The sequence below is a fragment of the Porphyromonas circumdentaria genome, from assembly GCF_900167105.1.
Lineage (GTDB): Bacteria > Bacteroidota > Bacteroidia > Bacteroidales > Porphyromonadaceae > Porphyromonas > Porphyromonas circumdentaria.
On sequence record NZ_FUXE01000016.1, the window covers coordinates 1 to 54,247 of the forward strand.

Below are 54,247 nucleotides of genomic sequence, written 5' to 3' on the forward strand. Positions count from 1 at the left end.
ACATTCTATCACAACGGACAATGGTGCCGAGTTTATGGCTTTTTCTTCCATCGAAAGGGCGCTCAAAATTCCCGTTTTCTTTGCAAAACCCTATTGCTCAACCGAAAAACCACACATAGAACATCTAAACAAACTAATAAGACAATATATACCGAAAGGAACCTCTTTCTCCGAAATATCGAAACTACAAATCAAAACAATACAAAGCCTGCTAAACAACAGACCCAGAAAAAAGCTAAACTTTCAATCTCCTATAGAAGCCCTTGACGTATATTTGCAACAACGTTGCACTTGACTCTGGAATCTGCAATATGGCAAATCCTGCAACACAGATACCTTTCTCTCGAGAAAAGTAGTAACTTTGGGAGTCGAAAAAGAGCAGTAAGCGAGTAGAATGTTGCAGCAAAAAGCCCCCATTGGGATATTTGACTCTGGTTATGGCGGACTTACCATCCTTAACGAAATACGTAAAGCGATGCCCCAGTACGACTTTCTCTATTTAGGAGATAATGCTCGCTCTCCATACGGCAGTCGCTCTTTTGAAATTGTTCACAAGTTTACGCTCCAAGCGGTAAAAAAATTATTTTCTTTTGGCTGTCCCTTAATCATATTAGCCTGCAACACTGCTTCGGCAAAGGCTCTTCGCACAATACAACAGCAAGATTTACCTAACATGGAAGACCCTACTCGGAGGGTACTAGGAGTAATCCGCCCAACGATAGAGATCGTAGACCAGTTAAGCACAAGCAAGCATGTGGGGATTTTAGCCACAGAAGGGACTATTATCAGTCACAGTTACCCAATAGAAATTGCGAAGTTGTTCCCTCTATTTACAGTACACGAGGAGGCTTGCCCTATGTGGGTTCCTTTGGTGGAAAACGGGGAGTATAACAGTCCTGGGGCGGACTACTTCGTTCGCAAACATCTGGATGCTCTTTTATCAAAAGACCCTCTTATTGACACTGTCATATTGGGCTGTACACATTACCCTTTGTTACAAGAAAAAATCAAACAATACCTTCCCCCTGCTGTTCACATTATAGCGCAGGGAGAATATGTAGCCTCCTCTCTGAAAGACTATTTATCAAGACATGTCGAGATGGAGCAAAGACTCTCTAAGAACGGAACTACCCGTTATCTAAGTACCGAGCAAGCCGATAAATTTGTCGAAAAAGCCTCGGTTTTCCTCCAAGAGAAAATTTGCGCAGAGCAAATCTCAATAGACTGAGTTATTTTAGCAACAAAGAAAAATTACCCCTAACAACCCTGAATTAATTTATGAAACAGAATAAGAAACTTTTATCTGCACTATTGGTTGTGTCCACCTTACTTGCTTCTGTAGCAACAATTACACTTCTTACATCATGCTCTTGCAAGATGATCCATAAGGGCGTTGCCCTGGATAAGATTGTGGGGAATTGGCACATTACTCACATCAATGGAGAGACTGTAAATAGTGAAGAGCCTGTAACGCTCAACTTTGATGCCAAGGAAATGAGATTGAATGGGAAAGCGATCTGCAATATCTACGGAGCAGCGTTTACAATAAAAAACTCGGGCGAAATAAAAGTAGAAGATGTTTTCTCTACTCTTGTAGGATGCCCAGGCAATGCATTTGAAACCCAATATTACTCTCTTTTAGAGTCGGTAACCTATATCAACGTCAAGGGGCAGGAAGCATTTCTTTATCAAAATAAAAAGGACAAAAAGCCCGTTATTACTCTGCATCGATAAGAATTAAGGAAGGGGAACCACTCTTCACTGTATGTTACTCAAATTAGAATAGATATATATATCATGTTAAAGTCCCGAAAAATCTTCTCTTCTTTTGCTACCCTTTTTATACTCTGCTTCGGAATATCTTCCAATCAGACTGCAAGTGCTCAAAATGGGGAAAAATCATTCTCCATCGAAGAAATTACTAACTGGCACTTTGCTTACAAACATGCAGGAAGAGGCTTTCGTTCTATGGACGATGGACGCTACTATACAGAACTAAACTACGAGAGAACCAAGATAACTCAGTCCGTGTTTGCCACAGGCAAGGTAGTAAGTGTTTTATTTGACCTCTCTACACAAAAGGAGGTGCCCATAAAAAAGATCGATGACTATATCATTGCCCCTGGAGGAAACCATATTTTACTCATGACAGAGACTGAGCAAATATACCGACATTCCTCACGTGCCAAAGTCTTCCACTACGATGTTCGTAGAAAGCGTTTAGCTCCATTAAGTTCGCAGGAAGGACTTATCATGATCCCTACCTTTAGTCCAGATGGACGGATGGTAGCTTTTGTGCGCGATAACAATATATTCATACGCAAATTTGATTTCGATAGCGAAATACAGGTAACAACCGATGGCAAAAAAAACGAAATCATATATGGTGCTACAGATTGGGTTTATGAAGAGGAGTTGGGCTGTACCAAGCTTCTTACATGGAGTGGCGATAATGCCTATCTCGCCTATGTACGTTTCGACGAGTCTGAGGTAAAAGCCTACGATATGCCCCTCTACGGTAATAGATTGTACCCTGTAAACTACACCTACAAGTATCCCAAAGCGGGAGAAAAAAATTCAGATGTCTCTCTATTTGTCTATAACATTAACCAGAAAACAGCTCGTGAGGTAGCTCTTCCCATAGATAAAGAAGCCTACCTGCCTCGCATAGAGTTTACTCCCATCAACAATGGATTGGCTGTTTTCACACTCAATAGACATCAAAACGACTTTAAGCTTTTCTTGGTCAACCCCGCAACGCTTATTGCTCAGCAAGCTCTAAGAGATACCGATGACGCCTATATAAAAACCGAGTGGATACGTAGTCTTATCATTTCGAAAAAGGGCTTTACCATGGTAAGTGAGAGAGATGGGTATGCTCACATCTATCAGTACAACACGGTCGGAGAAAAGAAAGCGCAGCTTACTAAGGGGACTTATGATGTACTAACGCTCTACGGGGCAGATAAAGAGGGAAATATCTATTACCAAGCTGCGGATGTGAGAGCTACCCAACGCCGAGTTTTGAAAGTAACTCCTACTGGAAAGACGAGTGTCCTTTCTGGCAAAGAGGGTATAAATAATGCGACTTTTAGCAGCGACTTTACTCACTTCTTAAATGTCTTTAGTAGCACATCTATCCCCCCTCAATACTCTATTCACAGCAGTAAAGATGGTAAAGAGTTGCGTATGCTGGAGGATAATAAAGCTTTGGCAAAGAAAATACGACAATACTGTTTCAACGAAAAAGAATTTATCCAACTCGAAATTGGCGGCGGGCTTGTTCTCAACGGATGGATACAAAAGCCCAAAGATTTTGACCCTAACAAACAGTACCCTCTTCTTATGGTACAATACAGCGGTCCAGACTCTCAGGAAGTATTAGACCGTTTTGGTATTGGTTGGGAGTACTACCTTGCCCAAGAGGGGTATATCGTAGCGTGTGTAGATGGTCGCGGTACAGGGTCAAGAGGTAGAGAATGGCGTAAGAGTACTTATATGCAACTGGGTATACTCGAGTCAGACGATCAAATAGCTGCTGCAAAAGCCTTTGGCAAACTACCCTATATAGATGCTTCTCGTATAGGAATATGGGGGTGGAGTTTTGGTGGTTATATGACCCTACTAACGATGTGTAGAGGAGAGGGCGTCTTCAAGGCAGGTATCTCTGTAGCTCCTGTTACAGATTGGCGTTATTACGACACAATTTACACAGAACGTTACCTACGCACTCCTCAAGAAAATCCTGCTGGCTACTCCAAGGGAGCCCCCTTACATTTAGCACAAAACCTCAAAGGAAATCTTCTGATTATACATGGAGCGGCAGACGATAATGTACACTTACAGAATGCTATGGACTTTGTTGAGGCCTTAGTACAACACGACATTCCTTTTGAGATGGCTATTTACACCGATAAAGATCACAGTATTTATGGTGGAAATACTCGTCAGCATCTTTATAAGAAGAAAGTTGATTTCCTAAAGAGAAACCTATAAAAATCCTTTTACTATTATAAGGTTCTATGCCCAGTAACTTTGTAAAAAAACCAGAGTGGCTTCGCATCAAAATGGGGGGTAGCGTTACTTACGGTACAACTCGCCAAGTTATAGAGGGTCACTGTCTGCACACTATTTGCAGTAGCGGTCGCTGCCCCAATCAGGGTGAGTGTTGGAGTAGAGGTACTGCCACTTTTATGATCGGAGGCAATATCTGCACACGCAGTTGTCGCTTCTGCAACACCCTCTCTGGTCGTCCTCTTACCTTAGACGCCAACGAACCCCAAGCCGTGGCAGAGAGCGTGCGCACACTTAAGTTGAAACACGCTGTCATAACGAGTGTAGACCGAGACGACCTCCCAGACGGCGGAGCCGAGCATTGGGTAAAAACAATTTTAGCAATCAAACAACTCAACCCAGGGGTAACTTGCGAGGTTTTGATACCTGACTTTCGCGGAGACCTTTGTATGGTCGAGAAGATCATATCGGCACAGCCCGAGGTTATCTCTCACAATATGGAAACCGTCCGTCGCCTTACCCCCTCTGTTCGTAGTGTGGCTACTTACGACACCAGCCTTGCGGTACTACACTGTATAGCCCAGTCGGGTATTCCTACCAAAACAGGTCTCATGTTGGGTTTAGGCGAAAGGGAGGAAGAAATAATAAATCTCATGGACGACGTTCGGGAGAGAGGGGTGAGTATTCTTACAATAGGGCAATACCTAAGACCCAGCAGGAAAAATATTCCCGTGGTAGAATACCATACTCCTGAATACTTTGATTATCTCAAAGAAATAGCTCTTAGCAAAGGTTTTACTCATGTTGAGAGTGCTCCTCTGGTTCGTTCTTCCTACCATGCCGAGCAGCATGTTATAAAGAAATAAGTTGCCATAGTAGAGACAGAGTATGCTCCGTACAAGAAACATTCTGGTGGATAGGGGGAATAGTTACTGCAAAGTAACGCTGTCTGACAATGGAGTACTGTCGGAACAGAGATTATTTCACAAACTCTCTCAAGCCGACTTGGTTCACCTATGTGACGTTTCTCCCAACACATCGCTAAGAGCTTTATATTGTGCCGTAGGTAGTCCCGAAAAGGAAGTTATAGACTTTCTTCGCGAGCACTGTTCATTCTTCCTCTATCTCGATGAAAAAACAGAAGTACCTCTTAAAGAAATCCACTATCAAAGAGGACAATTAGGAGCAGATCGTATCGCTTTGGCAGTAGGAGCCTATGATGTCGCGCCCTCAGGGCATGAGATACTCGTTATAGATATCGGTACAGCTATCACTTATGAAAGAATTTCTTCAGAAGGAGTTTATCTGGGAGGAAATATCTCTCCTGGTCCCTTGACCAGAAGCATCTCTCTACACCAGGCAACTGCCAAACTCCCAGAGGTAACACTCTCCCCTAACTATGCAGAATGGGGCAATACAACAGAGGGAGCTATTATAGCAGGAATAATGGAGGGAATACTGTTTGAAATAGAGGGATATTGCAACAGAATGAGGGAAAAGCATCCGCAACCGACAATATTATTGACGGGCGGATATGCTTACTATTTTGCGGATAAATTAAAAAATGTGACCTTTGTAGAACCGAACCTTGTAATGAAAGGGTTAGATAAATTGTTAGAATATAATGTACAAACAGCACAAACTAAGAAATAGGGTTTCATATATATTAGTAGGATTGGCAGTACTGTTGCTGTCGCCTCAACTCAAAGCCCAGAACAACAGTACCGAATCTCCCTATACAAGATTTGGAATAGGCTCTTTGGCTCAATCTACCTCCAACACTTCTCGAGGTTTGGGGAATACGGGTATTGCTCTTAGTTCTAAGGGACATATAAACCCTAAAAATCCCGCTTCGTACGCGGCAGTAGATTCGCAAACGTTCATTTTAGACTTTTCCTCCAGCATTGGTTTCTCTTGGTTTGCAGAAAACAACAAGAAAGATAGTCGTCTTTTGGGAAATTTTGAGTACGTTACAATGCTCTTTCCTATAACCAAGTGGATGGCAATAAGTGCTGGAGCGATGCCCTACTCCTCTGTTGGCTACCGTTTTGGGAGTACGCAGCCAATAGGTAATAATAGTGCACAGATATATTCTATCGACTATAATGGCTCTGGTAGTATCAATGAGTTTTATTTGGGTACGGCCTTTCTTCCTTTCAAAAACTTTTCGATTGGGGTAAATGCCTCTTTTCTCTTGGGAGAACTCAAGCATAATCAAATGGTTAGCTACAACACAGGCTCTTCCTACAACACACTATTCTATAATGGACTAAAGCTTTCGGGATTAAAAGCATCCGTAGGTATGCAATATGCTATAGCGGTGGGAAAAGAAGACAAAGTTAGATTGGGAGTAATCTACACGCCATCAACACCTCTAAAAAGTGTATCAACATACAGAGAAAGTATCATACAGTCAGGTATACCTCCGAAGGTTACGAAATCTGACTCCATTAGTTCTTCCTCAAGCTATAAAGTACCTTCTCAATTGGGTCTGGGCGTAGCTTACGAGATAAACAAAAAACTTCTCCTTACAACTGATGTACAGTATAATATTTGGAAAAAAGCTATACTCGAAAAGGAGACGTACCAGATACAAAACCAATGGCAAGTAGGTTTAGGTATAGCCTATACTCCCAACGCTTCTGACCGTTCTTTATGGAAAAGAATTGAGTACAGAGGTGGAATTTCTGCAGAAAACTCTTATCTTCAACTCCGAGCAGGCAATCGCTTGAGTGGATACTATAAAGGAGGGATATCTTTCGGAGTGGGTATTCCTATGATTGATAGAAGATCTTTTCTGGATTTGACCCTCGACTATGGGCACCTCATGCCTCAAACTCGAGGTTTTGTTCACGAAAACTACCTCCGCTTTACAGTGGGACTTCGCTTTAACGAGGGCTGGTTCCGCAAGATTAAGTTAGATTAAAAAGACTGCTCAAAGGCAGATTGTATAAAAAATAATAAGAAAGGGATAATACAAATGAGACGTATTAAAGTGCTTTTTTCAGCCATATTATTGGCCACATCTCTAATGGGATATTCTCAAACAGGAATAGAAACAAATACTCCTTTTGGTAAAGGGCAAGACAGTATCAAATGTCGAGAAAACATAAGTCTATTTACCTCTTACGCCAAAGAGGGTAACTTCAAAGAAGCTCGTACCTATTGGCAATCGGCTTATACGGAATGTCCTGCTGCAACGAAAAACATCTACATCTATGGTGTACGCATCCTCAATTGGGAGTTGCAAAACGAAACAGATCCTGCAAAAAAGGAGCAACTATTGAAGCAACTTTTAGAGGTGTATGATACTCGTGCTAAATACTTCGGTAATGACCCCAAGTATGGTCTTGATTGGATTACCTCGAGCAAGATTACGGACTATCTCAATTGGGTAGATAAGAATAAAATAGACTACAACATGATTTACACATGGACTCAACCTATCGTAAATCAAATGGGAGAAAAAGCAGATGCAAAAGCTGTTTACTTCCACGTATTCTCTTCGCTCAATAAAGCCATAGGTAACGAAGCGTGGCATCAGCAATATATCAAAGACTACATGCAGGGGAACGCCCTTATGGAAAAGGCTGTGGAGAGACTCGAAGAAAAGGGAGATACCGTTCGCTTGGAATATATCAGAAGTTTGAAAGGACAGCTTGACGCCCTTTTTGCTCAAAGTGGTCTGGCAGATTGTAGCACCCTTGTAAAGATTTACGGTAAGGATTTGGAAGCCAACAAGAATAATATCTCTTTCTTACAAGCAATGCTGGATATGTTCCGCAGTGCCGATTGCGAGAAAGATCCTATCTATTTCCAAGCAAGTAAATATCTTTTTGCCATTAAACCCACAGCTTCTGCAGCCTTAGGATTAGCAAAAGAGGCAATGAATAATAATCGTAATACAGAAGCGATGAACTTCCTTGAACAAGCTATTACTCTGACCTCCGATAAGAATATCAAGGCAAGTTGCTACTATACTATGGGGGTGATGCAAATGAATGCACGCAACTACTCACAAGCTCGTCAATTCTGTAACAAAGCTATGGCAGAGAACCCATCTATGGGTAGTCCTCTTATCTTGATTGCCAAGATGTATGCAGCTTCTGCCTCCAGTATATTCCCAGGAGATGCTATCAGACAACGCTGTGTGTACTATTTGGTAATAGACAAGTTGGAAAAAGCTCGCTCTATCGACCCCAAGGTTGCAAGCGAAGCGGGTCAATTAATAGCCTCTTACCGTCGCTCTCTCCCCTCCTCTACCGACATCTTTATGCACCCCGAATTGGAGTCTGGAAAGAGCTTCTACGTGGGTGGTTGGATTGGAGAAAGTACTGTAATCCGATAAATAAACACATTATAGAGGTTATTACAGCTATCTGTCAAAGGCCTCTTATATAGATGAGAAGAAAAAAGATATTTCTCTCTTTTGCTAAAGTATCTATCCATCAATGGTTAGGTACTTTAGCTATTTTTTTATTGATTGCCCCGCTTGGCTGTGGAGAAAAAAGGGGAGAAACCACGCAGCATGGCTTTTCCATAGACTCTGCCTATAGTATGCTCACCAAAGATGTAGATGTACTCGTTTCTGACTCGGGAGAAACTCGCTACAGGCTCAAAGCAAAAGAGTGGTATATCTATAGCACTGACACACGTCCCTATTGGTATTTCCCCAAAGGATTTGTTTCTGAAAAAATCGATAGTAACAAAAACTCTTTGGCACGAATAGAAGCAGATACCGCCTATTACTACATCGAAGAGGAAGTATGGAATCTTATCGGTAATATCTCAGTTATAAATCTTGATGGAGACCAATTCTTTGCCCACACACTAAACTGGAAAAAGGGAGACAAACAAATCTATTCCAACGATACAGTAACGATTATAACAAAAGATAAAATTCTTAAGGGGAGCCATTTTACAGCCAATCAAGACTTCTCTAAATACACCTTTTACAACAGTCGGGGAAGCATGAAACTCAAAGAAGAGGAGGGAACTTCGCAATAAGTTTGTTATTTTTGGCAACAAGTTGTATAGATTCGTGACACCAGATAACATATATATTCTCATTTACATCGTTATTTTGTTGGCTCTTTCCTCTTTCTTTTCGGGGATGGAGATAGCCTATCTAACCAGCGACAAACTACGTATAGAGTTGGATAGAAACAGAGGAGGGATAACAGGTCGTATCCTTACGATTCTTTTTCGCAACCCCAATAACTACATAACAACAATCCTTGTAGGGAACAATATTGTATTGGTTATGTATGGGTTGTTTATGTCTCAAATTTTAGACCCTATACTACACAGATTCATTACATCAGATGGTCTACTTCTGCTAACGAACTCTATCATCTCTACTCTCATCATCATCATTTTTGGAGAGTATCTACCAAAGTCTCAATTCAAGAAAGACCCAAATGGTATCATGCGCCACCTTGCGCTCCCCATCGTTTTAAGCTATGTAGTACTCTATCCTATAAGTATATTGTGCACCAAGCTGTCGCAAGGTATCCTCTTCTTGATGGGAAAAAAGAATCAAGCTATCCCTCATGCTCGGCTTACTACCATAGATTTAGATCACTATTTGAGTGAGAGCTACTCTTCCGATGGTCCTTCAGGATCTTTAGATACAGAAGTTAAAATCATTCAGAACGCCCTTGACTTCTCCGATGTGAAAGCCCGAGACTGTATGGTACCTCGCAATGAAATCGTTGCTTGCTCTTTAGAAACTAGTCTTGAAGAATTGACAAATATTTTCATAAGTACAGGGTTCTCTAAAGTAATCGTCTACAAAGAGAGTATTGATGACGTAGTAGGCTACATACATTGCTCCGAGATATTTAAGGGGAAAAATTGGCAAGAAAGAATGCAGTCTGCCGTATATGTACCTGACAGTACATACGGACATAAGCTGATGAAACAACTTATGCAGCATAAGAAATCCATTGCCATTGTTATTGACGAAATGGGTGGCACCTCTGGTATTATCACCCTCGAAGACTTAGTAGAAGAGATTTTTGGTAATATCGAAGACGAGCATGACCGCAAGAAATTAATTGAGCGCAAAATTGATGACAACACCTACATCATTAGCGGACGTAGCGAGATAGACGACCTCAACGAGAGATTTGCTTTGGGACTTCCCGAAAGTGACGAATACAATACACTGGCGGGACTTATCCTTTACTACAATAGAGATATACCGAACTCTAAAGAGGTCGTAGTGGTAGATAACTTCTCTTTCAAAATACTTCGTTCCTCCTCTACCCGCATTGAGCTCATCAAACTCACCATCTTGGAAAAAAGCAACTCTTAAACAGGATAATAGTAATAGTAGGTTGCTCAAAACAGGATCTTCATTCTCTACAATTCTTGATGGAGAATAAGCATAGTAGTTCGCAGGTATCCACTCTTCTCCACCACTAAAATGTCTCATACATACAATTGTACATTACGACTATGTAAGAAAACAACAATAAAGTATTATCTTTGTTTGTAGAGACTTTTTGGGGAACAGTTTCAAAAAGCAAACAAAAAGACAATATAAAATTATATCCGAGACCAAAAGGGGCATCTAAAAGTCCCTTTTACTTTTTGAATATAAGAGACAATAATAACTTAAACAGTCAGAATAACAGCTATGACACTACAAAATGAATTCAAGCATTTTGCCTCTGGGAAATTGGGCTTAAGTAAGAGTGTAGTAGATCAATATATAACCTCTTGTGGAGGGGGAGGTGGATATATATCCCCTACCATCATCGAAGAGCGACAACTAAACGTAGCTCAAATGGATGTTTTCTCTCGTCTAATGATGGATCGCATCATTTTCTTAGGGACAGAGATAAATGATTATACAGCTAACGTCATTCAAGCGCAACTACTCTTTTTGGATAGTACAGACCCAGGTAAGGATATCTCTATTTATATCAATTCTCCTGGGGGATCTGTTTATGCTGGATTTGGCATTTACGACACCATGCAATACATCGGGAGCGATGTATCTACGATTTGCACTGGCATGGCAGCCTCCATGGCAGCAGTGCTACTTGTTGCAGGGAGCAAAGGCAAGAGATATGCCCTACCCCACTCTCGAGTAATGATACACCAACCCTTAGGAGGAATGCAAGGCCAGGCAAGCGATATTGAAATTGCCACACGACAAATCCTGAAAGTAAAAGAAGAACTTTACAGAATTATATCAGACCATTCAGGAAAAACTATTGAACAGATAGAGAAAGACAGCGACCGAGATAAATGGATGACTGCAAGCGAAGCTCTCGAATATGGTATGATAGACCAAGTGTTAACTCCTAAGAAAAACAAGCTTAAAGAGTAGCCCCTATTTTAACGCACATGGCAAAATCGAAAAAAACAGGCTCTCATTGTAGTTTCTGTGGTAGAGGCGAAGAGGAAGTACCCATATTGGTAAAAGGAGAAGAACCCACCGCTATCTGCTCTGACTGCGTACTGCAAATAGGCAAAGCTATACGTCAGGCATTGGGGCCAGAGACACTACAAACGACAGAAGAACATCCTGCTCTTGCCAAGTTGGACTTTAACAAACTACCTCGTCCTCAACATATAAAATCTTTTTTGGATCAGTATGTTGTGGGGCAAGAAGATGCCAAAAAGTATCTTTCTGTAGCTGTTTATAACCATTACAAACGCATATTACAACCCGATCAAGAAGATGACATTGAAGTAGAGAAAAGCAATATCATCATGGTAGGTCCTACGGGTACTGGCAAGACACTATTGGCACAAACTATCGCTCGCATGCTGGATGTGCCCTTTGCTATTGCTGATGCTACAGTTCTTACAGAGGCTGGATATGTTGGAGAGGATATTGAAAGCATCCTTACACGACTGCTTCAAGCCTGCAATTATGATGAAAAAGCAGCCGAAAAAGGGATTGTATTCATCGACGAAATAGATAAAATAGCTCGCAAGAGCGATAACCCCTCCATAACAAGAGACGTTAGTGGTGAGGGTGTACAACAGGGACTGCTAAAACTTTTAGAAGGCTCTATCATCAACGTCCCCCCTGCAGGAGGGCGTAAGCACCCCGACCAAAAGTTCATTCAGGTAAATACTCGCCACATACTTTTTATATGTGCGGGGGCTTTTGATGGGATAGAAAGAAAGATTGCCAATCGTCTCAATACGCGTTACGTAGGCTTTCAGAATGAAGGAGAACGGATACAAATAGATTCCAAAAACCTATTGCAATACGTCTCTCACCAAGATTTACGTTCATACGGATTGATTCCAGAAATTCTGGGGCGTCTTCCCATCCTTACTTATTTAGATCCACTTGAGCGTTCGACCCTCAAACGTATCCTTACGGAACCTAAAAATTCTATCATTTGCCAATACACCAAGCTTTTCGCTATGGATGGCATAAAACTCTCTTTTGAAGATGCTGCCTTGGAATATATCGTAGATAGAACTATCAAGGAGGAGTTAGGGGCGCGAGGCTTACGCTCGGTAGTGGAAACTATTATGATGGAAGCAATGTACTCTCTTCCTGGAGGAGATATAAAAGAGTTAGTTATAACACGCGAATATGCAGAAAAACATAGCAGTGTGTTGCACATACGCGATTAAATTTTGATATCCTCGTTCTCTCTGAAAAGCTATGAACCAAGAGTTGCTTACTCAGTTAAAAGATTATTTTGGCTTTGATACTTTCAAGAGCAATCAACAAGCCATAATTACCAACTTGCTGGAAGGTAAGGACTCTTTTGTCTTGATGCCTACGGGAGGAGGTAAAAGCTTGTGTTATCAACTACCTGCCTTAATCTCTTCTGGTACGGCTATTATCATATCTCCTCTTATAGCTCTAATGAAAAATCAAGTAGACGCTATACGGAGTTACTGCAAAAATGATAGTATAGCACACTTTCTCAACTCCTCTCTATCGAAGGCCCAGTTGGAGGCTGTACGTAAAGACATTAGCCAAGGACTTACCAAGTTGCTGTATGTAGCACCAGAGAGTTTGAACAAAGAAGAGAACACCTCCTTTTTACAGAGTATCCCCATCTCTCTATACGCCATAGATGAAGCACACTGTATATCTGAATGGGGACACGACTTTAGACCCGAATATCGAAAAATACGCCCCATAATAGAGGCTATTGGCAAAAGACCTATAATAGCACTTACCGCAACGGCAACGCCAAAAGTAGAGCATGACATCATAAAGAATCTCAATATACACGGTGCTACTATATTCAGATCCTCCTTCAATAGGGCCAATCTTTTTTATCAAGTAATACCTAAAACGGAGAGTATTGATAGGGATATAATAAAGTTTATCTTTTCAAATCCAGAAAAAAGTGGCATCATCTATTGCATGAGCCGAAATAAAGTAACTACTTTTGCCGAACTTCTTCAGACCAATGGGATTAAAGCGCTTCCCTACCATGCAGGGATGGATGCCCGAGAGCGGGCCATCAATCAGGACGCTTTTCTCAGTGAGGAGTGTAAAGTAATTGTAGCGACTATTGCATTTGGTATGGGAATTGACAAACCCGACGTACGCTACGTGATACACTATGATATGCCTAAAAGTCTTGAGGGTTACTACCAAGAGACAGGAAGGGCAGGAAGAGATGGAGGCGAAGGTCTTTGTATAGCCTACTACTGTACAAAAGATATGCAACGCCTTGAGAAGTTTATGCAAAACAAACCTGTCTCTGAACAGGAGATTGGCAAGCAACTTCTCTCCGAAACTTCTACATTTGCAGAGTCTGCAATGTGTCGTAGGCGATTGCTACTACACTATTTTGGAGAAGAGTATAAGAAAGATAATTGTGGAAATTGCGATAACTGTACAATGCCAAAAAAGAAAATTGAAGCAACCGAATTACTGCAAAGTGCTTTAGAGGTTATACTTGCTCTTAAAGAAAAATGTAAAGAAGATCACGTTATTAATGTTTTGCGAGGGGTCACCACGGCAGACATTGAAATGTTTGGTCATGACCAGTTGGAGTGTTTTGGTCAAGGGGAAGAGACCGATGCAGAAATGTGGGAAAACATTATCAACCAAGCTCTTATAGCTGGATTCATTGAAAAAGGGGTTGAAAACTACGGCGTTCTTGGTGTAACAGCAAAGGGAAAGAAATTCCTCAAAAAACCTACTAAGTTTGAAATCGTAGTAGTTTCCGAAGAAGATGAAGAGCTAGCTCTCAAAGAGGATGCATCTGGAGAGGCGGCCGATCCCGAACTTTTCTCCATGATGAAAGACTTACGTAAAAATGTCGCAGCACAACACAAAGTACCCACTTATGTCGTTTTTCAAGATGCCACACTAAAAGCAATGGCAACTCTCTACCCCATTACGGAAGAAGAACTACAAAACATTCCTGGGGTAAGTGCTGGTAAAGCAAGCCGTTATGGGGCAGAGTTTCTGCGCCTTATCCGACAACACGTTGAGGATAATGAAATAGAACGTCCTATGGACTTTAGGGTACGCACGGTAGCCAATAAGTCAAAGGTAAAAATCTCCATTATCCAACAGTTAGACAGACGTATTCCTCTCGAAGAGATTGCCTTTTCGAACAATCTTGATATAGAAGAGCTCCTCACCGAGATAGAGCAAATCGTTTATTCAGGCACTCGCATCAATATAGATTATATCATCTATGAGCTTATGAGTGACGATGATGTAAAAGAGGTATACGACTTTTTGAAAAGCTCAGAGTCTGAGCAGATTGATACGGTATCAGATGAGTTTGGAGACGTTTACTCACTGGAGGAACTGCGCCTTATCCGCATCAAATTTATCTCTGAGCAAGCTAACTAAAGAAACTCGAAAAAATAAATCATTCGTACCCAATTATGAGTAACAGCTACAGAAACATAAAAAATATTGCAATAATAGGCATCCTTGCCTTAGTCTCTTGTTTGGGTTTACATGGACAAAACAATATCGTTGACGAGGTAGTATGGATGGTAGGTGACGAACCTATTTTACACTCTGATGTAGAGTATCAAAAGATACGCATGCTATCGGAAGGGGTGCGAATGGAAGAAGATCCAGACTGCTTTATTCCAGAGCAGTTGGCAGTACAAATGCTATTTCTCAATCAGGCAAAGATTGATAGTATTACGGTAGACGAATCTTCTATCACTCGCTATGTAGAAGCAGATTTACAGGGAATGATTGGACAGATAGGCTCAAAAGAAAAACTGGAAGAGTATTTTGGTAAAAATCTATCTCAGATAAGAGAGGATAGAAGACGTATGGTACGCAACAACGAGATTGTGCGTTCTATGCAACAAAAGATAGCTTCCAATCTGAGCGTTTCTCCCTCTGAAATTAGAAATTTCTACAATTCTCTTCCTGCCGATTCTATTCCTTTCGTTCCTACCTTGGTAGAGGTACAGAAGATTTCACGTACTCCCAGCATTTCCCTATCTGAAATTGATCGTATAAAAGAGCGTCTACGCTCTTTCAGCGCAGACATCAATGAGGGTAAAAGTACTTTCTCTTCTCTGGCAAGACTATACTCTCAAGATAACAGAACAGCAGCACAAGGAGGAGAGTATGGCTTTGTACCTAAAACAAGCCTTGAAACAGAATTTGCCCGAGTAGTATTCGACTTGAGTGACACGAAAAGAGTTTCCCAAGTTATTAAAACAGAAGAGGGCTACCATATTGTACAACTCATAGAAAAGAGAGGGGATCTTATTAATTTTCGCCACATTCTACTGCGTCCAGAAGTTGCCAATGAAGCCTTAGAGAAGGAGGTTATGAAACTCGATAGTATAGGGACTCTCATTACAAAGTCTGACATATCTTTCGAGAAGGCTGTAGACGAATACTCGCAAGATGAGAAAACTATTAATAATAATGGTCTACTCATCAATGAGAACTACCAAAGCAATCTTTCGGGTAGCTCTCTCTTTTCAATGGAAGACCTCCCCCAGGATATCAGTAGACAAGTGGCTAATCTGCGCATTGGAGAGATTTCTCGTCCTTTCATCATGATTAACGACAAGGGCAATAAAGAGGTCGTACTCATAAAACTTAAGAATAGAAACGAAGCCCACAGAGCGAATCTGCAGGTAGATTTCCAAACAATTAAAGCGATGGCTTTAGAAAGCAAGAGAAATAAAGTGCTTGATGAGTGGGTACGTACACAGCAAAAAAAGACCTTTATCGAAGTAAAGGAGAAATATCGTAACTGTAACTTCCGCTATTCTGGTTGGATACACGATAACAAGTAACACTTATAGGGCAAAAAACATCGAGAAAAATTATTAGATTTTCTTACTTCAAAAAGTAAAGACGCAAACGACAACAATAGCAGATTGCTGCTTGACAAGACGTAAAACAAAGTTCACCCATGGGGAAAAATAAATGCTCTTCTTGGTTCGCCTTACTCCCCAAACTCTTTCACAGAGGAGCTATCTTTCTGTGTCTCTCTTTAATTTTTTTCTCTCTTATATTTGCAACTCCTCCTCCTCCCCAACGAGAAAGAGGAGATCGTCGTATTTCGCTTGATTATTCCGATATATTAGAGTATGATGCCGCCAATGCTCCTGGAATACAGAAGCTCATAGGCAATGTACAGCTAAGTCACCAAAACTGGATTATGCGCTGCGATAGTGCCTATTTCAAAGAAGAAGAAAACCAGTTCGAAGCATTCGGAGCAATTAGGATAACCGAAGGAGATAGTATTTCGATTACAGGCAAATATCTTTTTTACGATGGTAATAGCAAAATAGCCCAATTACGTAATACAGTCGAACTCAGAAATTCGACAGCTGTCTTATACACAGATAGCCTTGATTACGACCGTAATTTAGATGTGGGTTACTATTTTGAAACAGGTACTATAGTAGACTCTCTAAACACATTAACCTCAATATATGGAGAGTATACCCCCCAGCTCAATGAAGCCATATTCAAAAATATGGTTGAGTTAGTGCATCCCGACTTTACGCTAAATACCGACTACCTCAGATATAATACAAAAAGTAAGATTGCCTATTTTAGAGGACCAACTACTATACAATCCGACTCTGGGTCTGTAGAGAGTACTCGTGGAGTTTATGATACAGAAAAAGATGTCAGCATCCTTTTAGACCGCTCTGTTGTGTACCAAAAAAGGGGAACTATTACAGGAGATTCTCTGCTTTATGACCGAAAAAATAAGTTTGCAGAGTCCTTTGGAAGTATGATTTTATCCGATACCATCAATAAGGCTATTCTAAAGGGAGAATACGGATATTACGATGAAAACAAAGAGTATGCCTTTACCACACAACGAGCTTCTCTAATCGATTACTCTCGCCCCGATACGCTCTATATGGGAGCGGATACGTTGGAAAACATCCAAATAAAAAAGGGAAAGGAATCAATTCGCCTAAGTAGAGCCTATCATCATGTGCGACTTTTTCGCAAAGATATTCAAGCAATCGCCGACTCTGCGCGCTATTTTACACTTGACTCAACCTTAGTGCTCTACCAAAATCCTATCTTGTGGCAAGAGCAATCTCAAGTACAAGGAGACACCGTAAAGATATATTTCATTGCAGATACTATTGATAGAAGTATAGCCTACCCCAATGCAAAAGTGATGAGAGAGGTAGGAGAGAATAAATATGAACAGGTAAAAGGAGATTCCCTACTAACATTTTTCGCAGATAGTACAGTGAGGGAAATACGGGTACACGGCAACGCAGAAATGATTTACTATGCCCAGCAAGAAGCTCTCAAACGCTTTTACGCTCTTGGACATATAAAATCCCCCCAAATTATTTCCTACATAGAGGGGGACACTCTCCGAAAGACTCATTGGCAAGGTGCTGTAGAAGGGAAAATATACCCCATTGAACAGGTAACAGATGATATAGCCCTACTACCAGGCCTCTCCTGGAAATCCAACCTGCGACCTCAATCTCCTAACGACATTTTTAGAGCAAAACGAGATTCTTTAGGGGCAATAATCCCCTACTCTCCCCAAAATCTAAGCGACTTAAATCGCTTCAGTGGGGCTTATGCCGCCAAATTTGCCTACGAAACGTTAGAAAAAGAGATCACTCTATATACTCCCGATCCCCCGACTGAACCTATTTCAGAAGAAGACACCTCGGTAACAAGTTTTCTTTCTTCCCAACTTCCTCAATATATTCGTAGGCCTGCCGAGGATGATCTTCCATGGCAATCTTTCTCTTACGAACAACTATTCAAAAACAATCCTCTATCAACATTATGGGACTCTTTTTCTTCTACGGCAACCGAAAGCCAAGACAATTCCGACATACTCCCATCTATTGGAACGCCTCCAAGGAAGCAAGAAAAAAGCGAATAGAAGCTATTCGCAGAGAGATGGTAAAGAATGGAGAACTTCCTCCTACAGACGAAGACCTGGCCTCTATGAATACAGAAGAGGACGAAAACTCTCGCAAAGAGCGTTTTGCAGAGGAATTACATAGTTCCTTAACTCAAAACATGAGCCACCTCTCTCGTCAAGAAGAGAGAGGTATATCAGGAATGAACCGCTGGAACGAAATCCTTAAAATACTCGTCTTACTTCTTCTTTTAGGAGTTGTTATCTGGTATCTATTTTATCGATAAATAAATGAGCGAAATTATACGAGTACTCCCAGAGAGCATTGCCAACCAAATAGCAGCAGGCGAGGTAATACAGCGTCCTGCCTCTGTTCTCAAAGAGTTGGTAGAAAATGCTATTGACGCTGGGGCTACACAGATACGCATCGAGGTAGAAGAGGCAGGGCGAGCTTTACTACGTGTAAGTGATAACGGAAGTGGCATGTCTCCCATGGATGCCCGTATGGCCTTTGAGCGACATGCGACCAGTAAAATTTCCTCTGTAGAGGATCTTTTCTCTCTCAACTCTATGGGATTTAGAGGAGAAGCTCTTGCCTCAATAGCCTCTGTAGCCCAAGTAGAATTGATAACACGCAGAGCCTCTGATGAAATGGGTACTATGCTGTGTCTCAATGGCTCTGAGGTTATCTCATCTAAGCCCACTGCAGCCCCAGTAGGGAGCACATTTACCGTACGTAATCTTTTTTTCAATGTTCCCGCTCGACGCAGATTCTTAAAAACAAATGCTACAGAACTGAGGCATTTACAGGAGCAATTTGAGCGCATAGCCCTTATATATCCCTCTATATCTTTCTCTTTTTACTCAGAGGGTGTACCTGTATTGGATTTACCCAAAACCACCCAACTAAGGCGCGTAGTAGATACTTTGGGAAAACAGTTCGAAAAGACCCTTATTCCCATCACATTTAAGAATGAATTAGCTACAATAGAGGGCTTTGTATGTCATCCATCGGGTGCTAAAAAACGTAATCCAGAGCAGTACTTCTTCGTTAATGGGAGGTTCATGAAACACGCCTATTTTCACAAGGCAGTAAACTCGGTATACGAACAACTTTTGCCGCCCAATATGTACCCCAATTACTTTATCAACTTCACGATAGATCCCTCTCGGATTGACGTGAATATACACCCTACCAAAACGGAGATTAAGTTTCTGGACGAGCAAGCCATATTTAAGATATTAGCTATCGTAATCCGACAAACACTCAATCTCAAGATGGAGACACCGATGATTGATTTCGACCCTAAAAACATCGTTGATATACCCATCTATGAGGGGCACTCCGAAGATATTCTTCCTGCACCTGATACAACCATAGACCCCAACTATGACCCTTTTGCCGAAACCTCTGAAGCTCCTCAGGCAAAACGGGGGGGGAAAGGGGCTGCTCGCATCAGTTGGCAAGATATGTTTCGCTCTTTTGAAAGTCATAAAAGTTCGGAACCATCGTCTTTTTCCTCATTTTCTTCGCTATTTTCCTCTCATATAGAAGAACTTACCCCACCTGACACTACTCCCGTTAAAGAAAAAAATCTCTCTAAAAAAGCAAACTGCTTTATCTATGCAGAGCACTACATCGTTACATCTCTTTTGAGGGGAATCGTATTTATCGATGCATACCGTGCTAAAATGCGTATTGCCTACGAAGATACCCTACGAGAACTCAAAGAGGGAAATCTACAAGTAAAAACTTCTCTACTGTTGACTCCAGAGGTGTGTAGCTTTCCCGTACGAGAAGAAGCACAGATTGAACTGATTATCCCTCAGTTAGAATCCTTTGGATTTGAAATTACTCCTTTAGGAAAAGGGGAATACTCTGTAAACTCGGCACCCTATATTACCGAAGGGTCCATAAAAGAAGTTATCGAACAAGCGATTTCTGTAATGCTTGCAAAAAAAGATTTCTCTATGGATGAACTCGTAGAGGTCATGGCCTCTACTATCACACAAAAAAAGAAAGGATATTTGAGACCACTTCTCTCGCTTGAAGAGGCAGAGGAAATTATCGCCCAGCTATTCTCCTGTTCTGAGAGCACCTATACCCCAACAGGCAAAAAGATCATTCATCTCTTTGAAGAGGAAGAAATCAAAAAACTCTTTATGCTATAATAACCCATTGAGAATTATTGGCATTCAACAAAAATTTTGGGACAGTGATTCTCTCAGAAGGATTTCTGAAAGCGACTTATAAGGATAATTTGCGCCTAAAACACTTTAAGAACACGTATGGAAAAGCTTGCCAACGTGTGTAGGATTTCCATAATAAAAACACAAGAAAAGGCTCCATAGAGTTGAGACCTATAAAGTCACACTCTCTACGGAGCCTTTTGAAAGTTCAGAATATTGAGAAATCAACCTCTCAATACAAAGTCTGATTATTGCTAAAAACAGACGAAAAGATTCATCCCTCTATCCCTTTTTGCAATTTATCCTTAGCGCAAAACTACAGGGTAAGATTGAAGACCCGATGCACTCTTTACTTGCAGCACATAGGTTCCTCGCGCCAAAGAAGCTACTTCCATATTTACAAAATCTGCCTCTACAGAGATGTTTCTAACTAACATCCCCTTAGCATCAAAGAGAGCTATTTGCTCAATATCTGTACCCTCAATAGAGATTTGCTCTGTTGCAGGATTGGGATATACAGTCACCTCTGTCTTCACTGTTTCGGGCATTTCTACACCAATAGTTTTTTGTTCATAAGCATATACTTTGTCTCGCACATAAACAGTGGTTTCGCTTCCTTGATAACGACTATATTTTTCAGAGAGACGCTTATGATCAAAGCCATATCGATAGAAAGTATCGTCATCTTCGGGTGTCAAAGGAGCAACAATTTCACGATGTTCATCTGTATTATTTAACTTATAATCAATACGATAAACCTTATTTCTCTCTCCATTAACAGCTATATAGGACTCTGTGGAGTTATCAATATAGGTGTACCAATCTTTCTTCAGTATAATAAACTTTTTTCCTTGCGGATCGAAAACTTGATACACGAGTTCTTTAGGTAAAGTCTTACCCATTTCATAGAAAAATTCGGTAAAAGCTACTTCTCGATAACTACCATCACCCTGCTTATCTTGAAGAGAAGACTTTGCCAATAAGCCCTTGTCGTCATAAGTATGAACCGTTTTTGTGTCTACGCCAATAAACGCAGAAACATCGTTGTAATAATCAAGTTTACCATCCTCCCTGTAATAGTATGTTCTTACAGAAATGGGGTTCTGAAAATCTGGCTTCATGTAGTGATGGCGTTTAACAATGCGTCCTTCCTGATCATATTGGTATTTGAATCGTACTTCAAAAGCAGGATCTACAGCTGTTGTGCCGAAACGGGCCCAACGATCCATACGAACTATATTTCCCTTCTCATCGTAAAAAAGAGAATCAGTTGCCTCTCTTCTATTATTAGAGAAACGATCTCTTGCACAGAAACGATTCTCTTTGTCATAATGGAAATAGAAGTCTTCCTCATTATCAGAGCTGATAATTGATTTGAGGAAGTATTTACTTTTACCCTCTCTTAGAGTAGTTTCTGAATGCTGTGCCACGCTAAAAGAACAGGCAGCAGCGAGCGTTAAAAATAAAGTCGCTATTTTTTTCATAACATTTCTACAGCTTTAAATTACTACCACTAAGGTAGTAAAAAAGTACTGTATAAGCATTTATTTTCTGATATTCAGACAATAATGTCTTTTTCTCTCCTTTTTTCTCAACTCTCACAGAGAACGAAAAAGTGTTTTCTTACAAACAAAAACTCTAATAGACCGATATAAAAATGATTTTGCACAAGTGTTAATCTATATATTCAACTTGAATATATGTATATTTAGATTGAATATATATATTTTTAGGCTGAATATATATATACTTAGATTGAATATATAGAATTACTCTTGAAATAATTTGTTTACAGGTACTTATAAAACTCTTTTTCTACACCAATAAAAGACGTTTATAGTACGAGACAACTCCCCTCTCTCACAGAATAATATTCCCCAAAGAACTTTGTAGTAGTAGCTATCAAAGTTCACAGCACGTAAAAGCCCCCTCAAGTCCTCAAAAAAGACCTGAAGGGGCAAATAGTCTCCTACGATAGGTTATATCGTAGTTTACAGTTCACAGTTTACTCCATGGAAGAGAATATATCATCCAACTCTAACTTCTGCACCTCGCCATACTTCTTCATCATATCTAAGGGGAGGTCGCTCTCTCTACCAATAAGTACGAAAGTATAGTCTCCACCCTTGATCTTTTCGTTGAAGAAGCGAACCAAGTCTTGTAATGTAAGCTTTTGTACCTCTTGGTAAATCTCACGACGGTTGTCATGGTAGATACCTACTCTATGCAACGCCTCTGCTCTCCAATAGATGCTGGAGCGAACAATACGCTCTGCCTCAATAGTACGCAATACCAATTCTTTGGCTGTTTCAAAACTCTTTTCAGACTCAGGCATATTGGTTATAAGCTCTTCCATAGCTTTCAAGGCCTGAGGCAATTTGTTGGCCTGCGTGCCGATAAAGGCAGTGAGGTAATTGTGGTCTTGCAAGTTTTTAGCTCCGCCATAGTAAGCATAGGCAGAGTATGCCAAGCTCTTAGACTCACGGATTTCTTGGAATACGATAGAGCCCATACCTCCTCCGAAGTAACTATTAAAGAGGCGTTCGCAAGCCAAATCTTTAGCGTTGAACTTATCCACACGGCGGAATATCATCATCTGTGTCTGTACCATATCGTAGTTGGTATAGTACACCTTACCACCTGTGGGCAACTGCTTATACTCCTTGTTAGCAGGAACAGGGCGTGTACCCGCCTTGTGATACTTAGCCAATACCTTGCAAGCATTTTCTATATCATTACCGTAGTAGAAAATCTTATGCTTGTAAGTCATTAGGCTTTTGAGCATATCGGTAAGATCTTTTCCTTTGAGCCCTTTGAGGTACTTGACAGAAGTAATGTCCAGTAGAGGAGAGTTTTTGCCATATTTACCATACATAACAGCAGCATTGAAAATCTGCTCCTTATCGCTACGTTCGTTCATACGTACCTTTATAACCTGCTCTACATAGTTCTTAAGAGCTTCGTCATCGGGCTTTATATTCTTGAGCACCTCTTCGAAAAGGCGTACTCCTGCCTCGAAGTTATGTTTCAAGCCCGAGAGGGTTATATACGTATTCTTGTTCTGAACTGATATATTGAAGCTAATCCCCAACTTATAGAACTCTTGCTGTACCTGTGTAGCAGTCAATTTGTCTGTACCAAGGTAAGAGAAGTAATCTGCAGCATTTTGGATGCCCTTCATCCCAAAACTACCGAAGTCGAAATGGTAGGTAAGTTCGAAGAGATCATTTTCGGCATTGAGGATATATTCGACATCCAAAGCTCCAGCCTTAGTCTTCTTTATATCTTTCTTGAAGTCTACAAAGAGAGGCTTCAGGCGGGGTGCCTCTTCGGCAAGGAGTTTCTTACCGAACTCTGACATAGCGTTACGGTCTATGTTGATAGGTGTAATACCAGGGTTTTCTACACGTATCAAGTTAGGATTGTCGCCTTGACGCTTATTGATAAGTACGTAGTTATTGTTGTAATGCTTTTTAGCAAATGCTACAATATCTGCCTTTTTTACCTTGCGCAACTTCTCGGTAAAAGAGAGGCGATCTGCCCACTTTTGGTGGTGAATAAAGGCTCTGTACAAATGAGTAGCTACTTGGTTGGCATTGATAGAACCCTTGGTTTGATCCAACTCAATCTCGTTAATAACAGCCGTCAATAACCAATCGGGGAAGTCGCCTGCCTTAACCTTTTCTATCTGAGAGAAGAGAAGGTCTCTGGCTTGCTCCAATGTTTGTCCAGGGTTGGGGTTAGCATAAAAAGTGTGTACAGAATACTCCTTATACACCATAGGATACGAAGAGGCTTGCAAAACCTTTTGTGCTAAGTTGAGATTAAGGTCTATCAAACCTGCCTTACCATTAGAGAAAATTCGGTCAATGAGGGTAAGATAAACTTCATCTTCACTACCCGTACCACCGTCGAAACGGTAAGAGATACCCACAAACTCCGCATCTTTGCTATACACATCAGCTACTCGAGGAGAGGTTATAGGAGCTTCGCGAGGGAAGGTAGGATGGACTACTGCCTTCGCCTTCTTCTTCCCAAAGTATTTGTCCACCAAGGCTATTGTTTGGTCATAGTCCAAGTCGCCCACCAAGACAATCGCATAGTTGTTGGGGATGTAATACTTATTGAAGTAGGCATGAAGAGCTTCGAGAGAGGGGGACTTCAAGTGCTCCGAAGTACCGATGGTAGTTTGCTGTCCATAAGGGTGTGTGGGGAAGAGTAATTCGTTTTGCACCTTCATTACTCGGCGGTATGTATTATCCTGCCCCATATTGAACTCTTCGTACACCGCCTCTATCTCTGTGTGGAAAAGACGTAGGGTAAGCTCATCAAAGCGTTCACTCTCAATCTTCAACCATCGCTCCAATTCGTTCGAGGGGATATTGTTGGTATAAACCGTCTCTTCTACCCAAGTGTGAGCGTTCACACGAGTTGCTCCTAAAGAGGAGGTCAAGCGGTCGTACTCATTAGCAGAAACATACTTAGAAGCTACTTGAGAGATAGAGTCAATCTGATGGTACAGACGACGACGCTCTAAACTGTCCTTAGAGAGCTTATGACGCTCATAGAGATCCGAAATCTTCTGCAACTCTACCTTTTCTTTCTCCCAATTAAGAGACCCCATACGAGACGTACCCTTAAAGAGCATATGCTCCAAATAGTGCGCCAAACCCGTATTATCGGAAGGGTCATTATTAGAGCCAGCTCGCACGGGTATATAAGTCTGTATGCGAGGGGCAGTTACATTCTTGCTCAAATAAACGGTAAGTCCATTGGAGAGCGTATAGACCCTCGCTTTGGTAGGGTCATTGGTTACCTCTTCGTAGCGATAACCTCTTCCATCTGTCTTTTGGAGCGTCTTAAACTTCTGTGCAAAAAGGAAGTTCACAGAGGCAGCAAAAAACAGAAATAATAAAATCGTTTTCTTCATAGTCTTTATTTATGCTTTAATTTCTATGTAAGTCGTGATTTATTTGAATGTAATCCAGCGAGCTAACTCCTTAAAAGAAGGCTTTTTGCCATACATGAGTATCCCCACTCTATATATTTTTGCACTGAGCCAAGTGAGACCTCCGAACGTAATGAAAAGAAGTATCACACTTACAATCTGTTGCCATACGGGTACTCCATAGGGTAGACGCACCATCATAACAATAGGAGAAGTAAAGGGTATTAAAGAACACCAAAAAGCCAGCGGACCATCGGGGTTGTTCATACTACCAATACCTGTATAGAAAGCTACCATAAGTAGGAGCATAACAGGCATAATGAACTGGTTGCTGTCTTCTTCGCTCGAAATGGCAGAGCCTACCGCTGCAAAGATAGAAGCATAGAGCAGGAAGCCTCCGATGAAATAGAAAAGGAACATCAATCCGATATGCACAAAGTTAAGGCTCATAAAAGCCGAAATACCCTCTTGGAAAAAGGCAAACTCTTCTACCGAAACATTGGCAGCCATACCCGTGATATCGGCTTGCTGCATAGTGCTTATAGTAGAGAGATCCAAGACATTACCTAGCATAACCAAAGAACCCGCAGCAAAGAGTATACCCGTCAGCACTACCCAGAGCACAATCTGAGTTATCCCTACCAAGCCCATGGCTACGATTTTACCCATCATCATATCGAATGGACGTACACTCGATACCATAACCTCCATGATGCGGTTTTTCTTCTCTTCAAGCACAAGACCCATAACCGATGCGCCGTAAGTACTTATAAAGAAGAAGCTAATAATGGAGAGTATCAACCCCATCAAACCTGCAATATTTCCACTGGAGTGCTCCTTCTTGCCCTCCTTATCCCACTTGTAGGTAGGTACGCTTAGAGAGATCTTACTGTTTTGCACAATCTCCGATATATTGGGTATATCGAAGTTACTCTCAAGATTTCTCTCCGTTAAATAAGAGGAAAGTGTTCTCTCTATATATCCCTGGAGACCTGATGGGATCTGTCTGTAACCATATAGTTCGATTGCTTTAGGATTGTTGAGCAAATCCTCTTTAATCTCTAAAACGGCTGTTATTTCTTGACTATTATCTTCTCCTAACAGTTTATACTCTTCGATTGATTCATTACCTGTGATGAAACTATAGTTTTCTGTGTCTTCCAACAAGGCAAAGTATTTGCCAGTATGGTCTATAACAACCACTTTTTCCTTTCCTACACTGTACTGTCCTATCAACATCGGGAGAAACATTGCCCCAATAAAAACAAAAGGCATCAGAATAGTAAGGATGAAAAAAGATTTTTTACGGACGCGCATAGCATATTCACGCCCTACAATGATACCTATCTTACTGTTTTTCATATATAGTTACTGCTTGTTTTCTGTTATGGTCTGAATGAAAATATCATGCATCGAAGGAATCTCTTCACGGAAACTGATAAGATTTCCCACTGGGGGAAGAGAAAAAAGTAACTCTCTATTAGACATTTCTTGCTTACGTAGGATTCTTAATGTCTGACGCCCCGAAGAAAAAGAACTCTCTAAGACAGACAATGAGGATAGTTTATCCTCTGTCAAAGGGTTAGGTATATCCAACTCCACCTCTACTATTCCTTGACTAAATCTCTGACGCACCTCTTGCACGTTACCCGCCAGTACCACGCGAGAAGACTTGAAGAGAGCGCACTCATCACAGACTTCTTCTACCGACTGCATATTATGAGTAGAGAAAATAACAGTACAGCCCTTGTCTCTCAAGGCTAAAATCTCTTTCTTCAACAGCTCTGCATTCACGGGGTCAAAGCCACTGAAAGGTTCATCGAATATAAGCAACTCAGGCTCGTGGATTACGGTGCAAACAAACTGTATCTTTTGCTGCATGCCCTTACTCAACTCTTCTACCTTACGATCCCACCAAGGCATAATCTCAAACTTTTCAAACCATTCGGTCAGCCTCTTATGAGCGGTTCTCTTATCAACTCCCTTAAGACGAGCCAAATAGATGGCCTGCTCTCCCACTTTCATTTTGCGGTAAAGCCCTCTTTCCTCGGGTAAGTACCCGATACGAGCAATGTCTGCTTCTGAAAAAGGTTTTCCATCGAAAAAAACTTGTCCCTCATCGGGAGCCGTAATACGGTTGATAATACGAATCAATGTAGTCTTCCCTGCGCCATTGGGACCAAGAAGACCGAAAACAGAACCCTTGGGGACACTTATAGATACGTCATCTAAAGCCAGGTGTCGAGAATATCGCTTAACGATATGCTGTGCTTCGAGAAAATTCATTTTCCTTATATTTTATAATGATTTTGATTTTGTACTCTGTTATTATATTACCCATAAAAACACTTCTACCCTCCCAACTCCTTGCAAAGAAGAGCATAGGAAGGTAGCTCTGTTAGAAATTGGTACTTCCTTTCTTGATAATTAATTCTACAGACAATATGTTTTAGACCATTCGTTAACACTAAGTATGGTGAGCGATAGGAGAGGTTATAATTGCTCAACTGTTGCCACATTTCTTTAGTAAGCCTTAAAGAGGGGGCTTTATACTCGATCAATACCCAAGGCTCTCCCCCATGCCCAAAGACAACAGTATCTGTACGGCTAGCTCTCGGAGTATCTATCAACTGCATTTCATTAGTAATACTCATGCGAGGATAACCTAAGCAATCCATTAAATAGTGTACGAAGTGCTGCCGAACCCATTCCTCGGGAGTTAAATGTACCATCTTACCTCTGATATCGTCAAAAACATAAAGTTTACCCTCTACATCCTCTATCCGAGCATCATAAGATGGTAAATTAAGCAGATTAACTTTATCTTTGTAGGGATGGGAGTCGGGGACAGAATTGACTTTCATACGCATACGCAAAGGTAAGCAATAGATAGAGCAATACAAAATGGAAACCAAAGAAGAAATCGTAGCTAACTGGCTACCCCGATACACGATGAGACCCTGCGAGGGATTCTCTCCTTATATCCTTTTAACCAACTTCGATCACTATCTACATATTTTTGCAGAGCGTTATAACGTTCCTATCGTCGGGAAAGACTCTGCAATGCCCAATACTCAAGCCGATGGTATAACCATCATCAACTTTGGCATGGGAAGTCCCAATGCAGCTACAATAATGGACCTACTCTCTGCAGTAGACCCCAAGGCCGTTATATTCTTAGGCAAATGTGGAGCACTCAAGGAGCGTTACTCTTTAGGAGACTTTATACTGCCCATTGCAGCAATACGAGGTGAAGGGACAAGCAATGACTATCTTCCTCAAGAGGTACCCTCGCTTCCCTCTTTCAAAATGCTTCGTGCCTCCTCTTCTGCCATTCAAGACAAAGGATTTTCTTATGTAGCAGGCACTATATACACAACTAACAGGAGGGTGTGGGAGCACGACGCTCAATTTAGAGAATACCTCAGCTCGACCCACGCAGATGGTATCGATATGGAAACGGCAACCCTTTTCACCACGGGATATGTTAATAGAATCCCTATTGGAGGTATTCTTATGGTTTCTGACCGACCCATGACACCAGAGGGTATAAAAACAGAGGCCAATGATAAAGAAGTAACAGCTAATTACGCACTGCAACACCTCAATTTGGGTATAGACACTCTAAAAATAATCCAAGAAGATCGACCCTCTTTATCGGGTATTCGCTTTTCTTGGTAGGCACTATTGCAACAATATGACTCCTCAGAATTATAGAAAAAAGGAAAAGGATAGCCAGAAAGAAAAGCACATATCTTCCAAAGATTTGCTCATAAAACTGGAAAAAAGTGTTGCTCAAAAAACAGTCCTTCCCTCTATTATATTGGTGGCAGGAGAGGAAAGATTTTATATTGATGCCGTTGACCAACTATTTACCTCCTCTTTTATTGATAAGGAGGAGTGGGATCTGAGTCGAAATATACTATATGGTTCTGATATTTCTGTAGAGCAACTACTGCTGTCTGTACAGTCCTTTTCCATCGTCGGAGGGGAAAGACTTTTCCTTGTACGAGAGGCTCAAAACATTAAAAAATTGGAGTTAATTGCAGAAAACGCAACCCTTATTCCTAACAACACCACCCTTCTCTTATGTTACGTGGGCGACATTGAGCAGCACAAAACACTATTGGACAAATTCAAAGAAGCCCATTCTTTTATTCTCTTATCGCCCAAACTAAAGAACAAAAGAGACGCAGCCTCCCTGATTTCCTACATTTGCAAGAGGGAAGATATGTCTCTTATGCCCGACGCTATGGAGGCTTTAATAGAGCTCGTCGGATATAACGGAACGGTTATAAACAGTGAATTAAAAAAAATGTCCATCATCGCCTCTTGCTATCCCAACAAATGCATCTCTAAGCAGACGCTCTGCCAGTACGTTGTAAAGTCTCGAGACTATTCTATATACGAGTTATTAGATGCTCTTGTAAATAAAAATCGAATAAAATCATATGAAATAGCTTTATACATGGGAGAAAACGAAAAGAAATATCCCCTCCCCATGATATTGTCTATCCTATATTCTTTTTTCGTAAACCTTTTGGCTGTACTATACCAACCAACGACCATTTCTCCAGAAGGGATAGCTACCCTCCTTTCTCTACGTAATAAGTTTGCCACCCATAACTATCTTACGGCAAAAAACTACTTTACAGCTAAGCAGACCTTTGATATTATCCACGAATTGCGAATGGCAGAAGCTCGTTTCAAAGGAGCAGAAGAAGGAGATTATACCGCACAGGGCATACTTACCGATTTAGTAACCTTTATATTAGCATAATGACTACTACCTCCCTTTTTGATAGAGTATCCTCCTCTGACTTTGGACACTTTATCAAAAGATTCTTCCCTAATGAAAAGATTCAAAAAATAACCCTCAATGTAGCCACAACCTGTCCTAATAGAGATGGGACCAAAGGAAGAGGGGGGTGTACCTACTGCAACAACAAGGCATTCAGCCCCACTTTTGCAAACGCCCAAGACTCTATATCGGAGCAACTAAAAAAAGGGATTGAATTCTTTCGCTATAAATATCCCTCTATGCGCTACTTAGCCTACTTTCAAACCTACACCTCCACCTATGGTCGCTCTATACAAGAATTGATAACCCTCTATGAGGAGGCTCTACAACACCCTTTGGTTGTAGGCATTGTAATAGGCACCCGCCCCGATTGCATGCCCCAAGAACTATTGAAATATCTCTCCGAATTAAGTAAAAAAGTATTTGTGTTAGTCGAATATGGAGTAGAGAGTACCTGCAATAGATCTTTAGAACGGGTGAAAAGAGGGCACACGTGGGAACAAAGCCAAGAAGTGATCATAGAAACCGCCAGAAGAGGGATTCTGGTAGGAGCACACCTGATATTGGGACTTCCTCAAGAAAGCTATCAAGAGATGCTATCTCATGCAGAAAACCTCTCCACTCTACCCCTCTCTCTACTGAAAGTACATCAATTACAAATTGTGGCGCAAACGCCTATGGCTTTAGAGTATGCCTCACACCCAGAAGAATTCCAGTTCTTCACTCCCGAAGAGTATGCCGATCTATGTTTAGACTTTCTTGAGCACCTTTCTCCTCACATTACGGTAGATAGATTTGTCTCTCAAACTCCTCCAGAACTGTTAATAGCTCCTCGATGGGAACTAAAAAACTATGCCTTTACAGCATTGCTAAAAAAGAAAGCAATACAACGCGAGAAAGCCTCCCTTTAAACAAAGAAGAGGCTTTCCTATTTCTATTAACTTCAAATTGTATTATAACCAATATTTCAAACCAAAAGTCCAAACTTCATTCCGAATAATGGAGCACCCACGCTTGACTGTAAGTTGGGTCGGTTTTTAGCAAAGAACGTATAAATTCTTGGGCTTCTTCGGCAGTATCTTTACGTACTGCATAAATAACTTTTCTCGAACCTTTTTGTAGGTATCCCATAGTAGATGCAAACGACGCATCCTTACAACTCTCTATAAAAGAGAGAACTTTCTGCTCCGTTCGGAAAGCTCCAATTACAACATAATATCCTTGTACAGGAGAGGCTGACGAAAGAACAACTTTATCTGCTGCTTTATCTGGCAACTCAGCGAAACTCTTCTCAACAGCATTTTCTTCGGGTTTAATCTCAGAACTACTCTCTTGAGGAAGAACATCCTGCACCAAAAGTTCGTCCGATGAAGTAGCATTTTCAACACGACTGTTCTGCATAAAAGGTAAAACACCTGCGCTGAAATAGTTACCTACAGGCTGATAGGTTACAGGCAACAAACAAATAACGAGAATTACAGCGGCTGCCACCCAAGCAGTAGCCCTCTTGTGAATACGAAAATAAAAATAATCTTCTCCCCTCTTCTCTTGCTGTTCCTCTTGTACAAAAAAGTTCTCCAAAGAGGCTTTCTCCTGCAACGATGGAAGATAATAGGGGACAAGACCATAAGAATCTCCCGAAGAGAACGGAGAGGAACTATTCTCGGGGAGGAAATCGAGTACTCCATTATCCACCAAATGGAAGCTTCCAATAGAATTTAGCGTAGTTTTTCCCGTACGGTGAAGAACAGCAATCAAATCCTCTACGTCTTGATCAACCAATAGACGAGCCCTTCTCTTACTCAAGCCATAGTTATGAGCGTAAATTTCATCTAAGAAACCATCTCGCTCTCTCAACTCTTTGTTGAAATGTAGCGTTCTTTTTCCAGGATACAACACCGCCTTTTCTCTGTCATAATAGGGCGCAACTTGCTCCTTTATGATAGCTCCAAAAGAGGGTATTATTACACAGTCGTGAAAAGCTAACAGTGTATCTATGTTATTAGAAAGTCTACTCATCCAAAAAGTTCAAAGATATACTTCTCACAAAGTTAGAGTTTTTATACGATTCCCCAAAGACTAATTAAAAATTCGTATATCTTCAATCGCTATATAATTGAGTTCTTCATTGATACTCTGTATTATATAATCCTTATTTTCTCGCAACATTTGTGCCATTGCAGAAGAGCGCATCCTGACGTATAAGATATTACCTCGGCACGAACTCTCTTTTATGTGCCCCGCAATGGTGACCATACGCTTTCGAAAAAGCTGTAAAGCTCTATCTTGATAAATGCCCTCGGCAAAAATCCCCTCCTGTTCAAGCCACTCTTTGAGCAGGGTTCCTATTTTCTCGGGATATTTCTTCTGCATATCAATTTGGCAATTGGGTAATCTCTCCCCTATCTACCTTAAAAAGATGATACTCTTCTCCCTGTGCATGAATAATAGCATCCAAATACTTACGATTGGTATCCGTAATAAAAATCTGTCCAAAAAGCGAACTGGCAACAATCTCTATAATACGCTCCACTCGGTCGGCATCGAGTTTGTCGAACAAATCATCGAGAAGAAGTATCGGCCGACATTTCAGTTTCTCGGCGACAATTTGATATTCAGAGAATTTCAACGCCGTTAGATAGGTCTTATTCTGCCCCTCAGAACCGATTTTTCGGATTAGGTATTCATCAATAAACATATCCAAATCATCTTTATGCACTCCATACATCGAGTGCCCAGCCATACGTTCTATGGGACGATTTTGCCGCAATGCAGAGAGATACTCCTCTACGGTTGGAGCTGTTTTAGTTTTATAATGAAGAGATACCTGCTCCCCCTCTTGGCTGATAGTTTGATAAAACTGGTTGAAGATAGGAGTAAAAGAGGAGATAAACGAAGCTCTCTCCTGTGCAATACTTCTTCCTATCAAAGCCATTTGCTCTTCCACTACCCCAAAAAGCATATCATCTACCTGCTCGCCACGCAACAAGTTATTACGCTGATTGACGAGGTGGTCGTAACGAATAAGATTATTCAAATAGGTAGGGTTCTGCTGTGCAATCATACGATCCAGAAAATGCCTTCTCTCCTCGCTCGACCCTCTTATGAGCCGATAATCCTGTGGGGATATAGTCACCAGAGGGTATCGCCCAATGTGTTCACTGAGCCTTTTATAGAGCCGACCATTTCTGCTCAAAGCTTTGGGACTTTCTGGACGTATCCTTAGCGTTATGGTATCTTCCGTTTGATCTTGGAGGTTGAGATAGCACCCTGATATAATTGATTCCGCAGCCCCATGCTGTACAGCCATACGATCTATCGTATTGAGATGGCTACGGGTCATGGAGAGGTAATGGATAGCATCTAAAAAGTTAGTTTTTCCCATACCATTACCCCCTAAAAGGCAATTGAGTTTCGGTGCCAAATCGCAAGAAGCAGCACTTATACTCTTAAAAGCAATAAGATCTATGTGGGAAAGTATCATTCCTTTTGTGAGATAAAGACTAACAAGCTCCGAGCTTTTGTAAGTTCTCTATTGAAGCCTTCATTTCTTCCCTTAGAGCTTCCGAAACATTTACAAGTGGTAGACGTAATGTAGGAGTAGCAATGTGCCCCATAAGATGAAGCCATTCCTTAATACCACTGGGATTACCCTCTGCAAACAACTGTTTGTAGCACTGTCCCAATGCCATGTCTCGGTACTGAGCCTCGGGAGAAGTATAGTCGGCAATAATCGATTTCACCCACTGGGGATAAATGTTAGCCACTACAGATATGGCACCACGTGCCCCTGCCCTCATAAACTCGTGCGTAAGATGATCATCTCCCGAAAGAACCGTAAAATCCTCGTCATTACTTTCGACAAGCTCCACTACTCGCTCCAACTTCCCCGTAGCCTCTTTTATAGCTACTATTCTTTGAGGATAATCTCGGCGCAAACGCTGCACTGTATCGGGCAGAAGATCTACCCCTGTACGCCCCATTATGTTGTATAGAATAAGAGGTAGAGGCGTATTCTCTGCGAGCAGAGAAAAGTGCTTATAAAGACCCTCTTGAGAGGGTTTATTGTAATAAGGCGTTACACTAAGAATTCCAGCCAGAAGGTCATTAGGCAAATTGTGCAAACGCTCTACCAAACGTAAAGTATCATTTCCTCCAACACCTAACACAATGGGTATCTTCCCCTCTGTAACCTCATGTACTTTATACAAGGCTTCCTTTCGCTCTTCTATGGAAACAGTAGGAGACTCTCCCGTGGTACCGAAAAGCACCAAGAAATCCACCCCTCCCTTCATAGTATGAAGTGCCAGAGTCGTCAAACTTTGGTAATCCACTGAGGAGTTCTCAAGGAACGGAGTAACCAAAGCAACACCTAACCCCGAGAAAAGAGCTTTTGAGCGGGTTATCTTATTCATTGATTAGGATTATTTTCAAATGAAACTGAATCGTATAAAAACAACAGCAAATATACAACCTGTAAAGCAAAAAAAGAATACCCTTTTCTCCAATAGCGTACTAAATACTCTCATGGAAATGGTTTTGACAATTATACTGCTACTGAAAGCGCGAAAAAACTTAAAATCTCTATTTCATATACTCTCCCTACGCAACCCTCTATGTAAAAATCTCTAATAAACTCTCCTATCATCAACCCTCCCAATTGTTCTTTATATCGGCGAAAAAAGCAGCCCCTACTTATGGGTATTGTATAAAAAATCAAAAAGGCGTAACATTGCAAAAATTATAAAAACAAACTCTTCGCATCTGGATTGAAGTAGTTTTATACGAAGGAAATTTAAGCGATGAATAATATTGCCTTTTTTACCTCCTTTGAACTGGGATGGTTCAATGCTTGGATACCCTCTTTTGGCATAGTATTAATCCAATTTTTATACATGCTCATATACAAAGAGGGAGGGAAACGAGCTGTAGACACCTCGTGGTACACGAAAAAAGATCGGCAAAACTCTCACGGAAGTTCATTCTTACAGATACTTCTGCTGATTGTTTCCCTATTTATTCCACTAAAAATAGGTACTTGGTGGTTTGTGGTAGGCACTGTTATATATTCTATTTCTCTGTTTGTCTTCATTGCGGCTATCCATTCCTATGCCGTTGCTTCCGCCGACAAAACGATTAAAAACGGCATTTACCGCTACTCTCGCAACCCTATGTATTTTGCTTTTCACACTGGGATGCTCGGTGTTTGTATCGGCTCTGCCTCTCTTTGGCTTTTGCTTATCATCATACCTTTCTTTATTCTTACCCACTGGGTTATCTTGGGAGAAGAGCGTTACTGTGCGACTACCTATGGAGAAGAATACATACGTTACAAGAACAATACTCCGAGATATTTTTGAAAAACCGAATAGGTAAGAAATAGAAGAAGTTTTCTCATCTTCAGAAGCACTAACCCCTACTTTCAAGACTAATTTTTAGAAACCCATTAATATTAAAACATTATGAGTGTTACCAATTTCATCAATGAAGAGAATGTTACCATCGTACAGGGTATAGATGGTATCCGCCTATGCGAGGAATCTTGGATGCGTTTGTCAAACGAAAGAAATGAGCAATAAAACCTCTTCATCTTAGGTTGTTTCGTAAAAAACGCCTTACTTATTCAGGACGAGATGAGGCATTGCTCCAAAGTCCCTCTTATTATAAAGTAGTAACTCCTCCCCCCTCAAAATTTTGTATAAGGAGCAATCCTGTACGGGAACTAAAGAGAAATGACTACTCTTAGGCCTACTGTACAAGGCTATCTGGTATGAGAATAATGCTATGACGCGTCTCAATGCTATTTACGGCTTTTGGCCACTTTGAGTTATCTCCTATACAAACTAAAGTTTGCATATATGGAAACTTTAGTCGTCTCCTATGCAAACTTTCGTTTTCACCTATAGAAACTTTGGCGACAACATTTTCCAACTCTCGGCAAGCTCAATAGCTCTCTATGTAAAGTATTTATGAATTGCCACAATAAAAAGTTATCTTTGTGGCAATATATGAGCTTAATATGGGTATACTTTCGTACCCAAACTACTGCGAAATAAGATAGAGAGATAATGATAGATTTGAATATATTGGAGCTTAGCGACCAAGAGATAGCTCGTCGCAATAGTCTCACTCAACTAAAGGAATTGGGCATAAACCCCTATCCTGCAGATGAATACCCCGTAAATGCTTGGGCGGAAGAAATCATTAAAACCTTTAACAAAGAGCAAAATCCTCCACGGGAGGTGTGCGTTGCGGGGCGTATTATGAGCCGTCGCATCATGGGTAAAGCCTCTTTTGTAGAACTGGCAGACTGCACTGGACGTATTCAAGTCTATATAACAAGAGATGATTTGTGCCCTGGAGAAGATAAGGAACTCTATGCTACTGTATTCAAAAAATGCCTTGATATAGGTGATTTTATCGGAATCAAAGGATTCGTATTCGAGACGCAAACGGGAGAGATATCAATCCATGCCCAAAGTCTTACTGTACTGAGCAAATCCCTCCGTCCATTACCCGTTGTAAAATCTAAAGATGGACAGGTTTTCGATGGATTTAACGATCCTGAGCAACGCTATCGTCGTCGCTATGTAGATTTAATCGTAAACGATCATGTACGAGATATATTTGTCAAAAGAACTCGCATCTTCTCTTCTATGCGTCGTTTCTTTGATGAACATGGTTATTTAGAGGTAGATACGCCTGTACTCCAACCCATACCAGGAGGAGCTGCAGCACGCCCCTTTATAACACACCACAATACATTAGACATACCTCTGTACCTCCGCATTGCCAACGAGCTTTATCTAAAACGTCTCATCGTAGGAGGGTTTGATGGCGTGTATGAGTTTAGTCGCAACTTCCGTAACGAGGGGATGGACCGCACTCATAATCCAGAGTTCACCGCCATGGAAATATATGTGGCATATAAGGATTACAATTGGATGATGTCTTTTACCGAACAAATGTTGGAACGCATTGCCTTAGATGTGTTAGGCACAACAGAAGTTCAGGTGGGCGACAAAAAGATTAGTTTTAAGCCACCTTTCCGTCGGGTAACAATGATTGATGCCATTAAGGAGCACACCAGTATAGATATTAGCGGCATGGGAGAGGAAGAGCTACGTGCCGTATGTAAAAAACTTGGCATTGAAACTTCTGAAAGTATGGGTAAGGGGAAACTTATTGATGAAATATTTGGAGAGAAGTGTGAAAAGCACTACATCCAACCCACTTTCATCATGGACTATCCTAAGGAGATGTCTCCCCTCACCAAAGAGCACAGAACTAATGCTGAACTTACAGAACGCTTTGAACTTATGGTTAATGGGAAAGAGTTGGCGAACGCTTATAGTGAACTCAACGACCCTATTGACCAAAAGAAACGCTTCGAAGAACAGCTGAAACTCTCAGAAAAGGGAGATGATGAAGCTATGTTCATCGACCAAGATTTTATCCGCGCATTGGAATATGGTATGCCCCCTACCTCAGGTATGGGTATCGGCATGGACCGTTTGGTTATGCTACTCACAGGACAGGAGAGCATCCAAGAGGTTTTGCTTTTCCCACAAATGAAACCTGAGATAGTAGCAAAAAGAGACAAAGCAGAGCTATTTAGAACAGTAGGCATTGCGGAAGAAATAGTGCCCATACTTTATAAAGCAGGTTATCTAACGGTAGATAGCCTAAAGGGCGAAAAACCAGGCAAAATACTACAGGCTATTAGCGAAATAAACAAAAAATACAAACTGGGGTTCACAATGCCCTCTCTGGACGAAGTAACCTGTTGGGTTCAAGCTTAATTAGATTTAGTACCCTCTTTATTAAAAGGGCTAAAGAGTAAATACTATGCAACAGAATGGTGTTATAGGAATTTTGGGTGGAGGTAGTTGGGCTACGGCTATTGCCAAGATTATACTAACCACCCAGCCCCATATTAATTGGTTCATACGTCGTTCCGAACAAATAGAGGCTTTCAAGAGCCTTGGGCACAATCCCACCTATCTTCAAGCTATCGAGTTTGATACGAGCAAAATAACTTTCTTTTCCGAGTCGGATATCAACAAATTCTTTCGGAGCAGTGATGCTATTGTCTTAATCACCCCCTCTCCATACATCAAAGGCTACTTAAAAAAGGTTCGTAAATCAAGTATCCGAGACAAATTTGTCATTAACGCAATTAAGGGTATTGTACCAGAAGAGAACGTTTTGGTATCTCAATACTTAATGGACGAATTTGATGTACCCAGAGAAAATATAGGGGTTATCGGAGGTCCTTGTCATGCCGAAGAGGTGGCACGTCATCGTCGCTCGTACCTCACTGTAGCCTGCAGTGATCTAAAAAAAGCAGAAGTATTTGCTCAAGCACTACGCAACGATTTTGTTAGTTGTGTTACCTCTAACGATATAGAGGGTGTACAGTATGCCTCTGTCTTGAAGAACATATACGCTATTGCCGCAGGTATATGCAATGGGTTACAGTATGGAGATAACTTTCAGTCGGTACTTATCTCCAACGCCATTGCCGAGATGAATTCGTTTATCAACGCAGTACACCTTATCAAAAGAGACATCACAGACTCTGTTTACTTGGGGGATTTGCTGGTAACGGCTTATTCTCAATTCAGTAGAAACCGCACTTTTGGGAATATGATTGGCCGTGGTTATAGTGTACGCGCTGCACAGTCCGAAATGGAGATGATCGCAGAGGGCTACTATGGAACCAAGTGTATTCGAGAGATTAACAAACACTATCAGGTCAATTTACCTATTTGCGACGCGGTTTACAGTATCCTTTACGAAAAAAAAGACCCCGCAAAAATAATTTTAGAGTTATCTCATCACTTCAAATAGTAGCAACCCTATATGTCAGAAGTTATAAGTTTGGATTTAAGGAATGCAGGAGTTTCAAAACTTTCGATTGAGCGTGCACAAAAAATCCTCACCCAAATAAGAGATAAAGACATAGAGGGGGCAGATTTACTGGGTTGGTTGGACCTCCCTTTACAATCTAAAGAAGTAATAGACAGGGTTAAGGCAACAGCCCTCCATTTGCGCAACTCATGTTCTCATGTGGTATGTATAGGCATTGGTGGAAGTTATATTGGAGCTCGTGCTATTATAGAAGCTTTGTCGGAAAACCCTTTTGCAACTAAAGAAAAAGGTCCCTCTATTCTCTATGCGGGGCACAACTTAGATCAAACATATCTATACCATCTGCTTAATCTTCTGGAGGGAAAAAACTTTGGTATTATATACATTTCTAAGAGTGGTACAACCACGGAACCAGCTATTGCATTCCGATTTCTCAAACAACTTTTAGAAAAAAACATAGGGAAAGAGAGAGCGGCAAAAGTTACCATAGCTATAACAGATGCTCAAAAAGGAGCCCTATCTCAAATAGCCCAAGAAGAAGGTTACACAACGTTACACATTCCTCAAGATGTCGGAGGGCGATTCTCAGCTTTATCCCCCGTAGGCTTGCTCCCCGTTGCAGTAGCGGGCTACGATATTGATGCCCTACTTCAAGGAGCTCGTTACATGAAAAAACAATCGGGCATAGAAGTAGATGCTTCAGACAATATGGCGGTACATTATGCCTGTCTGCGCTATGCTCTCTATGAAAAAGGCAAAAAAGTAGAACTGATGGTGGCACAAACGTCTCGCTTGCACTCCTTTTTGGAATGGTGGAAACAACTTTTCGGAGAGAGCGAAGGAAAAAAGAATAAGGGGATACTGCCCCACTCCGCACTTTTTACTACAGATTTACACTCATTAGGTCAATGGATACAGGAGGGAGATCCTATTCTTTTTGAGACAATTCTTTCTGTTCAAAAATCTTTACACCCTCTTTCCATTCCTATGGATAGAGAAGACAGAGATCAACTAAACTATTTATCTGGCAAATCCCTTTCATGGATTAATCAGAAAGCAACCGAAGGCACCGTCATGGCTCATGTCCATAGAGAAGTGCCCATAATAGGAATAAACCTTGAAACCATAAATGAGTATACTCTTGGAACTTTGATTTATTTCTTCCAAATAGCCGTAACTATCAGTGGTTATCTTTTAGAGGTTAATCCTTTTGACCAACCAGGAGTCGAAGAATACAAGAATAATATGTTTACTCTCTTGGGTAAACCTGGATGTTAAAACAAGAGCAATATCGTGATAGAGAAAACAATAAATGCAGAGAGCAATGGAAGATAACAATAATCTAATCTATCAAAAAAGGTCTGACATAATAATGAGAGAGTATGGGCGCAATGTACAAAGCATGGTGAACCATTGTCTCAGTATTCAAGATAGAGAGAAACGACAAGCATGTGCAGAGACCATCATCTCTATTATGAGAAATCTCTTTCCAGAGAGGAGCAATACTCCAGACGGCGAGCATATATTGTGGGACCACTTGGCTATAATGGCCGATTTTCAATTGGATATTGATTACCCGATAGAGGTTATAAAAAAGGAGCACTTAACCACGCCTCCCGATCATATCCCCTACGCCGAGAAAGAAGTTATCTACAAGCATTACGGCCATAATATACAGTCGAGCATAGATTTAGCTTGTAAGATGCCTGAGTCTCCCGAGCGAGAAGCCGTGGCCTTACAAATAGCCAATCACATGAAAACTCTCTATCTCACATGGAATAAGGATTTTGTAGACGACTACCAGATATTCAAAGATCTATTTTATCTATCGGGAGGAGTTCTAATCTTGAACGAACGAGACCATAAACTCCATACAACAGAGGAGACTCACAGTAAAGTGCCTCGCAGTAAAAACCGAAAGCATAAATAGCAAGTAACAAAATACTTTCACCTTAATACTATTATCTCTATGGCATCATTTGTTATTGAGGGGGGACACAAACTATCGGGCTCAATCACCCCCCAAGGAGCTAAAAACGAAGCTCTCCAAATTATCTCTGCAACGTTACTCACAGACCAAGAGGTACGTATTAGCAACATCCCCAACATATTGGATGTAAACAATCTGATAGAACTCCTCCGCTGCATGGGGGTAACCATATCTATGCTTGCTCCTGGCGAGTACTCCTTCTGCGCAAAGAATGTAGACTTGGAGTATGTTCGCAGTGAGGAATTTCTCATTAAGAGCCGAGCTTTGCGAGGATCCGTTCTTTTAGTGGGTCCTTTAGCAGGTCGCTTCGGCTATGCCATATTTCCTAAACCAGGTGGAGACAAAATAGGACGAAGACGCATTGATACACACCTCGTGGGGATATCGGCATTAGGTGCAAAGTGTTCCTACAACAGTGAAAAGTATTTTTACGAAATTATTGCTGATGATCTGAAAGGGAGTTATATGCTTTTGGACGAACCCTCTGTAACGGGTACAGCCAACGTTATCATGACAGCAGTACTCACTCCAGGAGAAACGACCATATTTAACGCCGCTTGTGAGCCCTACCTACAGCAGTTGTGTAAGATGCTCAACTCTATGGGAGCAAAAATTACAGGTGTAGGGTCCAATCTTCTTCATATAGAGGGTGTAACCTCTCTCAAAGGAACAACGCACAGACTTCTCCCCGATATGATAGAAGTAGGTAGCTTTATCGGGATGGCGGCAATGACACACTCCTCTCTAACTCTCAAAGACGTTAGTATACCCGACTTAGGTATTATACCCTCCGCTTTCCGCAGATTAGGAATTATCGTAGAGGAGCATGGAGATAATCTCTACATTCCAGAACAGGAAAGTTATGAGATCGACACATTTATGGATGGCTCTATTCTCACCATTGCAGACGCACCCTGGCCAGGTCTTACCCCAGACCTTTTGAGTGTATTCTTGGTAGTAGCGACACAAGCAAGAGGAAGTGTTCTTATTCATCAAAAGATGTTTGAAAGTCGTCTCTTCTTTGTCGATAAGCTTATCGACATGGGGGCACAAATTATTCTCTGCGATCCCCACCGTGCCACCGTTATCGGATTAGGCGGAAGAGTGCCATTACGTCCTGCATCCATGGTTTCACCCGATATTAGAGCTGGGATTGCTCTGCTTATTGCAGCAATGAGTGCCGAAGGAGTGAGCACAATTGGGAGTATCGACCAGATTGATCGCGGTTATCAAGACATCGACACACGCCTCAACGCCTTGGGTGCACACATTACACGTATAAGCAAATGAACAAGGAACTAAACTTAGTCCCTATCGGTACACTGGGAAGAGCTCATGGTATTAAAGGCGAAATAAATACTCGCTTAACGATTGAGCTCCCCTCTGTTTTTGAAAAAGGGGATACCGAGAGGTTATTTCTATTCGTCGAAATCGACGCTCTACCTGTACCTTTTTTAGTCGAGAGTTGGCGTACCAAAGGAGAAGACACTTACCTTCTTAAATTCAAAGATATCAATACAAAAGAGGAGGCGGAACAATATACCAACGCACCTCTTCTCATAGCGAGTCAGTTACTGGACGAAGATGTACAGTTTACAGCAATGCACTTTATCGGCTTCACTCTTCTTGACCAACGAGAAAAGAAGGTTGGAACCATTATAGATATTGATGACTCTACGCTAAATACCCTCTTTCTTGTACTTTGCGAGGAGGGGCATGAAGTATTGATACCTGTGGCCGATGACTTGGTGCAGTATATAGATGCCGAAAAACAAGTAATATCTTTAGAAATCCCCGAAGGTCTTCTCGACTAACATCTTCCCCTAATAATGAAAAAAAGGATAGCCATTCTTGGAGCAACAGGCTCTATCGGTACCCAAGCCTTAGAGATAATAAAAGCCAATCCCGATCTTTTTGAAGTAACACTTCTTACAGGCAACAACCAAGTTGAGTTGCTTTCATCGCTTTCAAGGGAATTTTTACCCAAAGAGGTCGTTATTGCCAATGAAGAGTTCTATGCCCCACTCCGAGAAAATCTTTCCTCTCTCCCCATAACAGTATCGGCAGGTGCAAAAGCTTTAGAGGAAGCAGTTACTCATACTGATATTGACATTGTACTCTCTGCACTTGTCGGTTACTCTGGAGTATTACCTACTCTTGCTGCAATCCGAGCTCAAAAGACTATCGCTTTGGCCAATAAGGAGACACTCGTCGTTGCGGGTGAACTTATCATGGAGGAAGCAAAGCGAATGGGTGTAACCATCTACCCCGTAGACTCGGAACACTCTGCTATTTACCAATGTCTCATGGGCGAAGAAACCCCGCCTGAAAAGCTCATTCTAACTGCTTCGGGTGGTCCTTTTCTCCGACACTCTTTGGAAGAATTGGAGAAAGTAACTCCTCAACAGGCCTTGAAGCACCCCAACTGGGATATGGGAGCCAAGGTAACCATAGACTCCGCAACGCTTATGAACAAGGGTTTTGAGATGATTGAAGCCCATTGGCTGTTTCATATCTCTTCCCAGCAAATTGATGTTTTGGTACACCCTCAGAGTGTAGTACACTCTATGGTACAATTTTTCGACGGTAGCGTAAAAGCTCAAATGGGACAACCCGATATGAGATTGCCTATTAGTTTGGCCTTAGGTTTAGGAAAACGAATACCCAACAACTACACCCGCTGTGATTTTACTCTGATATCACTTACCTTTGAACAGCCCGATCTAAGCAGATTTCCCAATCTTTCCTACGCCTATCAAGCCCTTGAAATAGGAGGATTAGCACCCTGCATCCTCAATGCCGCCAACGAGGTCGCTGTAGCCTCTTTTCTACAAGAGAAGATTTCCTTTAGAGGGATGAGTTATCTACTTGAAGAGATAATCTCTCAAATGTTCTCTTCTTATCGCTCTTTTGATTTAGAAGCACTTATTGCCGCTAATGAGGAAGTGCGTCTAAAGGCGGGAGCTCTCGTCCGTTCGGGAAAATTCAAATAGTTTTTGGAGCCTGTACAACGACTTTTTTACACTACCCCTTCCCCCTTCATGCAAAAGAAAGAGGGGACTATACTTGTAGCCCCCTCTTATTCCATAAGAGACCATGTCAGGGTCTCAAGAGTTAATTATGGAAATTTGGGATATTGCTTAAAGTTAGGTTTACGCTTCTCTAAGAAAGCATTCTTGCCCTCTTGAGCCTCGTCGGTCATATAGTAAAGCATTGTTGCATCTCCAGCCAATTCCTGTATTCCCGCCTGTCCGTCTAACTCGGCATTAAGCCCCGCCTTAATCATACGCAGGGCAAGAGGGCTAAGTAGCATCATCTCTTCAGCCCACTGTACATACTCTTCTTCGAGCTGTTCTAAGGAGACAACTTTATTGACCAAACCCATATCCAGAGCCTCTTGAGCATTGTATTGGCGACACAAAAACCATATCTCCCGAGCTTTCTTCTGTCCTACGACACGTGCCAAGTAAGAAGATCCGAAGCCCGCATCGAAACTACCAACACGGGGACCTGTCTGACCGAAACGAGCATTCTCAGAAGCAATCGTAAGATCACACACAACGTGCAATACGTGCCCTCCACCTATAGCAAAGCCATTTACCGCTGCAATAACAGGCTTAGGCAAAGAACGTATTTGCTTCTGTACATCGAGTACGCTAAGGCGAGGGACTCCCTCTTTGTCTATATAGCCACCCCTTCCTTTGACATTCTGATCTCCTCCTGCACAGAAAGCTTTATCTCCAGCCCCAGTGATTACCACTACGCTTATATCTGCCTCTTCGCGACATATACGGAGGGCATCGCTCATTTCTGCGGTTGTTGTTGGGGTAAAGGCGTTACGATAACGCTCACGGTTTATAGTAATACGGGCAATTCCATTATAGTAATCGAAGAGTATTTCCTCATACTCCCGTATCATGGTCCATTCTCTAATAGCCATAGTTTTATACTGATTTAGATAACTGTTCATAGTAGGCAGCCAAAAGAGCTGCATCTTCGTTGCAACAAGTAAATACCTCTACAAGAAGAGGTGTGCTCCTCTCTTCGGGAGAAGTCATAACCGTTACGGCTTGGGTAAGTTGCTCTTCGTTTTCTACACGGAGGTAAGCAAAACCTCTATCCTCTGCCCAAACCTTGGCCGATGCGGTGTGTGGAGCAGCAATATAGGGTTGGGCTTCGGAGGTAATTTGCAGCCCCGAAAGCGTGTAAAAAATCTCTCCCCCTCCATTATTGAGCAAAAGGATACGTAAATTAGAGCGCACATGGTGCGACCACAAAGCATTCATATCGTAGAAGAAACTCAAATCTCCGATGATGAGATAGTTAACCTTGTCGGAATAAAAAGCGTATCCCAAAGCCGTCGAAAGAGAACCTTCTATACCATTTGTTCCTCGATTGGAACAGACCTCTACTGTCGACGGTAGAGGATAGAACTGTGCGTAGCGTACGGCAGAACTATTGGCAAGGTGCAATGCACAAGAGGGAGGCAAAGAGGAGAGCAATGCTCCTACGGCAGCCATTGCGGAATAGGGGAACTGCGGAGCCTCTTCCCTTTTACAATAAACCTCCCAACGACGAGCATAGTCAGAGGGTTGCACCGTCAACAAGTCTGCTATCTTTTCCCAAAACTCAAAGGGGTCAATCTCAACAACCGTTGTTAGCGCACCAAAGAGGTCTACCACTTCGCCGCCTTTAGAGATATGCCAATGCTCCTTGGGAGGAAACTTTCTCAAGTAGTTTTTCAATCCTTTCGATATGACATGCCCCCCATAGGTAATAAGTAGTTCGGGGGCCAAGTCGGCTTTTTGTTGTTCGTTAAAAGAGTGTAGGGCTAAATCGAAATTCTTTATAGGAGTGCCAGGTACCGTTTGGTTAGCAGGGTGCTCCGCAAACCATACAAAGTGCTTGTATAACTGCTTAGAAGACTTTTTATCGAAGAGATAAATCAAATTCATCTGCCCTGCTATTGCCATCTTTTTAGTGTAGGTATTGAGCTTTTCTACAAGCCCCGTATAGTCTCTATCGTACACGTTCAGCCCCTCATAACGAGTTATAACGCGCTCCTCTGGGAGAGCTGTTTCGGAAAATTCAAAAAGGGGCAAAGAGAGAGGTACATTAATATGCACAGGCCCTCTACCATGATGGTGTGTAGCCAGTATAGCTTCATTTATCAATCGATTGGAATACCACGCCTCCTCCTCAGTAACAATTTGTGGCAGGGTTACACTTTTCTTGACTAAACTCCCGAACAAACTCTCTTGTGGTACCGTCTGCCCGTCCATTTGCCCAATCCAAGCAGCGGGCCTGTCTGCAGATATTACGATAAGAGGTACATTTTGATAGTAAGCCTCAGCCACAGCGGGGTGTAGATTGAGCAAAGCTGTGCCCGAAGTGCAACATATCACAACGGGTTGAGCTGTACTGAGCGAGAGTCCCAAAGCAAAGTAACCAGCACTACGTTCATCGGTCATCGGGTAACAACTAAACGAGGGCACTGAGGCTAAAGTTTGAATAAGAGGGATATTGCGACTGCCCGAACAGAGGACCACTTTAGTTATACCATGCGCTTTGAGCAAAGCGACCAATTGAAGAACGCTCTTTTTGTTCGAGTACATATAGACTTTCTTTTTTCTAAAGTTATACCATCTTCTTTCTTCTCTCTTTCTATGAGAGTATCATGATGAAGGAACAGAAGCTATCAAACGAGACATTGTATTCATCTTACGCTCTGTTTCTATCCACTCCTCGATTACTTCAGAAGAAGCTACAATCCCTCCTCCTGCATAGAGTGTTACATGAGGGTCTTGAGATTGCAAACAACGGATGTTAACGTAAATATCGGTTGCCCCTTGAGGGTTAATTCGTCCCAAAAAACCCGAGTAATAGCTACGACTATCTTTTTCCTGCTCAAGAATAAACTCCATGGCTCTCTTTTTAGGGAAACCACATACAGCAGGGGTCGGATGCAAAAGCTCTAAAAGTCTCGGAAGTATAGAGGGTTGAGATAGGGAAAAGAAAAAGTCTGTTTTAAGGTGCGCCATGGAGGCTGCCTGCACCGTATAGGGCTCTGATTCTCTCCCCTCTATCCCCAAAGAGTGCAAACACTCTCGTATATAAGTGGCGACGTAAGCTTGTTCCTCTCTGTTTTTTTGAGACCAAACAGCAGGGAGCTCTCCATCGACAAGAGGCTGAGTCCCTGCAAGGGCTGTCGTATACCAATGCCTATTTTGCCCCGAAAGCAGTACCTCGGGTGAGGCACCTAACCAAAGTCCCGTAATCGGTGTGCTAGTAAGGTAGACATAAGCCTGTGGATAGAGAGCACAAGCCTCTCTCCAAGCTTCCAGTGGAGAGAAAGTTTTTTGGGGAAAATGATTGCGCTGTCGTGCCAAAACCAATTTTTCTACTCTACCCGATCGTATCGCCTCGATATAATTGTCAAAGAGGTCTCTATACTCCGCACTTACGGCAAGAAAAGGGAGCTCTTTTTGAAGTTCTCTCGCTCTATGGTCTGTAGTGCTGATAAAAAAGAGCTGCTCCGTGGTCGGAGAGAAAGTAACTATCGGAGTAGAACTACTTGAAGAGAAAGGGGCTATTACAAAACAATCTGAGAAAGGGAGTTCCCCTACAGAAGAGTAAGTAGACAACGAAGAGGAGGAACCCACGACAAGCACCGCCTGCTGCGAGTACGGCAATCTGTATAGGGCAAAAGGAGTCTCTTTTCTCCAAAGTTCATTGACTATTTCCAATTCCTGCCTCATGTTTCCTTGGAGATAATTCCATTGGTTACTTGTATGGAAGAAATTAATCGCCCTGTCGAAACGCTTACGACCTCTACGCGCCAAATATGCGTTCTACGCCCTCGATGAATTAAAACACCCTCTGCCTTTACTTTATCACCCTTATAAGCCGATGCAATATGATTGCCACTTACTTGGATACCCACTGACCACTCACTATCTTGGCAGAGAACATTTGAGCCTACTCCCGCTACGGTCTCGGCAAGGGCTAAAGTTGCTCCACCGTGTAGTATTCCAAAAGGCTGACAGGTATGTTCGTCCACAGGCATTACAGCCTCGATTTTTTCATCCGAAACGGATGTATATTCTATTCCTAAACTCCCCATAAGCGTACCCTTGATATGGGCATTTAACTGGTTTAGAAGAGATCCTTGCTCCTCGGGGAATAATTCTTTTTTAGTCATGCTTTATTCATCGTTGCTATACTACAAGCGAGCACCTCTTTTACCAACAACGCACGCCACAATAGCAACTCTTGCGAAGTTACTCCATTTGCTTATAGTGACCAAAATATAGGTCTATTGAGAAAAAGAGATTTTTCTTCTTTTGAAAAGATCGAATACAAAGAAAGAAGAGAGAAAAACACTTTCCCCCTTCTCATCTATTATAACAAGTCATGTTCATAGAGATAAACAACCCGTTCGGTAAAAGCATCATCGGCATTATATCGAGGATCATACTTTACCTTTAAGTTACCCCCAAAGAATGCAGCGAACAGATTATACCAACCTGCCTTAAAACTTCCGTAAAAGGCTTTGATTAAATCGTAGCTCGAGCTATTGGTCTGTCTGCATACCAACTTCATAAGAAGCTCTCCTTGGCGTAGTGTAAGGTTTTTCATTATAGGTTTGTACTCTCTCATCAAATCATCTTCGATACGGTCAAGATGCCTACTTCGGGCTCTATCATTGGGGAGCGTCTCAAGGTATTCATACGTTTCAATCATCGTTTGAGCAAGCATATTGGCATAAGGCAATACCTTCTTTACATCTCTTATACGACGCCAATAGGTCTCTTTCTCCTCCGAAGAGAGCGGAACATAACGAGGGCGGAAACGATGCTCTACCGTTATGTCGGGCAGAACGGCATAATAGAGCGTATCTCCCGCCTCCACTTGCGGTTTTATTACTACCCGCTTAGCAGCCTCTTTATCAAAATGTCCCTGTCCATAAAGAGATATTACAGAGAGGCATAAAAGCACTATCACAAATACATATCTTTTCATAGTACAATCCTTATTAAACACAAGCAAACTTACAGATAATAGTGTTAATGTACACTATCTTCTTAAAAAAGAGAGGTGTATACCAATTCCTCAGCTTGCGAGACAGAAGAAATAATGTCACACCCCCAAGGTAAATAACTCCGCTATGGGAATAGAGAGCCAAAGCCCATTGTTCCCCCAAAAATTAGGAAAGGTTAGCATGCCCGAGGTAAAAAAACAAACCCACACAATAGGGGTATAATATTAGTGCCCCCAAAGCATACTCTCCGATATAATTGCCAGCTATATAGTCATCAAGAAGTATGTATCGTCCTTGCTGTAACATGATTCTTTATTATCTAGGATTAATATGCTCATACCACCCCACTTAAACAGCCTCTAACGAAAGGAGCGTAGCCGATGAAGTATTGTGCAAAGATCTCAAAGAATAGCTCTTATTCAGATAGGCTTAACGTATTCTCTCTTGCAAGAAGATTGTTTTTCGTTGTAGAAACTTGAAAAGAATCGCTATAAAAATTGTTTTCCTCTCCAATTTTTCTCTATTTATATATTGTAAATCTATATACATAATCTATGTATGCACATACATAAGCTGCGTATGGACATACATAGGCTGCGTATGGACATACATAGGCTACGAATAAAGAATTAGTAGTAAATAAAATAGTCTATAGTACTAAGAAAACTATTTTTGTCTAAGCATAATATCTTTTCTCGCTATACATCTAAAGCTCTTCTCTACTCCTCTTCATCCTTTCTAATACGAAGCTCTCAACAGAGTTCAAAAGACAAATACTATCGTAAATACTATTACTTAGTTCCCTATAAAAACAATATAAGCCGATTTATAACTTATGGATAATTACCCACTCCAAGGGCTTTTTAATAAAGCATCCTATTCACAACAGGAGAAAACAAAAAGAAACGAATTATACGTGGCAGATTTTTAACATGGTAGTATGTGCAAAAATCCAGAATAAAATACGATATTTGTAGCAGAAAGAAAAGATGATTTTTGACATCATATATTAAGAAAAAGACTTCTCGAGGTAAATTGAGCGAGAACTTAATGCACACCGCCCCCTATTTTCTAATACCCCACTCGACTTATCCCCCATATAATAGCAAGTATTCGGATAGATAAAAAATAGAAAGAGAAAAAATAATCGTAAACAATTAAATGAGTAAAAGATGAAACACAAAAAAAATCTACTTACTATTTTCATCACTCTTGTGTCGATACTAAGTGCTTCCTCTGTAGTAGCACAGAATAGTATCACTCTTATGACAAGCAAGAAAAAAGGAGAGACAATTAAACTGATTGCTAAGCCTGTAGAGAACCTTACCATTGAAGGAGCTCAAAAAACAGCAACTGAAAATGAGTATACAATAACCGACATAGATGGAGAAATTACCCTTAAGGGTGATATCACCTTCTTAGATTGTATAGGACAACAAATAACTACACTGAACCTTTCTCAGAATAAAGTACTCAACGAGCTACGATGTGACCAGAATCAAATTGAGATTCTTTCCTTAAAAGAAACTCCATCCGTAAATATCTTGAGTTGTTCTAAAAACAATCTTCGTATTTTAGAACTCTCCGAGGGGAGCCAATTAAAAGAGCTTTATTGCGACCACAATCAGTTCAAAAAAAGAACTATGGACGTCCTTGTAGCCTCATTGCCAGATCGCAGCACAAAAAACCCAAAAGGTTTTTTTGCGGTCTTTGACAATGAAAACAATGATGAAACAAATATTTGTAACAAAGAGCAGGTTGCTATAGCTCTCAAACGCGGCTGGATGGTAAAAGAGAAAAAAGGAAGTTGGGTAGATTACCAAGGTAGCGAAAGAGTAATCGGCAACGGACAAATCTCTCTTACAACTGCCAAAGTAGAGGGAGAGTTTATCGACTTAATCATCGAAACTAACGAAGATTTTTCTGTTGAAGGAGCAGTATTCGTAGGAGAAAACAGCTACAAGGTTACAGCTTCCGACGGCAAGATATCAATTAAGGGAGATGTTATAAATATGGACTGTTCCGATGCCAAACTCACCTCTTTGAACGTTTCTCGTTGCCCAACACTGCAAAAATTATCTTGCAATGGCAACAAGCTTACTGCCTTAGAGCTACTGAACAACACAGAATTAGTAGAACTCTACTGTTACGACAATAAATTAAACTCTTTAGACATATCTAACAATGCAAAGTTGACGAAATTCTGGTGTCAAAACAACGAACTTACATCATTAGATTTGTCTAAAAACATAAGATTAGAAGAGTTCTACTGTGAACACAACCAACTAAACTCTCTCAATGTATCCAATAATACAGAATTGATAAAACTCTGGTGCTATCTAAATCCTATCAACACTTTAGATGTATCCAAAAACACCAAACTTACCGTGTTGCAATGTTATCGAAATGAACTCTCTGAATTAAATATATCAAATAATAAGAAGTTGGAAATCTTGTGGTGTGATGACAACAATATAACAACGCTTGATACTTCTAATAATCCTGAGTTACTTATGCTTTCTTGTAGCTCTAATAAAATTGCATCTTTAGATTTTTCTAATAATAAGAAAATAGACGAATTACACTGTGATGGCAACCAAATTAAGGGAGAAAATATGGACCTCCTAATCAGCTCTCTTCCTATCCGTTCTGAAAGTGATGGAGAAGGTCTATTTGGTGTAATAGACAATAGTGCAGGCTCTGCAACCAACGTTTGTACAAAAAAACAGGTAGCTGCAGCTAAAAGCCGTGGTTGGATAGCTAAAGAATGGAGTGCTACAGACGAAAATTGGATAGATTATGAGGGTAGTGAAGACACCTCTATCAACGACATCTTAGCCGAAGAAGAGGCAAGCATCGTTGCAATTTACACTGTTGATGGAAGACGTATCAGCCAATTACAAGAAGGGGTAAACATCATTCGCCTAAGCAACGGCAAGGCTCACAAAGTATTTCACGAAGTACGATAATAGCAAATTTGACGTCTAAACTTAGACGCTAAATACAACCCAAGGGTTGGAGATGCTAATGTACCGAAGAGAACGATTCATTAGCCTCCAGCCCTTTCTTATCTTAAGTCCAAAGAGAAATTGCTACAGAAATTCTCTTTGGATTTGATACTGTCCTATGAGGGGACTAAGTTTTATTGAAAGGGTACAGTCGGGAGATTCCACCCCCTTTGTGTTTTGAATAGAAGTATCTTTGCCCAAAGAAAAAAATCAATGGAAAATATGAAAAAGATTGTTGTACTACTTTTAGGATTGTTCGGATGGATGCAGATAGCCTCTGCCCAAATCTTCGATAGAGACACTATGGAGGAGGGCAATTCAAGATTAGGACTGGGAATGGTAGCAGGAGCTTTAGGTATATACGACAGCACTCCCTGCGGAACAGTTGGTATGAATATTCTTTTTAAGGGAGCTTATTTTGATTTTACCTATTTTGCTCCGCGACATTCTGAAGATGTGCGGGTTGGTCAATGGTCTGATAAGCAAAGTTGGTCAATACATTTTGGATATCAGATACCTATAACAGAAAAAATAAGAGTTACACCTCTTGTTGGTTATGCACAAGTCGATTTGGGAAGAACAAATGGTTGGGATTGGCACGTATCAAAAAATGGGATTCATAATAAATTCATCCCAGAAGATAAAGTGGGAGGATTGGATTTTGGGGCTTCTTTAGTGTATAGTTTTTATTGGAAGCTAATTGACATCAAAATACCAATGAATATCTCTTTGAATGCCACTCGGCGTGGTATCTATGCAGGCATGATGTTTGAGTTTTATCCTGTATGGTAGAAAAAAAGCCTGATACTCTAGTAACGAGTATCGGGCTTTTTTGTTAGTTACAGGAGTTGCATATTCAAAACTCAAAACCTATCCCTGCTGTAAGAGCGTATCTCGATGCTGTCAATGTCGCATTCACAGGCATTATCCACATGAAATTATAAATGAGTGTGAGACCATAATCAAGCCCTCCCGAAGTTTTTTCTGGGACAAACTTATTCCGAACACCATCCGAATAAGTCCAGTCGTATCCATCCGTTATCCCCATTTCTATCTTAGCAAGTCCAATCATGGGCACACATCTGAAAGACTCTGAAAAAGGTAACTGATAGCCAAAATGAAAAGCATACCCTCTACCATCTTTCCATTTATCTATTCGAGTGTTTTGTAAATGCTTCGTTGGGCTAAACATAAAATCAAGGTAAAACCCGTCGTATAGAATAGAGACTCCTACACAGGAATTAGGCATAAAATCAAAAACTCCCAATGCGCCTATTTTCCAATCAACAGCAAATTTTGAGTTTACCTCCTCCATAGTGTCTCTATCGAAGATTTGGGCAGAGGCTATCTGCATCCATCCGAACAATCCTAAAAGTAGTACAACAATCTTTTTCATATTTTCCATTGATTTTTTTTCTTTGGGCGAAGATACTTCTAACATTTCAAACACAAAGGGGGTGGAATCTCCCGACTGCACTCCTTCAACAAAATTTTCTTCCTCATAGTTATCTGTGGGGACTTATAATGTAGATATCTAAAGATATTAGCACTCTGTATATTAAGAGGAATAGCTTCTCAAGCCTTCTTTGCCTTTTATCTGTGCTTTCACAAATGTTTGCGATGCCATGCCATTTCTAATTGATTCGTAATGGACGATTTAGTATTTTGTGTGGTGTGGATATACAACTTGCTGTCATGCGTTCATTTTATTTCTGTAAAGTGCCATCTCCGCAGTAAAATACAGCAAAATCCAAAGAGTAATCCTGATACTGTCCTACAAAAGTGTGTAAGCCCCGTAGCTCTTAACTTTGTGGTAAAAAGCAAAAACAAACTAAGAACAATGGAGCTTACAGCATCACAAAAGTCGGCATTTATTTCGGAAATGCTATCATCAGAGTCAGGAATTAACGAGATTATTCGAGTGTTATTGAACACCTTCTCCAAACAAGAACGTGCTCTTTTTGTAGAGGAGCATAAAGGGGAACAGTGCAATGGTTTTCGTCCCCGTCGATGGCGAGGCTATGGATGTAGCTTTGAGCTTCGGATTCCACGTACTCGTTCAGGGAATTTTC

Annotated in this window: 45 protein-coding genes and 1 pseudogene; 31 read left to right on the forward strand and 15 right to left on the reverse strand. The window is 41.2% G+C overall.

The window, feature by feature from the left end; genetic code table 11:
* The 17 genes from B5D06_RS07160 to mutL form a co-directional block, all read left to right on the forward strand.
* Positions 1 to 295 (forward strand): IS30 family transposase (locus tag B5D06_RS07160; RefSeq protein WP_143742642.1); only part of this gene is annotated, 295 nt, incomplete at its 5' end.
* Positions 296 to 394: 99 nt separating this feature from the next.
* A complete protein-coding gene (gene murI, locus B5D06_RS07165; RefSeq protein ID WP_078737324.1) occupies positions 395 to 1,228 on the forward strand; it encodes a glutamate racemase in 834 nt (277 codons plus the stop codon).
* Between the two features lie 50 nt (positions 1,229 to 1,278).
* Complete coding sequence (locus B5D06_RS07170) at positions 1,279 to 1,734, forward strand: META domain-containing protein (RefSeq protein WP_078737325.1); 456 nt, start codon at positions 1,279 to 1,281, stop codon at positions 1,732 to 1,734.
* Between the two features lie 63 nt (positions 1,735 to 1,797).
* The gene (locus B5D06_RS07175) at positions 1,798 to 3,996 is read left to right on the forward strand and encodes a S9 family peptidase (RefSeq protein ID WP_078737326.1); all 2,199 of its coding nucleotides are present in this window, start codon (positions 1,798 to 1,800) and stop codon (positions 3,994 to 3,996) included.
* A gap of 26 nt (positions 3,997 to 4,022) precedes the next feature.
* Positions 4,023 to 4,880, forward strand: a complete 858-nt coding sequence (lipA, locus tag B5D06_RS07180; protein WP_078737327.1) for a lipoyl synthase — start codon at positions 4,023 to 4,025, stop codon at positions 4,878 to 4,880.
* Positions 4,881 to 4,902: 22 nt separating this feature from the next.
* Positions 4,903 to 5,667, forward strand: coding sequence for a type III pantothenate kinase (locus B5D06_RS07185; protein ID WP_078737328.1), 765 nt, complete (start codon positions 4,903 to 4,905; stop codon positions 5,665 to 5,667).
* Positions 5,639 to 6,940, forward strand: a complete 1,302-nt coding sequence (locus B5D06_RS07190; protein WP_078737329.1) for a BamG family beta-barrel-assembly machinery protein — start codon at positions 5,639 to 5,641, stop codon at positions 6,938 to 6,940. Before B5D06_RS07185 ends, B5D06_RS07190 begins: the two co-directional genes overlap by 29 nt.
* Before the next feature lie 54 nt (positions 6,941 to 6,994).
* Positions 6,995 to 8,362, forward strand: a complete 1,368-nt coding sequence (locus B5D06_RS07195; protein WP_078737330.1) for a hypothetical protein — start codon at positions 6,995 to 6,997, stop codon at positions 8,360 to 8,362.
* Positions 8,363 to 8,415: 53 nt separating this feature from the next.
* On the forward strand, positions 8,416 to 9,021 hold the full coding sequence (gene lptC, locus B5D06_RS07200; RefSeq protein ID WP_078737331.1) for an LPS export ABC transporter periplasmic protein LptC: 606 nt from the start codon (positions 8,416 to 8,418) through the stop codon (positions 9,019 to 9,021).
* A 34-nt stretch (positions 9,022 to 9,055) separates the two neighbouring features.
* Positions 9,056 to 10,333 carry a hemolysin family protein gene (locus B5D06_RS07205; protein ID WP_262502514.1) on the forward strand — a complete coding sequence of 426 codons (1,278 nt, stop codon included), beginning with the start codon at positions 9,056 to 9,058 and terminating at the stop codon, positions 10,331 to 10,333.
* A gap of 324 nt (positions 10,334 to 10,657) precedes the next feature.
* Positions 10,658 to 11,356 carry an ATP-dependent Clp endopeptidase proteolytic subunit ClpP gene (gene clpP / locus B5D06_RS07210; protein ID WP_078737332.1) on the forward strand — a complete coding sequence of 233 codons (699 nt, stop codon included), beginning with the start codon at positions 10,658 to 10,660 and terminating at the stop codon, positions 11,354 to 11,356.
* 17 nt (positions 11,357 to 11,373) lie between these two features.
* Complete coding sequence (clpX, locus tag B5D06_RS07215) at positions 11,374 to 12,627, forward strand: ATP-dependent Clp protease ATP-binding subunit ClpX (protein ID WP_078737333.1); 1,254 nt, start codon at positions 11,374 to 11,376, stop codon at positions 12,625 to 12,627.
* 31 nt (positions 12,628 to 12,658) lie between these two features.
* Positions 12,659 to 14,827, forward strand: a complete 2,169-nt coding sequence (gene recQ, locus B5D06_RS07220) for a DNA helicase RecQ (RefSeq protein ID WP_078737334.1) — start codon at positions 12,659 to 12,661, stop codon at positions 14,825 to 14,827.
* 35 nt (positions 14,828 to 14,862) lie between these two features.
* The gene (locus tag B5D06_RS07225; protein ID WP_078737335.1) at positions 14,863 to 16,254 is read left to right on the forward strand and encodes a peptidylprolyl isomerase; all 1,392 of its coding nucleotides are present in this window, start codon (positions 14,863 to 14,865) and stop codon (positions 16,252 to 16,254) included.
* Between the two features lie 119 nt (positions 16,255 to 16,373).
* On the forward strand, positions 16,374 to 18,344 hold the full coding sequence (locus B5D06_RS07230) for an OstA-like protein (protein WP_078737336.1): 1,971 nt from the start codon (positions 16,374 to 16,376) through the stop codon (positions 18,342 to 18,344).
* 17 nt (positions 18,345 to 18,361) lie between these two features.
* Positions 18,362 to 18,610 (forward strand): hypothetical protein, encoded by a 249-nt coding sequence (locus B5D06_RS07235; RefSeq protein WP_078737337.1) that lies wholly within the window; start codon positions 18,362 to 18,364, stop codon positions 18,608 to 18,610.
* Between the two features lie 4 nt (positions 18,611 to 18,614).
* Positions 18,615 to 20,495, forward strand: coding sequence for a DNA mismatch repair endonuclease MutL (mutL, locus tag B5D06_RS07240; protein WP_078737338.1), 1,881 nt, complete (start codon positions 18,615 to 18,617; stop codon positions 20,493 to 20,495).
* Between the two features lie 323 nt (positions 20,496 to 20,818).
* Here the strand turns inward: mutL and B5D06_RS07245 are convergent, their stop codons facing one another.
* The 5 genes from B5D06_RS07245 to B5D06_RS07265 all read right to left on the reverse strand — a co-directional run bounded on the left by B5D06_RS07245 (position 20,819) and on the right by B5D06_RS07265 (position 28,325).
* The gene (locus B5D06_RS07245; RefSeq protein ID WP_078737339.1) at positions 20,819 to 21,997 is read right to left on the reverse strand and encodes a T9SS type A sorting domain-containing protein; all 1,179 of its coding nucleotides are present in this window, start codon (positions 21,995 to 21,997) and stop codon (positions 20,819 to 20,821) included.
* A 521-nt stretch (positions 21,998 to 22,518) separates the two neighbouring features.
* Positions 22,519 to 25,443, reverse strand: a complete 2,925-nt coding sequence (locus B5D06_RS07250; RefSeq protein WP_078737340.1) for a M16 family metallopeptidase — start codon at positions 25,441 to 25,443, stop codon at positions 22,519 to 22,521.
* 39 nt (positions 25,444 to 25,482) lie between these two features.
* On the reverse strand, positions 25,483 to 26,823 hold the full coding sequence (locus B5D06_RS07255; protein ID WP_078737341.1) for an ABC transporter permease: 1,341 nt from the start codon (positions 26,821 to 26,823) through the stop codon (positions 25,483 to 25,485).
* 6 nt (positions 26,824 to 26,829) lie between these two features.
* A complete protein-coding gene (locus tag B5D06_RS07260; protein ID WP_078737342.1) occupies positions 26,830 to 27,747 on the reverse strand; it encodes an ABC transporter ATP-binding protein in 918 nt (305 codons plus the stop codon).
* 65 nt (positions 27,748 to 27,812) lie between these two features.
* The gene (locus B5D06_RS07265) at positions 27,813 to 28,325 is read right to left on the reverse strand and encodes a type I restriction enzyme HsdR N-terminal domain-containing protein (RefSeq protein ID WP_078737365.1); all 513 of its coding nucleotides are present in this window, start codon (positions 28,323 to 28,325) and stop codon (positions 27,813 to 27,815) included.
* Positions 28,326 to 28,365: 40 nt separating this feature from the next.
* On the opposite strand from B5D06_RS07265, the gene B5D06_RS07270 reads away from it, so the two are divergent.
* From B5D06_RS07270 to B5D06_RS07280, 3 genes are read left to right on the forward strand one after another with little or no spacing between them, the layout of a single operon-like run.
* Positions 28,366 to 29,142, forward strand: a complete 777-nt coding sequence (locus B5D06_RS07270; protein WP_078737343.1) for an AMP nucleosidase — start codon at positions 28,366 to 28,368, stop codon at positions 29,140 to 29,142.
* Positions 29,143 to 29,158: 16 nt separating this feature from the next.
* On the forward strand, positions 29,159 to 30,241 hold the full coding sequence (holA, locus tag B5D06_RS07275; protein ID WP_078737344.1) for a DNA polymerase III subunit delta: 1,083 nt from the start codon (positions 29,159 to 29,161) through the stop codon (positions 30,239 to 30,241).
* Positions 30,241 to 31,173 carry a tRNA modification radical SAM protein MnmL/YtqA gene (locus B5D06_RS07280; RefSeq protein ID WP_078737345.1) on the forward strand — a complete coding sequence of 311 codons (933 nt, stop codon included), beginning with the start codon at positions 30,241 to 30,243 and terminating at the stop codon, positions 31,171 to 31,173. Before holA ends, B5D06_RS07280 begins: the two co-directional genes overlap by 1 nt.
* A gap of 76 nt (positions 31,174 to 31,249) precedes the next feature.
* On the opposite strand, the gene B5D06_RS07285 is transcribed toward B5D06_RS07280, so the two are convergent.
* From B5D06_RS07285 to dapA, 4 genes are read right to left on the reverse strand one after another with little or no spacing between them, the layout of a single operon-like run.
* Positions 31,250 to 32,281 (reverse strand): HU domain-containing protein, encoded by a 1,032-nt coding sequence (locus B5D06_RS07285; protein ID WP_078737346.1) that lies wholly within the window; start codon positions 32,279 to 32,281, stop codon positions 31,250 to 31,252.
* Between the two features lie 60 nt (positions 32,282 to 32,341).
* Positions 32,342 to 32,635, reverse strand: coding sequence for a DciA family protein (locus B5D06_RS07290; protein WP_078737347.1), 294 nt, complete (start codon positions 32,633 to 32,635; stop codon positions 32,342 to 32,344).
* Between the two features lies 1 nt (position 32,636).
* Complete coding sequence (gene recF, locus B5D06_RS07295) at positions 32,637 to 33,746, reverse strand: DNA replication/repair protein RecF (RefSeq protein WP_078737348.1); 1,110 nt, start codon at positions 33,744 to 33,746, stop codon at positions 32,637 to 32,639.
* 19 nt (positions 33,747 to 33,765) lie between these two features.
* A complete protein-coding gene (gene dapA, locus B5D06_RS07300) occupies positions 33,766 to 34,677 on the reverse strand; it encodes a 4-hydroxy-tetrahydrodipicolinate synthase (protein WP_078737349.1) in 912 nt (303 codons plus the stop codon).
* Between the two features lie 387 nt (positions 34,678 to 35,064).
* Here dapA and B5D06_RS07305 point away from each other — a divergent pair, with 387 nt between their 5' ends.
* The 8 genes from B5D06_RS07305 (at position 35,065) to B5D06_RS07340 (ending at position 44,119) form a co-directional block, all read left to right on the forward strand.
* Positions 35,065 to 35,622 (forward strand): methyltransferase family protein, encoded by a 558-nt coding sequence (locus B5D06_RS07305; protein ID WP_078737350.1) that lies wholly within the window; start codon positions 35,065 to 35,067, stop codon positions 35,620 to 35,622.
* A 717-nt stretch (positions 35,623 to 36,339) separates the two neighbouring features.
* Positions 36,340 to 38,064 (forward strand): lysine--tRNA ligase, encoded by a 1,725-nt coding sequence (gene lysS / locus B5D06_RS07310; RefSeq protein WP_184227901.1) that lies wholly within the window; start codon positions 36,340 to 36,342, stop codon positions 38,062 to 38,064.
* 46 nt (positions 38,065 to 38,110) lie between these two features.
* Complete coding sequence (locus tag B5D06_RS07315; RefSeq protein WP_078737351.1) at positions 38,111 to 39,115, forward strand: NAD(P)H-dependent glycerol-3-phosphate dehydrogenase; 1,005 nt, start codon at positions 38,111 to 38,113, stop codon at positions 39,113 to 39,115.
* A gap of 12 nt (positions 39,116 to 39,127) precedes the next feature.
* Complete coding sequence (locus B5D06_RS07320; RefSeq protein ID WP_078737352.1) at positions 39,128 to 40,414, forward strand: glucose-6-phosphate isomerase; 1,287 nt, start codon at positions 39,128 to 39,130, stop codon at positions 40,412 to 40,414.
* 46 nt (positions 40,415 to 40,460) lie between these two features.
* Positions 40,461 to 41,066: a DUF4290 domain-containing protein gene (locus B5D06_RS07325; protein WP_078737367.1), complete on the forward strand. Its 606-nt coding sequence runs from the start codon at positions 40,461 to 40,463 to the stop codon at positions 41,064 to 41,066.
* Positions 41,067 to 41,105: 39 nt separating this feature from the next.
* The gene (gene murA, locus B5D06_RS07330) at positions 41,106 to 42,416 is read left to right on the forward strand and encodes a UDP-N-acetylglucosamine 1-carboxyvinyltransferase (protein ID WP_078737353.1); all 1,311 of its coding nucleotides are present in this window, start codon (positions 41,106 to 41,108) and stop codon (positions 42,414 to 42,416) included.
* On the forward strand, positions 42,413 to 42,940 hold the full coding sequence (gene rimM, locus B5D06_RS07335; RefSeq protein ID WP_078737354.1) for a ribosome maturation factor RimM: 528 nt from the start codon (positions 42,413 to 42,415) through the stop codon (positions 42,938 to 42,940). Before murA ends, rimM begins: the two co-directional genes overlap by 4 nt.
* 15 nt (positions 42,941 to 42,955) lie before the next feature.
* Positions 42,956 to 44,119: a 1-deoxy-D-xylulose-5-phosphate reductoisomerase gene (locus B5D06_RS07340; protein ID WP_078737355.1), complete on the forward strand. Its 1,164-nt coding sequence runs from the start codon at positions 42,956 to 42,958 to the stop codon at positions 44,117 to 44,119.
* Between the two features lie 125 nt (positions 44,120 to 44,244).
* Here the strand turns inward: B5D06_RS07340 and menB are convergent, their stop codons facing one another.
* From menB to B5D06_RS07365, 5 genes are all read right to left on the reverse strand, one after another.
* Positions 44,245 to 45,066 carry a 1,4-dihydroxy-2-naphthoyl-CoA synthase gene (gene menB / locus B5D06_RS07345; protein ID WP_078737356.1) on the reverse strand — a complete coding sequence of 274 codons (822 nt, stop codon included), beginning with the start codon at positions 45,064 to 45,066 and terminating at the stop codon, positions 44,245 to 44,247.
* A 4-nt stretch (positions 45,067 to 45,070) separates the two neighbouring features.
* Positions 45,071 to 46,741 carry a 2-succinyl-5-enolpyruvyl-6-hydroxy-3-cyclohexene-1-carboxylic-acid synthase gene (gene menD, locus B5D06_RS07350; RefSeq protein WP_078737357.1) on the reverse strand — a complete coding sequence of 557 codons (1,671 nt, stop codon included), beginning with the start codon at positions 46,739 to 46,741 and terminating at the stop codon, positions 45,071 to 45,073.
* Positions 46,742 to 46,801: 60 nt separating this feature from the next.
* On the reverse strand, positions 46,802 to 47,884 hold the full coding sequence (locus tag B5D06_RS07355; RefSeq protein ID WP_078737358.1) for an isochorismate synthase: 1,083 nt from the start codon (positions 47,882 to 47,884) through the stop codon (positions 46,802 to 46,804).
* On the reverse strand, positions 47,881 to 48,327 hold the full coding sequence (locus B5D06_RS07360) for a PaaI family thioesterase (protein WP_078737359.1): 447 nt from the start codon (positions 48,325 to 48,327) through the stop codon (positions 47,881 to 47,883). The genes B5D06_RS07355 and B5D06_RS07360 overlap by 4 nt, the downstream gene beginning before the upstream one ends.
* A 200-nt stretch (positions 48,328 to 48,527) precedes the next feature.
* Positions 48,528 to 49,148 (reverse strand): DUF4294 domain-containing protein, encoded by a 621-nt coding sequence (locus B5D06_RS07365; protein WP_078737360.1) that lies wholly within the window; start codon positions 49,146 to 49,148, stop codon positions 48,528 to 48,530.
* A 1,191-nt stretch (positions 49,149 to 50,339) separates the two neighbouring features.
* Here B5D06_RS07365 and B5D06_RS07370 point away from each other — a divergent pair.
* Positions 50,340 to 52,136 carry a leucine-rich repeat domain-containing protein gene (locus B5D06_RS07370; protein ID WP_078737361.1) on the forward strand — a complete coding sequence of 599 codons (1,797 nt, stop codon included), beginning with the start codon at positions 50,340 to 50,342 and terminating at the stop codon, positions 52,134 to 52,136.
* Between the two features lie 261 nt (positions 52,137 to 52,397).
* Positions 52,398 to 52,967 carry a hypothetical protein gene (locus B5D06_RS07375; protein ID WP_143742643.1) on the forward strand — a complete coding sequence of 190 codons (570 nt, stop codon included), beginning with the start codon at positions 52,398 to 52,400 and terminating at the stop codon, positions 52,965 to 52,967.
* A 64-nt stretch (positions 52,968 to 53,031) separates the two neighbouring features.
* On the opposite strand, the gene B5D06_RS07380 is transcribed toward B5D06_RS07375, so the two are convergent.
* The gene (locus B5D06_RS07380; protein ID WP_143742644.1) at positions 53,032 to 53,571 is read right to left on the reverse strand and encodes a hypothetical protein; all 540 of its coding nucleotides are present in this window, start codon (positions 53,569 to 53,571) and stop codon (positions 53,032 to 53,034) included.
* A 252-nt stretch (positions 53,572 to 53,823) separates the two neighbouring features.
* Here B5D06_RS07380 and B5D06_RS09080 point away from each other — a divergent pair.
* A pseudogene (locus tag B5D06_RS09080) lies at positions 53,824 to 54,247 on the forward strand (hypothetical protein); the annotation flags it as partial.

Bases quoted from the DNA above. Each gene is read 5' to 3' on its own strand.
- clpP (WP_078737332.1), top strand. From the start codon at position 10,658: ATGACACTACAAAATGAATTCAAGCATTTTGCCTCTGGGAAATTGGGC.
- B5D06_RS07175 (WP_078737326.1), top strand. From the start codon at position 1,798: ATGTTAAAGTCCCGAAAAATCTTCTCTTCTTTTGCTACCCTTTTTATA.
- B5D06_RS07255 (WP_078737341.1), bottom strand. From the start codon at position 26,823: ATGAAAAACAGTAAGATAGGTATCATTGTAGGGCGTGAATATGCTATG.
- B5D06_RS07185 (WP_078737328.1), top strand. From the start codon at position 4,903: ATGCTCCGTACAAGAAACATTCTGGTGGATAGGGGGAATAGTTACTGC.
- B5D06_RS07195 (WP_078737330.1), top strand. From the start codon at position 6,995: ATGAGACGTATTAAAGTGCTTTTTTCAGCCATATTATTGGCCACATCT.
- clpX (WP_078737333.1), top strand. From the start codon at position 11,374: ATGGCAAAATCGAAAAAAACAGGCTCTCATTGTAGTTTCTGTGGTAGA.
- dapA (WP_078737349.1), bottom strand. From the start codon at position 34,677: ATGAATAAGATAACCCGCTCAAAAGCTCTTTTCTCGGGGTTAGGTGTT.
- B5D06_RS07225 (WP_078737335.1), top strand. From the start codon at position 14,863: ATGAGTAACAGCTACAGAAACATAAAAAATATTGCAATAATAGGCATC.
- B5D06_RS07325 (WP_078737367.1), top strand. From the start codon at position 40,461: ATGGAAGATAACAATAATCTAATCTATCAAAAAAGGTCTGACATAATA.
- B5D06_RS07265 (WP_078737365.1), bottom strand. From the start codon at position 28,325: ATGAAAGTCAATTCTGTCCCCGACTCCCATCCCTACAAAGATAAAGTT.
- recF (WP_078737348.1), bottom strand. From the start codon at position 33,746: ATGATACTTTCCCACATAGATCTTATTGCTTTTAAGAGTATAAGTGCT.
- B5D06_RS07260 (WP_078737342.1), bottom strand. From the start codon at position 27,747: ATGAATTTTCTCGAAGCACAGCATATCGTTAAGCGATATTCTCGACAC.
- lipA (WP_078737327.1), top strand. From the start codon at position 4,023: ATGCCCAGTAACTTTGTAAAAAAACCAGAGTGGCTTCGCATCAAAATG.
- B5D06_RS07245 (WP_078737339.1), bottom strand. From the start codon at position 21,997: ATGAAAAAAATAGCGACTTTATTTTTAACGCTCGCTGCTGCCTGTTCT.
- B5D06_RS07360 (WP_078737359.1), bottom strand. From the start codon at position 48,327: ATGACTAAAAAAGAATTATTCCCCGAGGAGCAAGGATCTCTTCTAAAC.
- B5D06_RS07375 (WP_143742643.1), top strand. From the start codon at position 52,398: ATGAAAAAGATTGTTGTACTACTTTTAGGATTGTTCGGATGGATGCAG.
- B5D06_RS07235 (WP_078737337.1), top strand. From the start codon at position 18,362: ATGGTAAAGAATGGAGAACTTCCTCCTACAGACGAAGACCTGGCCTCT.
- rimM (WP_078737354.1), top strand. From the start codon at position 42,413: ATGAACAAGGAACTAAACTTAGTCCCTATCGGTACACTGGGAAGAGCT.
- holA (WP_078737344.1), top strand. From the start codon at position 29,159: ATGACTCCTCAGAATTATAGAAAAAAGGAAAAGGATAGCCAGAAAGAA.
- B5D06_RS07340 (WP_078737355.1), top strand. From the start codon at position 42,956: ATGAAAAAAAGGATAGCCATTCTTGGAGCAACAGGCTCTATCGGTACC.
- B5D06_RS07320 (WP_078737352.1), top strand. From the start codon at position 39,128: ATGTCAGAAGTTATAAGTTTGGATTTAAGGAATGCAGGAGTTTCAAAA.
- B5D06_RS07270 (WP_078737343.1), top strand. From the start codon at position 28,366: ATGGAAACCAAAGAAGAAATCGTAGCTAACTGGCTACCCCGATACACG.
- murI (WP_078737324.1), top strand. From the start codon at position 395: ATGTTGCAGCAAAAAGCCCCCATTGGGATATTTGACTCTGGTTATGGC.
- B5D06_RS07355 (WP_078737358.1), bottom strand. From the start codon at position 47,884: ATGAGGCAGGAATTGGAAATAGTCAATGAACTTTGGAGAAAAGAGACT.
- menD (WP_078737357.1), bottom strand. From the start codon at position 46,741: ATGTACTCGAACAAAAAGAGCGTTCTTCAATTGGTCGCTTTGCTCAAA.
- B5D06_RS07170 (WP_078737325.1), top strand. From the start codon at position 1,279: ATGAAACAGAATAAGAAACTTTTATCTGCACTATTGGTTGTGTCCACC.
- lptC (WP_078737331.1), top strand. From the start codon at position 8,416: ATGAGAAGAAAAAAGATATTTCTCTCTTTTGCTAAAGTATCTATCCAT.
- B5D06_RS07365 (WP_078737360.1), bottom strand. From the start codon at position 49,148: ATGAAAAGATATGTATTTGTGATAGTGCTTTTATGCCTCTCTGTAATA.
- mutL (WP_078737338.1), top strand. From the start codon at position 18,615: ATGAGCGAAATTATACGAGTACTCCCAGAGAGCATTGCCAACCAAATA.
- B5D06_RS07250 (WP_078737340.1), bottom strand. From the start codon at position 25,443: ATGAAGAAAACGATTTTATTATTTCTGTTTTTTGCTGCCTCTGTGAAC.
- B5D06_RS07315 (WP_078737351.1), top strand. From the start codon at position 38,111: ATGCAACAGAATGGTGTTATAGGAATTTTGGGTGGAGGTAGTTGGGCT.
- recQ (WP_078737334.1), top strand. From the start codon at position 12,659: ATGAACCAAGAGTTGCTTACTCAGTTAAAAGATTATTTTGGCTTTGAT.
- menB (WP_078737356.1), bottom strand. From the start codon at position 45,066: ATGGCTATTAGAGAATGGACCATGATACGGGAGTATGAGGAAATACTC.
- murA (WP_078737353.1), top strand. From the start codon at position 41,106: ATGGCATCATTTGTTATTGAGGGGGGACACAAACTATCGGGCTCAATC.
- B5D06_RS07380 (WP_143742644.1), bottom strand. From the start codon at position 53,571: ATGAAAAAGATTGTTGTACTACTTTTAGGATTGTTCGGATGGATGCAG.
- B5D06_RS07190 (WP_078737329.1), top strand. From the start codon at position 5,639: ATGTACAAACAGCACAAACTAAGAAATAGGGTTTCATATATATTAGTA.
- B5D06_RS07290 (WP_078737347.1), bottom strand. From the start codon at position 32,635: ATGCAGAAGAAATATCCCGAGAAAATAGGAACCCTGCTCAAAGAGTGG.
- B5D06_RS07305 (WP_078737350.1), top strand. From the start codon at position 35,065: ATGAATAATATTGCCTTTTTTACCTCCTTTGAACTGGGATGGTTCAAT.
- B5D06_RS07285 (WP_078737346.1), bottom strand. From the start codon at position 32,281: ATGAGTAGACTTTCTAATAACATAGATACACTGTTAGCTTTTCACGAC.
- B5D06_RS07280 (WP_078737345.1), top strand. From the start codon at position 30,241: ATGACTACTACCTCCCTTTTTGATAGAGTATCCTCCTCTGACTTTGGA.
- B5D06_RS07370 (WP_078737361.1), top strand. From the start codon at position 50,340: ATGAAACACAAAAAAAATCTACTTACTATTTTCATCACTCTTGTGTCG.
- B5D06_RS07230 (WP_078737336.1), top strand. From the start codon at position 16,374: ATGGGGAAAAATAAATGCTCTTCTTGGTTCGCCTTACTCCCCAAACTC.